General features: G+C 62.5%; 44 protein-coding genes, 1 tRNA gene and 1 pseudogene (2 of these 46 only partly in view). 24 read left to right on the forward strand and 22 right to left on the reverse strand.

Translation table 11 applies throughout. The features are described from left to right. On the forward strand, window positions 1-536 hold the 3' portion of the coding sequence (locus EOB80_RS07060; RefSeq protein ID WP_127271926.1) for a sugar transferase. The gene continues 7 nt to the left of window position 1, outside the view; the window shows 536 of its 543 coding nt (coding positions 8-543); its start codon lies off the left edge, out of view; the stop codon is at window positions 534-536. A gap of 52 nt (window positions 537-588) precedes the next feature. Here EOB80_RS07060 and EOB80_RS07065 read toward each other — a convergent pair whose 3' ends face one another. Next, complete coding sequence (locus EOB80_RS07065) at window positions 589-1,524, reverse strand: NAD-dependent epimerase/dehydratase family protein (RefSeq protein WP_127327150.1); 936 nt, start codon at window positions 1,522-1,524, stop codon at window positions 589-591. Continuing rightward, window positions 1,521-2,837, reverse strand: coding sequence for an O-antigen ligase (locus EOB80_RS07070; protein ID WP_127327258.1), 1,317 nt, complete (start codon window positions 2,835-2,837; stop codon window positions 1,521-1,523). The genes EOB80_RS07065 and EOB80_RS07070 overlap by 4 nt, the downstream gene beginning before the upstream one ends. A 489-nt stretch (window positions 2,838-3,326) precedes the next feature. On the opposite strand from EOB80_RS07070, the gene cysD reads away from it, so the two are divergent. From cysD to cysQ, 3 genes are read left to right on the forward strand one after another with little or no spacing between them, the layout of a single operon-like run. Continuing rightward, the gene (gene cysD / locus EOB80_RS07075; RefSeq protein ID WP_127327151.1) at window positions 3,327-4,232 is read left to right on the forward strand and encodes a sulfate adenylyltransferase subunit CysD; all 906 of its coding nucleotides are present in this window, start codon (window positions 3,327-3,329) and stop codon (window positions 4,230-4,232) included. A gap of 2 nt (window positions 4,233-4,234) precedes the next feature. Next, window positions 4,235-6,172 (forward strand): sulfate adenylyltransferase subunit CysN, encoded by a 1,938-nt coding sequence (gene cysN / locus EOB80_RS07080; RefSeq protein WP_164762546.1) that lies wholly within the window; start codon window positions 4,235-4,237, stop codon window positions 6,170-6,172. Window positions 6,173-6,182: 10 nt separating this feature from the next. Beyond that, on the forward strand, window positions 6,183-6,971 hold the full coding sequence (gene cysQ, locus EOB80_RS07085; protein WP_164762552.1) for a 3'(2'),5'-bisphosphate nucleotidase CysQ: 789 nt from the start codon (window positions 6,183-6,185) through the stop codon (window positions 6,969-6,971). Between the two features lie 15 nt (window positions 6,972-6,986). Here cysQ and EOB80_RS07090 read toward each other — a convergent pair whose 3' ends face one another. The 4 genes from EOB80_RS07090 to EOB80_RS07105 all read right to left on the reverse strand — a co-directional run bounded on the left by EOB80_RS07090 (window position 6,987) and on the right by EOB80_RS07105 (window position 10,970). Beyond that, a complete protein-coding gene (locus EOB80_RS07090; protein WP_127327154.1) occupies window positions 6,987-8,129 on the reverse strand; it encodes a DegT/DnrJ/EryC1/StrS aminotransferase family protein in 1,143 nt (380 codons plus the stop codon). Between the two features lie 248 nt (window positions 8,130-8,377). Then, window positions 8,378-9,301: a carbohydrate kinase gene (locus tag EOB80_RS07095; protein ID WP_127327155.1), complete on the reverse strand. Its 924-nt coding sequence runs from the start codon at window positions 9,299-9,301 to the stop codon at window positions 8,378-8,380. Further along, window positions 9,298-9,744 (reverse strand): RbsD/FucU domain-containing protein, encoded by a 447-nt coding sequence (locus tag EOB80_RS07100; protein ID WP_127327156.1) that lies wholly within the window; start codon window positions 9,742-9,744, stop codon window positions 9,298-9,300. Before EOB80_RS07100 ends, EOB80_RS07095 begins: the two co-directional genes overlap by 4 nt. Continuing rightward, the gene (locus tag EOB80_RS07105) at window positions 9,744-10,970 is read right to left on the reverse strand and encodes an ROK family transcriptional regulator (RefSeq protein WP_127327157.1); all 1,227 of its coding nucleotides are present in this window, start codon (window positions 10,968-10,970) and stop codon (window positions 9,744-9,746) included. Before EOB80_RS07105 ends, EOB80_RS07100 begins: the two co-directional genes overlap by 1 nt. 228 nt (window positions 10,971-11,198) lie before the next feature. Between EOB80_RS07105 and EOB80_RS07110 the strand changes: the two genes are divergently transcribed. The 10 genes and pseudogenes from EOB80_RS07110 to EOB80_RS07155 all read left to right on the forward strand — a co-directional run bounded on the left by EOB80_RS07110 (window position 11,199) and on the right by EOB80_RS07155 (window position 27,453). Next, complete coding sequence (locus EOB80_RS07110; RefSeq protein ID WP_164762553.1) at window positions 11,199-12,215, forward strand: sugar ABC transporter substrate-binding protein; 1,017 nt, start codon at window positions 11,199-11,201, stop codon at window positions 12,213-12,215. A gap of 159 nt (window positions 12,216-12,374) precedes the next feature. Continuing rightward, window positions 12,375-13,438 (forward strand): annotated as a pseudogene (locus EOB80_RS07115) (ABC transporter permease). A gap of 2 nt (window positions 13,439-13,440) precedes the next feature. Beyond that, entirely contained in the window at window positions 13,441-14,223 is a 783-nt protein-coding gene (locus EOB80_RS07120) for an ATP-binding cassette domain-containing protein (protein ID WP_164762554.1), read from the forward strand. Window positions 14,224-14,457: 234 nt separating this feature from the next. Continuing rightward, the gene (locus EOB80_RS07125) at window positions 14,458-16,926 is read left to right on the forward strand and encodes a glycogen/starch/alpha-glucan phosphorylase (protein ID WP_127327160.1); all 2,469 of its coding nucleotides are present in this window, start codon (window positions 14,458-14,460) and stop codon (window positions 16,924-16,926) included. A gap of 107 nt (window positions 16,927-17,033) precedes the next feature. After that, a complete protein-coding gene (glgB, locus tag EOB80_RS07130) occupies window positions 17,034-19,247 on the forward strand; it encodes a 1,4-alpha-glucan branching protein GlgB (protein ID WP_127327161.1) in 2,214 nt (737 codons plus the stop codon). Window positions 19,248-19,282: 35 nt separating this feature from the next. After that, window positions 19,283-20,548, forward strand: a complete 1,266-nt coding sequence (gene glgC / locus EOB80_RS07135; RefSeq protein WP_127273144.1) for a glucose-1-phosphate adenylyltransferase — start codon at window positions 19,283-19,285, stop codon at window positions 20,546-20,548. Window positions 20,549-20,551: 3 nt separating this feature from the next. Next, a complete protein-coding gene (gene glgA / locus EOB80_RS07140) occupies window positions 20,552-21,997 on the forward strand; it encodes a glycogen synthase GlgA (protein ID WP_127327162.1) in 1,446 nt (481 codons plus the stop codon). Window positions 21,998-22,000: 3 nt separating this feature from the next. Next, a complete protein-coding gene (locus EOB80_RS07145; RefSeq protein ID WP_127327163.1) occupies window positions 22,001-23,629 on the forward strand; it encodes an alpha-D-glucose phosphate-specific phosphoglucomutase in 1,629 nt (542 codons plus the stop codon). Window positions 23,630-23,837: 208 nt separating this feature from the next. Further along, window positions 23,838-25,844, forward strand: coding sequence for a glycogen debranching protein GlgX (gene glgX, locus EOB80_RS07150; protein ID WP_127327164.1), 2,007 nt, complete (start codon window positions 23,838-23,840; stop codon window positions 25,842-25,844). After that, on the forward strand, window positions 25,831-27,453 hold the full coding sequence (locus EOB80_RS07155; protein WP_127327165.1) for an alpha-glucosidase family protein: 1,623 nt from the start codon (window positions 25,831-25,833) through the stop codon (window positions 27,451-27,453). Before glgX ends, EOB80_RS07155 begins: the two co-directional genes overlap by 14 nt. 11 nt (window positions 27,454-27,464) lie before the next feature. Here EOB80_RS07155 and EOB80_RS07160 read toward each other — a convergent pair whose 3' ends face one another. Both EOB80_RS07160 and EOB80_RS07165 read right to left on the reverse strand, forming a co-directional pair. Then, the gene (locus EOB80_RS07160; RefSeq protein ID WP_127327166.1) at window positions 27,465-29,246 is read right to left on the reverse strand and encodes a TadG family pilus assembly protein; all 1,782 of its coding nucleotides are present in this window, start codon (window positions 29,244-29,246) and stop codon (window positions 27,465-27,467) included. Beyond that, a complete protein-coding gene (locus EOB80_RS07165; RefSeq protein WP_185928987.1) occupies window positions 29,247-29,660 on the reverse strand; it encodes a TadE/TadG family type IV pilus assembly protein in 414 nt (137 codons plus the stop codon). Between the two features lie 411 nt (window positions 29,661-30,071). On the opposite strand from EOB80_RS07165, the gene EOB80_RS07170 reads away from it, so the two are divergent. The 4 genes from EOB80_RS07170 to EOB80_RS07185 all read left to right on the forward strand — a co-directional run bounded on the left by EOB80_RS07170 (window position 30,072) and on the right by EOB80_RS07185 (window position 35,502). Continuing rightward, complete coding sequence (locus EOB80_RS07170; protein WP_127327167.1) at window positions 30,072-31,664, forward strand: peptide ABC transporter substrate-binding protein; 1,593 nt, start codon at window positions 30,072-30,074, stop codon at window positions 31,662-31,664. A gap of 164 nt (window positions 31,665-31,828) precedes the next feature. After that, window positions 31,829-32,752 carry an ABC transporter permease subunit gene (locus tag EOB80_RS07175; protein WP_127322904.1) on the forward strand — a complete coding sequence of 308 codons (924 nt, stop codon included), beginning with the start codon at window positions 31,829-31,831 and terminating at the stop codon, window positions 32,750-32,752. Beyond that, window positions 32,745-33,866 (forward strand): ABC transporter permease subunit, encoded by a 1,122-nt coding sequence (locus EOB80_RS07180; RefSeq protein WP_127267925.1) that lies wholly within the window; start codon window positions 32,745-32,747, stop codon window positions 33,864-33,866. Before EOB80_RS07175 ends, EOB80_RS07180 begins: the two co-directional genes overlap by 8 nt. 16 nt (window positions 33,867-33,882) lie before the next feature. Beyond that, complete coding sequence (locus EOB80_RS07185) at window positions 33,883-35,502, forward strand: ABC transporter ATP-binding protein (protein ID WP_127327168.1); 1,620 nt, start codon at window positions 33,883-33,885, stop codon at window positions 35,500-35,502. Between the two features lie 33 nt (window positions 35,503-35,535). On the opposite strand, the gene EOB80_RS07190 is transcribed toward EOB80_RS07185, so the two are convergent. The 4 genes from EOB80_RS07190 to EOB80_RS07210 all read right to left on the reverse strand — a co-directional run bounded on the left by EOB80_RS07190 (window position 35,536) and on the right by EOB80_RS07210 (window position 37,576). After that, the gene (locus tag EOB80_RS07190) at window positions 35,536-35,880 is read right to left on the reverse strand and encodes a hypothetical protein (protein WP_127327259.1); all 345 of its coding nucleotides are present in this window, start codon (window positions 35,878-35,880) and stop codon (window positions 35,536-35,538) included. Between the two features lie 178 nt (window positions 35,881-36,058). After that, window positions 36,059-36,502, reverse strand: coding sequence for a hypothetical protein (locus tag EOB80_RS35085; RefSeq protein WP_245466274.1), 444 nt, complete (start codon window positions 36,500-36,502; stop codon window positions 36,059-36,061). A 6-nt stretch (window positions 36,503-36,508) separates the two neighbouring features. Further along, window positions 36,509-36,679: a hypothetical protein gene (locus EOB80_RS07200; RefSeq protein ID WP_348629501.1), complete on the reverse strand. Its 171-nt coding sequence runs from the start codon at window positions 36,677-36,679 to the stop codon at window positions 36,509-36,511. Between the two features lie 820 nt (window positions 36,680-37,499). Further along, window positions 37,500-37,576 (reverse strand) — tRNA-Pro (locus tag EOB80_RS07210). Window positions 37,577-37,777: 201 nt separating this feature from the next. Here EOB80_RS07210 and EOB80_RS07215 point away from each other — a divergent pair. Together EOB80_RS07215 and EOB80_RS07220 are read left to right on the forward strand one after the other, a co-directional pair. Next, a complete protein-coding gene (locus EOB80_RS07215; protein WP_127327171.1) occupies window positions 37,778-39,298 on the forward strand; it encodes a phosphomannomutase/phosphoglucomutase in 1,521 nt (506 codons plus the stop codon). A gap of 11 nt (window positions 39,299-39,309) precedes the next feature. Beyond that, window positions 39,310-41,550 carry a mannose-1-phosphate guanylyltransferase/mannose-6-phosphate isomerase gene (locus EOB80_RS07220; RefSeq protein WP_127327172.1) on the forward strand — a complete coding sequence of 747 codons (2,241 nt, stop codon included), beginning with the start codon at window positions 39,310-39,312 and terminating at the stop codon, window positions 41,548-41,550. A 7-nt stretch (window positions 41,551-41,557) separates the two neighbouring features. Here EOB80_RS07220 and betB read toward each other — a convergent pair whose 3' ends face one another. From betB to betI, 5 genes are read right to left on the reverse strand one after another with little or no spacing between them, the layout of a single operon-like run. After that, window positions 41,558-43,021: a betaine-aldehyde dehydrogenase gene (betB, locus tag EOB80_RS07225; protein WP_127327173.1), complete on the reverse strand. Its 1,464-nt coding sequence runs from the start codon at window positions 43,019-43,021 to the stop codon at window positions 41,558-41,560. Window positions 43,022-43,077: 56 nt separating this feature from the next. Beyond that, a complete protein-coding gene (gene betA / locus EOB80_RS07230) occupies window positions 43,078-44,730 on the reverse strand; it encodes a choline dehydrogenase (protein ID WP_127327174.1) in 1,653 nt (550 codons plus the stop codon). Beyond that, entirely contained in the window at window positions 44,723-45,724 is a 1,002-nt protein-coding gene (locus tag EOB80_RS07235; protein ID WP_127327175.1) for a threonine/serine dehydratase, read from the reverse strand. The genes betA and EOB80_RS07235 overlap by 8 nt, the downstream gene beginning before the upstream one ends. Then, window positions 45,724-47,253: a choline-sulfatase gene (gene betC / locus EOB80_RS07240; RefSeq protein WP_127327176.1), complete on the reverse strand. Its 1,530-nt coding sequence runs from the start codon at window positions 47,251-47,253 to the stop codon at window positions 45,724-45,726. The genes EOB80_RS07235 and betC overlap by 1 nt, the downstream gene beginning before the upstream one ends. Further along, window positions 47,250-47,840 carry a transcriptional regulator BetI gene (gene betI / locus EOB80_RS07245; RefSeq protein ID WP_127322783.1) on the reverse strand — a complete coding sequence of 197 codons (591 nt, stop codon included), beginning with the start codon at window positions 47,838-47,840 and terminating at the stop codon, window positions 47,250-47,252. Before betI ends, betC begins: the two co-directional genes overlap by 4 nt. A 203-nt stretch (window positions 47,841-48,043) precedes the next feature. Between betI and EOB80_RS07250 the strand changes: the two genes are divergently transcribed. Both EOB80_RS07250 and EOB80_RS07255 read left to right on the forward strand, forming a co-directional pair. Then, window positions 48,044-49,210, forward strand: coding sequence for an acetyl-CoA acetyltransferase (locus EOB80_RS07250; RefSeq protein WP_127267966.1), 1,167 nt, complete (start codon window positions 48,044-48,046; stop codon window positions 49,208-49,210). Between the two features lie 25 nt (window positions 49,211-49,235). Next, entirely contained in the window at window positions 49,236-50,240 is a 1,005-nt protein-coding gene (locus EOB80_RS07255; protein WP_127327177.1) for an asparaginase, read from the forward strand. On the opposite strand, the gene EOB80_RS07260 is transcribed toward EOB80_RS07255, so the two are convergent. Then, window positions 50,233-51,609: a TIGR03808 family TAT-translocated repetitive protein gene (locus EOB80_RS07260; protein WP_127327178.1), complete on the reverse strand. Its 1,377-nt coding sequence runs from the start codon at window positions 51,607-51,609 to the stop codon at window positions 50,233-50,235. The two genes, EOB80_RS07255 and EOB80_RS07260, sit on opposite strands and share 8 nt — an antisense overlap. A 120-nt stretch (window positions 51,610-51,729) precedes the next feature. Between EOB80_RS07260 and greA the strand changes: the two genes are divergently transcribed. Further along, on the forward strand, window positions 51,730-52,203 hold the full coding sequence (greA, locus tag EOB80_RS07265; protein ID WP_127319077.1) for a transcription elongation factor GreA: 474 nt from the start codon (window positions 51,730-51,732) through the stop codon (window positions 52,201-52,203). Here the strand turns inward: greA and EOB80_RS07270 are convergent. From EOB80_RS07270 to EOB80_RS07285, 4 genes are all read right to left on the reverse strand, one after another. Beyond that, a complete protein-coding gene (locus EOB80_RS07270; protein ID WP_127269972.1) occupies window positions 52,200-52,589 on the reverse strand; it encodes a type II toxin-antitoxin system death-on-curing family toxin in 390 nt (129 codons plus the stop codon). The two genes, greA and EOB80_RS07270, sit on opposite strands and share 4 nt — an antisense overlap. Continuing rightward, the gene (locus EOB80_RS07275; protein WP_127269970.1) at window positions 52,586-52,807 is read right to left on the reverse strand and encodes an AbrB/MazE/SpoVT family DNA-binding domain-containing protein; all 222 of its coding nucleotides are present in this window, start codon (window positions 52,805-52,807) and stop codon (window positions 52,586-52,588) included. Before EOB80_RS07275 ends, EOB80_RS07270 begins: the two co-directional genes overlap by 4 nt. Window positions 52,808-52,877: 70 nt before the next feature. Further along, a complete protein-coding gene (scpA, locus tag EOB80_RS07280; RefSeq protein WP_127327179.1) occupies window positions 52,878-55,001 on the reverse strand; it encodes a methylmalonyl-CoA mutase in 2,124 nt (707 codons plus the stop codon). Continuing rightward, window positions 54,998-56,440, reverse strand: coding sequence for a methylmalonyl-CoA mutase subunit beta (locus EOB80_RS07285; protein WP_127327180.1), 1,443 nt, complete (start codon window positions 56,438-56,440; stop codon window positions 54,998-55,000). Before EOB80_RS07285 ends, scpA begins: the two co-directional genes overlap by 4 nt. A gap of 328 nt (window positions 56,441-56,768) precedes the next feature. On the opposite strand from EOB80_RS07285, the gene EOB80_RS07290 reads away from it, so the two are divergent. Further along, window positions 56,769-57,671, forward strand: the 5' portion of a protein-coding gene (locus EOB80_RS07290) for a helicase HerA-like C-terminal domain-containing protein (RefSeq protein ID WP_127327181.1). 645 nt of this gene lie beyond the right edge of the window; only the first 903 of its 1,548 coding nucleotides appear in the window; its start codon is at window positions 56,769-56,771; its stop codon lies beyond the right edge, outside the window.

Consider the following 57,671-nt stretch of genomic DNA (forward strand, 5'->3'; position numbering starts at 1 on the left):
CAGCCAAGCAAATCTTCGATATTGCCGGTGCGGCTCTGCTGCTGGTGGCGACATCTCCTGTCTTGGCGCTCACCGTCCTTGCCGTTCGGGCATCGTCGCCGGGCCCGGCTATTTTTTCGCAGGTGCGGGTCGGCCGTGACGGTCGGCTTTTCCGCTGCCACAAGTTGCGCACCATGTATGTCGGGACGCCGTCGCTACCCTCGCATGAGGCGCCGGCGGATTCCGTGACATCGGTCGGGAAGGTCTTACGGAAGTTCAAGCTCGACGAGCTGCCGCAATTCTGGAACGTCCTGAAGGGCGAAATGAGCCTGGTCGGGCCGCGCCCCTGCCTGCCGACCCAAACGGAGTTGATCGAGTGTCGCAGGCGGCTGGGGGTTTTGGCGGCGCTGCCGGGCATAACCGGCCTGGCCCAGATCAGGGGCATCGACATGTCGAACCCGGAGCTTTTGGCCGAAACGGATGCTGCCTACCTCCGCACTGCGTCGTTCTGGCTCGACCTTCGGATACTGTTTGGAACGCTCTACCGCAGACCATGATCCCAAAAAGTGGAAGCCGGTTTTTGGAAAAGATCATGGTCAAGCAAGAAAGTCAGGATCTACCGAGCCGCGCCAGCTCGGCCAGCCGCTCGACCGTGCGGGCTTCAGGCGTCCACCCCTGCGATACCAGCAGGGCGGGGTCGCATATCTGCGTCGCGGTCAGGCTGTCCCAGAACGCCCGCCTGCCGAGCGCGGCCACGACCGGCCGTATCAGACCGGCCGGCACAGCCATCAGGCGCACACGCCGCCCCAAACCTCTGCGAAAGGCGGCGATGATGGCCTCGACGGCGACCGGCGGCACATCTGCGCCGACATAGATCGGGCGAAGCGGTCCGGAATGGCTGAGCAGGTGCGACACTGCTCGCACCGCGGCCTCGGAAGACATCAGCGAGCGGATTCCGGTCAAGGCACCCGTCGGCAGCGGCAGCGGCGTATCGGCAAGGCGCATCAGCGTTGCCAGATTTCCCCTCATGCCGCTTCCATAAACCGGAGGCAGGCGCAACACGGCGGCGTCCGAGCGCCCGTGTAACGCGTAGGCGTCCAAAACCTTGATCTCGCCTTCGCGCTTCGAGCGTCCATAGGCGCATTGTGGGGCAGGAAGCGTGTCCTCGTCGATCGTTGCGCTGACATGCGCGCCGATCACCGCTCGGATCGAGGAGAGATGAATGAAACGTCCGCTTATCTGGGCGGCCGCTGCATGCGCCAGCCTTGCGCTCAGTTCCACATTGGCCGCCTGGTAATCGGCTTCGGTTGCATTTCCCTGATCATTGTTGAGGCCGGCGCAATGGACGACGTCAGTCATATGCCGGGTCAGTTCCAGGAAGGCGGCGGCCGGCGCATCGAAGCCGGGCATCGGCACAGTCTCGTTCTCCGAACCCAGCCTCTCGGGATGGCGGGAGGCGAGGCGAAGCTCGGCACCGGATTCGCGAAGGTGGCGCACGACAAGACGCCCGATGAAACCTGTCGCGCCCGTGACCAGAACCTTCATGGCCTTGCCCGAAACAGCTCTTTGCTGACTACTCGCGCTTCCATTACTGGCGCAGGTGCCTGCTCTTCCAACAAAGGAACATGGCGTCCGGAGGCGAGATATGTTCCGCTCACCATGAAGACCATCAGCACCGAGTCCAGAATGTCATGGCCGATCAGGATGCCTGTCATTCCGGCCGTCAGATAGGTGATCACCACGACGACAATCATGGTCGCGCCGAACCGCTCGCTCGGATCGTTGCTGTTTCGCAAGACCCGGGCGGCATTTCCAGCGGCAACGATAAAGATCGCCGCCAGCGTCACGGCACCCAGAATTCCCGCTTGCACCAAGGCGGTCAGGAAGCCGTTGTGAAAATGGTTGAAGCCTGTGTCCATCGCGAACTGCTCATGAAAGCCCTGCTTGATCAGATGCTGGGTTGCACCCACACCGTGCCCGAACAGTGGCATGTCATGGAATGCTTTGAGGCCGATATCCCAAAGCGCAACACGTATTCCCAACGAGGTGTCGTAATTGCCGCCAGCCCCAAGCGCACCCCAATCGGAGCGCAAAAAGTCGACCCGCCCGGATATCGCCTGGAAGCTGGAAGCGGCGATCACGACGCCGACCGCTGCCAGCAGCAGCAGCAGGCGAACGGCATTCCTGCCTCTGAGCCTGTGCCGGTTGATCAGCATGACGGCGATGCCGGCGATCAGCAGTGCCAGCCAGACGATACGCGAGCCGGAATAGATGACGGCGATCGTCCCTGCCAGTGCCGCGTAGAAGAGGGGTGTCCGGGCTTGCTCAACACCGGACAAGGCGCCAGCCACACACATCACCACGGCAAGGCACACCACGGTTGCGAAGACGATCGGATTTCCGGCTCCCCCCTCGGCCCTGACGCCAATCCAATATTGCTGGATGACGGCCATGAGCAGCGCGGCAAAACAGGCGGCCATGCTGGAAAGCACGATGATGCGGGTAAGCGTGGTTTTCTGCGTGATGCTCCAGGTCGAATAGGACACGGGAAAAAACAGGAAGGTGACGAGCGGGATAAGATGTGGCGCATCCCGGGCGAACGAATTGTTGACGATGGAAGCCAGAAGATTGGAGGCGCAGTAGGCATAGATCGCGACCGTCAACCAGATCATGGGCCGGTCGGCGTTGAAGCGCCTTTTCCGTAAAACAATCAGCAGGACTGACGAAAGGCCTCCGCCATTGAATACAAAGCTGACCACCGATCCCAGAACCGGTGGAAAAAAGAAGCAAAGGATGGAGAAGTAGTTGTTGATCCGCGAAGGCGTGAATTGCTGTCTCAGGGGTGAAAGCCGGGTCAATTTTCGGGCTCGCTGTCTTCGGCAAGTTTCATGCGGCGGATCTTGTTTAGCGAAGTTGAATACGCTCGCCTCGAAATTGCCCCATGCCTGATGATGCACTTGCCCGTTTCCCGAGGCTGGTATAGCGGCTGCCCCCCATTTTCGATAGTGTATAGGGCAGATTGCCACCGAAAATCGGCGGCAGGCGCGGGCCGACCAGAGGAAGTCCCTTGAAAGCCGCAGCTGATCCATTCAAGCAATATTTTCCCCGCGTTTTCTGGGCCGTTGAGCTTGCAGGCAGGAATTTCCGGATTTGCCGGCATCTGTGGAAAATTCATTCTCGAACCATGTGCGGCCGGGTCAGTCCAGCATTGTTCTTGACAATGGCGATCTGCTAGAACGCCGGCACGAGAAAGAACGTCCAGAAACAAGGCTCGAACCGGGCGCGAAGAGCTCGATGATTTGAGGCAAGGTCTTCTGTTGGAAGATACGAAAGAACGCCCACGGCCCATGACAACAGCGCTTACGCATCTTCAGCGGCTTGAAGCCGAGTCCATCCATATATTCCGCGAGGTTGCGGCCGCTTTTGCCAAGCCGGTCATGCTCTATTCGGTTGGCAAGGATTCATCCGTGTTGATGCATCTGGCGATGAAGGCGTTTTATCCCGCCAAGCCGCCGTTCCCCTTTCTTCACGTCGACACGACGTGGAAGTTCCGCGAGATGATCGCCTTTCGCGATCAGATGGCGAAGAAACTCGGCTTCGATCTCCTGGTTCATGTCAATGAAGACGGCGTGCGCGACAACATCAATCCGTTCGACCATGGTTCGAACACCCACACCCATGTCATGAAGACCGTGGCGCTGCGCCAGGCGCTCGACAAGTACGGTTTCGATGCGGCCTTTGGCGGCGCTCGTCGCGACGAGGAGAAATCGCGCGCCAAGGAGCGCATCTTTTCCTTCCGCAACGCCCAGCATGTGTGGGATCCGAAGAACCAGCGCCCCGAAATGTGGAAGATATTCAACACCCGCATCGCATCGGGTGAATCGATCCGCGTCTTTCCGCTGTCGAACTGGACCGAACTCGATATCTGGCAGTACATCCTGCAGGAAAGTATCCCGATCGTGCCGCTCTATTTCGCCAAGGAACGACCGGTGGTGGAACGCGACGGCATGCTGATCCTGCGGGACGACGAGCGCATGAAACTGCGCCCCGGCGAGACGGTGGAGAACAGGCTGGTGCGGTTCCGCACGCTTGGCTGCTATCCGCTGACCGGCGCCATCGAATCGGATGCCGACACGCTGGAAGCCATCGTCGGCGAAATGCTGACGGCACGCACGTCCGAACGGCAGGGTCGCCTGATCGACCGCGATGAAGCCGGCTCGATGGAAAAGAAGAAGCGCGAGGGGTACTTTTGACCATGCGCCACATCATGGCAAAGAGCCTCGCCCCCACCGACGGCGTTCGCGACTATCTGGCTGCGCAGGAGAAGAAGTCGCTGCTGCGCTTCCTGACCTGCGGCTCGGTCGATGACGGCAAGTCGACGCTGATCGGGCGCCTGCTGTCCGACACCAAGCAGATTTTCGAGGACCAGCTCGCCGCGCTCGAACGCGATTCGCGCAAGCATGGCACGACGGGCGACGACATCGATTTCGCGCTGCTGGTCGACGGTCTGGAGGCCGAGCGCGAGCAAGGCATCACCATCGACGTCGCCTACCGCTTCTTCGCCACGCCGAAACGCAAATTCATCGTTGCCGACACACCTGGCCACGAGCAATACACCCGCAACATGGCCACCGGCGCCTCGACCGCCGACCTGGCGATCGTGCTGATCGATGCCCGGCAGGGTGTGCTTCGCCAGACAAGGCGGCATTCGATCATCGCCTCGCTGCTCGGCATCCGCCACGTCGTGCTGGCCGTCAACAAGATCGATCTTGTCGATTTCGATCAGGCGGTTTTCGACCGGATCGTCGAAGACTACGGGCAATTCTCGCGCGATCTCGGCTACCAGACCATTGTGCCGATCCCGATGTCGGCCCGTTATGGCGACAATGTCAGCCGCCGGTCGGAAAGCATGGAATGGTATTCCGGTCCGACGCTGATCGAGCATCTCGAAACCGTGTCGGTCGACGAAGCGATGGTCGAACTGCCGTTTCGTTTCCCTGTCCAGTATGTCAACCGTCCCAATCTCGACTTTCGCGGCTTTGCCGGCACGGTCGCCTCCGGCTCGGTTGCGCCCGGCGACGAGGTCGTTGTCGCCAAGTCCGGCAAATCCTCGCGCGTCAAGCGGATCGTCTCGTATGGCGGCGATCTCGCCCAGGCGGCCGCCGGCCAGGCCGTCACGCTCGTCCTCGATGACGAAGTCGAAATCTCGCGCGGCAACATGCTGGTTTCGCCTGCCGCACGGCCGCAGGTCGCCGATCAGTTCGCCGCCAACATCGTCTGGTTCGACGAGCATGCGTTGCTGCCAGGCCGCTCTTACATCCTGCGCACCGAGACCGACCAGACCAGCGCCACCGTCACCGACCTGAAATATCGGATCAACGTCAACGACTTTGCCCATGAAGCGGCCAAGTCGCTCGAAATGAACGAAGTCGGCATCTGCAACATCTCGACGCGGACGCCGATCGCCTTCGATCCCTTCGCCGAAAACCGCACCACCGGCGCCTTCATCCTGATCGACCGCATCACCAACGCCACGGTCGGCGCCGGCATGATCCTGCACTCGTTGCGCCGCGCCGAAAACATCCATTGGCAGTCGCTCGATGTCGGCAAGCGCGTGCGCGCCGACATGAAGAACCAACGGCCCGCCGTGTTCTGGTTCACCGGGCTGTCGGGTTCCGGCAAGTCGACCATCGCCAACCTGTTCGAAAAGAAGCTGTTCGCCACCGGCCGCCACACTTATATCCTGGACGGCGACAACGTCCGTCACGGTCTCAACCGCGATCTTGGCTTCACCGACGCCGATCGCGTCGAGAACATCCGCCGCGTCGCCGAAGTGGCGCGTTTGATGGCCGATGCCGGGTTGATCGTCATTGTTTCGTTCATTTCGCCCTTCAGCGCCGAGCGGCGCATGGCACGTGAATTGATGGCCGACGGAGAATTCGTCGAGGTGTTCGTCGATACGCCTTTCGAGGAATGCGCCAGGCGTGATCCGAAGGGCCTCTATGCGCGCGCGCTGAATGGCGAGATCAAGAATTTCACCGGCGTCGATTCCCCTTATGAAGCGCCGGAAACCCCGGAGGTCCATCTGCGGACACTCGGCAAGTCGGCCGAAGAGATGGTCGACGCCCTGGAACACTGGCTGAACGAGCGCGACATTGCCGAAGACCAATACGATAGCGGCGGCGGCATCTGACGACAGGCTGATGCTTGAAATCTTCGAGCGCCTGGCCTTGTCGGCCGGGCGCGAGGTGATGCGCGTGTTCCACGCCGGCTGTGCGGTTGACCGTAAGTCCGACGCCTCGCCGGTGACCGAGGCGGACCGCGAGAGCGAAAAGATCATTCTCGCCGGACTGCGTGCCGCATTTCCCGATATCCCCTGCGTGGCCGAGGAAGAAGCTTCCGCCGGCATCGTGCCGCCCGACCTGGACGGGGCTTTTTTTCTGATCGATCCGCTCGATGGGACCAAGGAGTTCGTCAACCGCCGCACCGATTTCACCGTCAACATCGCGCTGGTTCGCGATGGCGTGCCGGAAGTCGGCGTCGTCTTTGCGCCCTGCACGGGCCGCTTCTTTTCCGGCCTGCCGGGCAGGGCGGAATCACTCGAAATCGATGGCGATTACCAGATCGTCGGCCGCCGGCCGATCGCGGCGAGAACGGCCGCGACGCCGCTGGCCGTCGTCGCCAGTCGGTCTCACAACACACCGGAAACCGAGTCCTATATTCGCGACCTCGGTGCCGCCGAAATCGTTTCGGTCGGTTCGTCCTTGAAGTTCTGCCTTCTCGCCAGTGCCGAGGCTGATGTCTATCCGCGCTTCGGCCGCACCATGGAATGGGACACAGCGGCGGGCGACGCCATCCTGCGCGCCGCCGGCGGCATGACGCGCACGCTGGACGGCCAACCTCTGGTCTATGGCAAGCGCAGGCAAAGCGACGACGAGGATTTTGCCAATCCGCATTTCATTGCCAGCGGCAGGGCGGCGGGCCCCGGCTGAGAAAGGCTCGGCAGCTTACTCTGCCGCGGCCTGCGCCGAATTCGAGCCGATATAGTTGCGGATCGTCTCGATGATGCGGTCCTGGTCGGCTTCGCTGAGATAAGGGTGCATGGGCAGGCACAGGATCCGCTTCGGCAGGTCTTCCGATACGGCAAGGCCGGTCGACGTGCGTGGGTAGTCGCGATAAGCGACCTGGGCATGCAGCGGCTTCACGTAGTAAATGACAGACGGAATACCCTTTTCGCCGAGATGCGCCCTCAGCCCGTCGCGCTTGGGCGTCTCGATCGCGTATTGCGCCCAGGCCGAACGGCTGCCGTCCAGATTGCGCGCCGCAGTGACGATATCGCCAAGCCCTTCGGCATAGCGCTTTGCCACCACCTGCCGGGCGACCATCTCGTCTTCCAGGATAGCCAGCTTCTCGATCAGGATCGCCGCCTGGATCGTGTCGAGTCGCGAATTGATGCCAACGCGGACATTGTCGTACTGCGTCTCGCCCTTGCCATGGAAGGCGAAGGAGCGAAGCTGCTCAGCCAGCGCATCGTCATTGGTGAACATCGCGCCGCCGTCGCCGTAGCAGCCAAGCGGCTTGGCCGGATAGAAGCTGGTCGATCCGACATGGCCGAAAGCACCGCACATCTTGCCGTCGAGCGAACCGCCCATCGACTGGGCGGCATCCTCGATCACCATCAGCCCTTCGCGGTTGGCGATTGCCATGATCGCCTCGTAATCGGCGGCTAGGCCAAACAGATCGACAGGAATGATAGCCTTCGGCTTCAGCCTTCCTTCCTTCTTGATCATGGCGATGGCCGCTTCGAGGCTGGCAATGTCGATGTTGTAGCTATGCGGGTCGACATCGACGAACACCGGCTCGGCCTTGGCCAGTGCCACCACTTCGGCGGTGGCGGCGAAAGTGAAGCTCGGCACGAACACCGCGTCACCCGGGCCGATGCCGGCCGCAAACAGTGGCAACAGCAGCGCGTCGGTGCCGTTGGCGCAGGCCACGACATGCTTGGTGCCGATATAGGCGGCAAGCTTATTCTCGAATTCGGTGACTTGCGGGCCAAGAATATAGCGGCCTTCGTCGACGACACGGTCGATCGCGGCCTTCAGCCGGTCGCGGATTCGTTCGCGCTGCGCGCCAAGATCGATGAACTGCATGTCGGCCTCAAAACGGGTTAGCCAGATAATCGGCCGCTGGTACCAGAGTTGCGCTTGCCGAGAAAGCCGGGCAGGCGGAGCCCCAAATTGCCCAAGTGTCGCAGTCCGTTACCAGTATTTCCCGGCGAATGTCAGTCAGATGCCGGAAATCCGGGCTTCGTCGGGCGCCATCCCGCCCTTATAGCCCCGTAAAGAGCCCCTCCGAAACATAAAGTGATCGATTGGGCTCAACTTATGTTGAGCGTTGCTCAGGCGATTTCATGTCGCCAGGGTGGATTGGCGCCGGCCCGCGACACGGTCACTGCCGCCGCCTTCGCGCCGAGCGCCAGCGCGTTGTGGATGGCGTCTTTCGACAAGCCGGAAATCGCCGCCTTGGTCAGCAGGCCCTGCTCATGCAAGGAGGCGAGGATGCCGGCGTTGAAGGTATCGCCGGCGCCGACCGTGTCGACCACCTCGACCTTTTCCGGCATGACGGTGACGGCATGTTCCCTGGTATAGCCGACGGCGCCTTCGCTGCCATGGGTGACGACGATCAGCTTCGGGCCTCGATCCAGCCAGTTGCGGATGACATCCTCGTGCGAGCCGGCTTCGCCGAACCAGTTCAGGTCTTCGTCCGACAATTTCACGATATCGGCCATCGCCATCATCGCGCGAATGCGCCTGAGGTGCTTGGCCTTGTCCGGTATGAAGTTCGGCCGGATGTTGGGATCGAGCATCATCACTCGACTTTCATGCTCGCGCCGCATGAACTCCTCATAGGCACTGCCGGCGGGCTCCGAAATCAGGCTGATGGCACCGAACAGCATGGCTTCGATCTCGCTGCCAAGCTGCGGCAGGTCGTCGACGGTCAGCATGCGGCCGGCGGTGTTCTCGTCATAGAAAGTGTAGGTCGCCTGGCCGTTGGTGAGCTTGACGAAGGCCAGCGTCGTTGGCCGTGGTGAGGTGTGCGCATAGGTGGAACTGACCTTGCTTGCCCCCAGCGCATCCCGGAACTGGCCGCCGAACAGATCCGACGACAGGCCGGAAAAGAAGCCGGCCGGTGCACCGAGCCGGCCAAGTGCGATCGCCGTGTTGAACACCGCGCCGCCGACATAAGGCGCAAAGGCTGGCTCGCCCGCTGCCGTCGTGCGCGGCAGCATGTCGATCAGGGCTTCGCCGCAGCAGAGGATCATGGCTTCCTGGTCTCCGGCGGATGGATCACACCCTTGCGGATGATGATGTTGGCGTAGAGCCGCGGCTCGCTTGTCGCGACGATGGCATGCGCCGATTTGACCCGTGCATAGAAGTCGGCGCCAGCCAGCGCAACCACCTTGCGGCCTGACGCCCGTTTGGCGCAGATCGCCTCGATCTCATGATGGACGGGATCGGCAAGCGAGGGATCGCCCTTGACCGAGGCGCGAAACAGCGCCTCCGGGACGGCGTCATCGACAGGCAGCACACTCAATATCGCGTCGAGTACGGGGATAAGAGGGTGACCATCGGCGCGCACCAGCCGGGTTGCCTGCTGTTCCGCCGGATAGTTTCCGTCGACAAGGGCGATTTCGTCGCCATGACCCATGCCGCGCAGGATCGCCAGAAGCTCCGGACCGAGCAGCGCCGGAATTCCGATCAGCATCAGGCGCTCCTGGAAATCGTCGTCGAGCCGATCAGGAAGCGTTCGGAAAGTGGCAGGCTGGCGCCGCCGAGCGCCCGGGCATGGATGCCGACGGTTCCCTCGCGAATGGCGGGCAGCTTCAAGCCTTCGCCATCGATCGTGGCGATTGCCGCGATGATGGCGTCGACCAGCCGGCGGCGCACCGCCTTCGGCATCCAGCCGTCGATCACCGCCGCTTCGAAATCGATGATCGAGGATGCGGCGACGATGGCGTAGGCGAGCGCCCTTGAGGCGCTGGCGATCCAGTCGTCAAGCTCGGGTCCGATCTCGCCCCAGTCTTCCGGCGAGGTCCACAGATGCGAGGCCTCGACGCCGCGCGCATTGAGCGCCTTTTCGAGCATGGCGATGGAAGCGACATCGATCAGTTGGGTCGGCTTGCCGTCCGGCCCGGGCACCGGCATCGAGCCCAGCGCTCCGGCATTGCCGGTCGGGCCGCCAAAAAGCCGGCCGTTCAGCACAATGCCGCCACCGGCAAAGGCGCCGATATAAAAATAGACGAAGTCGCGCGCAGCGCCCGCCTGGCCGAAGACGAGCTCGGCGCCGCAGGCCGACGTGGCATCGTTCTGCAAATAGACCGGAAAATCGCATTGCGCCTGGATGTCGGCCCGAATGTCGCGGTGACGCCATTCGTCCATCACGTCGCGGGGGGCGCCGGCGGTATCGGCCCAGTTCCACAATTCGAACGGCATGGCGATGCCGAGCCCGGCGATGCGCTTGTCTTGCGCGGGCGTCAGCGCGCCGCGCATCTGCCGCATGCCGTTGGTGACGAAGTCCACCGTCTCGCGCGGCGCCGGGTAGCGATAGGAATGCTGCAGCATCGAACGGACATGGCCAAGGAAATCTATCAACACCAGTTCGGCGCTGCGGCGGCCGATCTTCAGGCCAATGAAGAAAGCGCCTTCGGGATTGAGCGCCATCGGAATGGAAGGCTGGCCGATCTTGCCGCGCAACGGCGCCTGGCGCAGCAGGAGGCTTTCTTCCTCCAGCTCGCGCATGATGACCGAAACCGTCTGCGCCGAAAGGCCGGTCATGCGGGCGATGTCGGATTTTGCCAGGCTGCCGTGCTGGCGCACCAGCGACAGCACCAACCGCTCATTGTGGTCGCGCATGCCGCTTTGGTTGGTGCCGCGGTGAATGAGACTGTCATTCACCTCGGGCGAACCGTGCCTCGCAATGGCCGTTTCCACCCTGTTCCTCCCGTCGTTTTCCCCTCAATGCTTTTGGGCCAGAATGGGTGAACGAAGCAAGGCTGTCAATAATAAATAAGAGTGATTTAATTATTGACAGAGGCTTCGTGCTGGTGTCTGTTGAGGCAGCGTCCACGCTGGGAGAATTTCGTTGGACGCGCTGCAGGTGCCGGTTGGCCGGCATCCGGATGGTTCCACTGGGAGGAAATCGTGACCAATACAAAACTGTTGAAATCGACCGTGTTTGCCGCCGCGGCTCTGGGGCTGATGGCGTTTGCGTCGTCCGCATCCGCGGCTGGTGTCGGTGCCTGCCTGATCACCAAGACCGACACCAATCCCTTCTTCGTCAAGATGAAGGAGGGCGCCACCGCGAAGGCCAAGGAACTCGGCGTCGACCTCAAGACCTATGCCGGCAAGATCGACGGCGACAGCGAGAGCCAGGTCGCGGCGATCGAGAGCTGCATCGCCGACGGCGCCAAGGGTATCCTGATCACTGCATCCGACACCAAGGGCATCGTGCCGACCGTGAAGAAGGCGCGTGACGCCGGCCTGCTGGTGATCGCGCTCGACACGCCGCTCGATCCCATCGATGCGGCCGACGCAACCTTTGCGACGGACAATCTTGAAGCCGGCAAGCTGATCGGCGCCTGGGCAGCCGCCACGCTAGGCGACAAGGCCAAGGACGCCAAGATCGGCTTCCTCGACCTGACCCCGTCGCAGCCGACCGTCGACGTGCTGCGCGACCAGGGCTTCATGATGGGCTACGGCATCGATGTGAAGGATCCCAACAAGATCGGCGATGAGGACGATGCGCGCATCGTCGGCCATGACGTCACCAATGGCAACGAAGAGGGCGGCCGTAAGGCGATGGAGAACCTTCTGCAGAAGGACAACACCATCAACGTCATCCACACCATCAACGAGCCCGCAGCTGTCGGCGCCTACCAGGCGCTCAAGGCTGTTGGCCTCGAAAGCCAGGTGCTGATCGTTTCCGTCGACGGCGGCTGCCCCGGCGTGAAGTCGGTGGCCGAGGGTGTCATCGGCGCCACGTCGCAGCAATATCCGCTGCAGATGGCAGCACTCGGCATCGAGGCGATCGCTGCTTTCGCCAAGGACGGAACCAAGCCGAAGCCGACCGAAGGCAAGGACTTCTTCGATACCGGCGTCAACCTGGTGACCGACAAGCCGGCCACCGGCGTGAAGTCCATCGACACCAAGGAAGGCCTCGCCAAGTGCTGGGGCTGATGCCGGTCTGACAGGCATCTACGGAACCTGGGCGGTCGGGGCTTGATCCCCGGCCGCTTCGGGTGGACGATGGCTCGCGTGACCGCGAACAATCCCGGCGACAGACCGGAAAGGCGTGGACTGGCGTCGGCGTTTGGCTGAAGCCTACGGGGAGAAAACATGGCTCAAGCTCAGGAATTCGAGAAAGTTCTTTCGAGCAGCGACACAAGCGTTGCCGCTTTCGACGAGCACAAATCGGCCGTCAAGCGCATCCAGCATTTCCTGCATTCGACACCTGCCGCGGTGCCGCTGATCGTCCTGGTTCTGGCGATCATCGTTTTCGGCATCACCATCGGAGGGCGGTTCTTTTCGTCCTACACGCTGACGCTTATCCTGCAGCAGATCGCCATCATCGGCATTCTGGGTGCCGCACAGACGCTGGTCATCCTGACCGCCGGCATCGACCTGTCGATCGGCGTGATCATGGTAATTTCAGCGGTGATCATGGGCAATTGCGCTGTCAGCTACGGTATGCCGAGCGCGCTCGCAGTGGCGATCGGGCTTGCCGCCGGCGCGGCCTGCGGGCTGCTCAACGGGGTGCTTGTCGCCTACATGAAGCTGCCGCCCTTCATCGTGACGCTTGGCACCTGGAACATCGTCATGGCCACGAACTTCATCTATTCGGCCAACGAGACGATCCGCGACACCGATGTCGACACCCAAGCGCCGCTGCTGCATCTCTTTGCCATCAGCTTCAAGGTCGGCACGGCGGTGCTGACGCTCGGCGTCATTGCCACGGTCGTGCTCGTGATGATCCTCTGGTACGTGCTCAATCACACGGCATGGGGCCGCCATGTCTACGCCGTTGGCGATGATCAGGAGGCGGCGAAGCTGTCGGGCATCCAGACCAAGAAGGTGCTGATGACGGTCTACACCCTTGCCGGGCTGATCGCCGCTTTCGCTGCCTGGGTCTCCATCGGCCGCAACGGCTCTCGATCTCGCCGTCGGCTGCCGTAACCGACTACAATCTCCAGGCGATCACCGCGACGGTGATCGGCGGTATTTCCCTGTTCGGCGGGCGCGGCTCGATCCTGGGCACGCTGTTCGGCGCGATGATCGTCGGCGTCGTCTCCATGGGCCTCAACATGCTGGGCGCCGATCCGCAATGGAAGGTGCTGCTCACCGGTGTGCTGATCATCGGCGCCGTGGCGGTCGACCAATGGATCAGAAAGGTTTCGGCATGACCATGACCCAGGAACCCATTCTCACCGCGCGTGGCCTGGTCAAGCGCTACGGCCGCGTCACCGCCCTCGACAACGCCGACTTCGACCTCTACCCCGGCGAAATCCTTGCTGTCATCGGCGACAATGGCGCCGGCAAATCGTCGCTCATCAAGGCGATTTCCGGCGCTGCCGTGCCCGATGAAGGCGAGATCCGGCTTGAAGGAAAACCCGTCTCCTTCAAATCGCCGATGGAGGCCCGCGAAGCCGGCATCGAGACCGTCTACCAGAACCTGGCGCTGTCGCCGGCGCTGTCGATCGCCGACAACATGTTCCTTGGCCGCGAAATCCGTAAACCGGGTTTTCTGGGCGATTGGCTTCGCATGCTCGATCGCCCGGCGATGGAAAAGCGCGCCCGCGACAAGCTTACCGAACTTGGCCTGATGACCATCCAGAACATCAGCCAGGCTGTGGAGACGCTCTCGGGCGGCCAAAGGCAGGGCGTTGCCGTGGCGCGTGCGGCCGCCTTTGGCAGTCGTGTGGTGATCATGGACGAGCCGACGGCCGCCCTTGGCGTCAAGGAAAGCCGCCGCGTGCTCGAGTTGATCCTCGACGTCAAGAAGCGCGGCCTCCCGATCGTGCTGATCTCGCACAACATGCCGCATGTCTTCGAAGTGGCCGATCGCATTCACATCCATCGGCTGGGGCGTCGCCTCGCCGTCATCGACCCCAAGCAATATACGATGTCCGACGCCGTCGCCTTCATGACAGGAGCCAAGGCCCCGCCGGAGGCGGCGCTGGCGGCTTGATACATGTCGCCCAAGTGGCTGGCGCATGGCGACAACGGCAAGCACGGAACAGGGATTTGAAGCGCGGCGCGCGGGCCGTCTTGGCGCGTCACACTTCAGAATTGCCAAATTGCCGCAGGGGGCAAGCCGGATCGAATCTGTTTAAATCGATTGAATATATGGCGGTATCAGCTAGCATGGGCTGGGAGGAGCGATGAAAGCCGGTATGATCATGGCAACCGCACGAGAGGCATCATGACGAGCGCGATGACATCCGAACCCCTTCCGCCACTGCTCGAAAATCCTGACCCAAAGACACTCGCACGTGAAGTCTTGGTTGCCCTCAAATACAGGGTCGGCAAAGACACCACCGTTGCGACCCAGTACGACTGGCTGACCGCCTCGATCAAGGTCGTGCGCGACCGGATCGTCGATCACTGGATGCAGGCGACGAGAGAGGCTTACGACCAGAAGGAAAAGCGCGTCTATTATCTGTCGCTGGAATTCCTCATCGGCCGCCTGATGCGCGATGCTTTCTCCAATCTGGGCCTGATGGACAACATGCGCGAGGCGCTGTCGTCGTTGGGTGTCGACCTCGACTTGATTGCAGCACTCGAGCCGGATGCGGCGCTCGGCAATGGCGGCCTCGGCCGGCTCGCGGCCTGCTTCATGGAAAGCATGGCGACCGTCGACATTCCGGCGCATGGCTACGGCATCCGCTATGCCAATGGCATGTTCCGGCAGGAGATTCACGACGGCTGGCAGGTCGAACTGCCAGAGACCTGGCTTGATCACGGTAACCCGTGGGAATTCGAACGTCGCGAACGCTCCTTCGAGGTTGGTTTCGGCGGTTCGGTGGAATCGATCACCTCCAAGGACGGGCGCCTCGAACGCCATGTCTGGAAGCCGACCGAGCATGTGCTGGCCGTGGCCTATGACACGCCCGTCGTCGGCTGGCGGGCCAATCGCGTCAACACGCTGCGGCTCTGGTCGGGCATGCCGGTCGATCCGATCCTGCTCGACAAATTCAATGCCGGCGATCACATCGGCGCGCTCGCCGAAAGCAACAAGGCCGATGCCTTGTCGCGCGTGCTCTATCCCGCCGATTCCCACAAGGCCGGGCAGGAACTGCGGCTCCGGCAGGAGTATTTCTTCTCCACCGCCTCGCTGCAGGACATCGTGCAGCGCCATCTGAGCCAATATGGCGACCTGAAGTCGCTGCCCGACAAGGCTGCGATCCACCTGAACGACACCCATCCGGCCATCGCCGTGCCGGAGTTGATGCGCCTGTTGATGGACGTCCACGGCATGGACTTCGACCAGGCGTGGGATATCACCCAGCGCACCTTCGGCTACACCAACCACACACTGCTGCCCGAGGCGCTGGAAAGCTGGCCGGTGCCGCTGTTCGAGCGGCTTTTGCCGCGCCACATGCAGATCGTCTATGCCATCAACGCTGAAGTGCTTCTGGAGGCGCGTGCTTCCAACCAGTTCTCGGACGAGCAGATTGGCCGCATCTCGCTGATCCAGGAAAATGGCGACCGTCGGGTGCGCATGGGCAATCTGGCCTTTGTCGGCTCGCATTCCATCAACGGCGTTTCGGCTCTTCACACCGACCTGATGAAGGAGACGGTGTTCGCCGACCTGCACAAGCTCTATCCCGATCGTATCAACAACAAGACCAACGGCATCACGCCGCGGCGCTGGTTGATCCAATGCAATCCCGGACTGACGTCGCTCGCCCGTGAGGCGATCGGCGACCGTTTTCTCGATGACATCGACGCCATCAAGGATCTCGACGGTTTCGCCGGCGACGCTGCCTTTCGCGACAAGTTCGCCGCCGTCAAGCGCGCCAATAAGGCGCGATTGGCCAACCTCGTCGCCGACCGGCTCGGCATCAAGGTCGATCCTTCGGCGCTTTTCGACATCCAGATCAAACGCATCCACGAATACAAGCGCCAGCTTCTGAACATTCTCGAGGCGATCGCCCTCTATGACCAGATCCGCTCGCACCCCGAGCGCGACTGGATGCCGCGCGTGAAATTCTTCGGCGGCAAGGCGGCGCCCAGCTACCACAATGCCAAGCTGATCATCAAACTCGCCAACGATGTCGCAAAAGTCATCAACCGCGATCCGGCCGTGCGCGGTCTGCTGAAGGTGGTGTTCGTGCCGAACTACAATGTCAGTCTGGCCGAGATCATGATGCCGGCGGCCGACCTTTCCGAGCAGATCTCGACTGCCGGCATGGAAGCGTCGGGCACCGGCAACATGAAGTTCGCGCTCAACGGCGCGCTGACCATCGGCACGCTCGACGGTGCCAATGTCGAGATCAAGGAATGCGTCGGCGACGACAACATCTTCATTTTCGGCCTGACCACCGCCGAGGTCGCCGAGCGGCGCAACAACGGTTACGATCCGCGCGCCGTCATCGAAGGATCATCTGAGCTGGCGCAAGCGGTCGCTGCCGTCTCGTCGGGCGTCTTTTCGCCGGACGATCCGGAGCGTTACCGCGACCTCGTCAACGGCCTCTACAACAGCGACTGGTTCATGGTCGCCGCCGATTTCGATGCCTATGCCACCGCCCAGCGCGAGGTCGATGCGGTCTGGCGCAACAGTCCCGACTGGTACGCCAGGGCAATCCGCAATGTGGCGCGTGTCGGCTGGTTCTCCTCCGATCGCACGATCCGCCAATATGCGAAAGAAATCTGGAACGTGCCTGCCTGATGTGATTGCATGAGGCCGCAAACAATGTGGTCCCGGTGGTGTGAACTTGAAAGTCGGATCACACCACTAGAAACAAACACTCGGTGCCTGGGGAGGGACACTGCCTGATGAAGAAGCCGCGCGCGACCGCTGCGACAAGCGGGCCGGACGGACTGGCGGCAGCCAGCGATGTTGCGGCGATTGTTGCCGGCACGCATGGCGATCCGTTTGCCGTTCTCGGTGTTCAGGAGGCTGGGAAGGGTTTTGTGGCCCGCTGCTTTGTTCCGAATGCCGAATTCGTCACCGCTTATACGCTGACCGGCATCATCGCGGGTGAATTGTCCAGGCGCGACGATGGCGGCTTTTTCGAAGGCAAGCTCTCGATCAAGAAGCGGCAGCCGCTTCGCTATCACGCGCGCAATGCCGGCGGCGACTGGTGGCTGACCGATCCCTATTCGTTCGGTCCGGTGCTCGGGCCGATGGACGACTACTACATCGCCGAGGGATCGCATCTCAGGCTGTTCGACAAGCTCGGCGCCCATGTCATCGAGCACGAAGGCGCCACGGGCGTGCATTTCGCCGTCTGGGCTCCCAATGCGCGGCGTGTCTCTGTGGTCGGCGATTTCAACGAATGGGACGGCCGCCGGCACTCGATGCGGGATCGCCGCGACACCGGCATCTGGGAGGTGTTCATTCCCGATATCGGTGCCGGCCGGCCCTACAAATACGAGATCATCGGCCCCGACGGCGTCAGGCTGCCGCTGAAGGCCGATCCGTTCGCCTTCAAATCCGAACTGCGTCCGGCCACCGCTTCGGTCGTTGCCGTGCCGCCGGCGCATGAGTGGGGCGATGACGCGCACCGCAATTTCTGGCGCAATGCCGATCACCGGCGCGAAGCCATCTCGATCTACGAGGTCCATGCCGGCTCCTGGCAGCTTCGGGACGACGGTACGTTCCTGTCATGGGACGAACTGGCCGACCGGCTGATCCCCTATGTGGTCGAGACCGGCTTCACCCATATCGAATTCATGCCGATCTCCGAACACCCGTATGACCCGTCCTGGGGCTACCAGACGACCGGCCTCTACGCGCCATCGGCCCGCTTTGGCGATCCGGACGGCTTTGCCCGCTTCGTCGACGGCGCCCACCGTGCCGGCGTCGGCGTTATTCTCGACTGGGTGCCCGCGCATTTCCCGGTCGATGAGCACGGCCTGGCCAATTTCGATGGCACCGCGCTCTATGAACATGCCGATCCGCGCAAGGGGTTTCATCCCGACTGGAACACCGCGATCTACAATTTCGGCCGCCGCGAGGTGGTGTCGTTCCTGGTCAACAATGCGTTGTTCTGGGCCGAGAAATACCATGTCGACGGACTTCGCGTCGATGCGGTCGCCTCGATGCTGTACCTCGACTATTCACGCAAGGCCGGCGAATGGATCCCCAACGAGAAAGGCGGCCGCGAGAACCTTGAGGCGGTCAGCTTCCTGCAGAAGATGAACAAGGAGGTCTACGGCCACCATCCGGGCGTGATGACCATCGCCGAGGAATCGACCTCTTGGCCGAAGGTCTCGGCACCGGTGCATGAAGGCGGGCTGGGCTTCGGCTTCAAGTGGAATATGGGCTTCATGCACGACACGCTGGAGTATTTCTCCAAGGAACCGATCTTCCGCAAGCACCACCACAACGACCTCACCTTCGGCCTGACCTACGCCTTCTCGGAGAATTTCGTGCTGCCGCTCTCGCATGACGAGGTCGTGCACGGCAAAGGCACGCTGCTTGGCAAGATGGCCGGCGACGACTGGCAGAAGTTTGCGACGCTGCGCGCCTACTACGCTTTCATGTGGGGCTATCCCGGCAAGAAGCTGCTTTTCATGGGGCAGGAGTTCGCGCAGCGCCGCGAATGGAGCGAGGCGCGCGCGCTCGACTGGAACCTGCTTGAATTCCGGCCGCATCGCGGCGTCTGGCAGACGGTGCGCGATCTCAACTATCTCTACCGTTCGCGCCCGGCACTGCATGGCCGTGATTGTGAGCCGGAAGGGTTTTCCTGGCTGATCGTCGATGACAGCCAGAATTCGGTTTTTGCCTGGCTGCGCAGTGCACCGGGCGGCAGCTCGGTGGCCGTCATTTCCAATTTCACGCCGGTGCCGCGTGACAATTATCGCGTGCCGTTGCCGACATCAGGCAAATGGCGTGAGATCATCAACACCGACGCTTCGGAATATGGCGGTTCCGGCAAGGGCAATGGCGGCATGGTCGAGGCGCGGGCGGAGGGAGGAAACATCTCAGCGACGATGCTTTTGCCGCCGCTGTCGACGATCATGCTTGAACTCGTTGCCGACTGAGCCATGTCGATATCGAGTAACTTGGGAGGGTAGAAATGGCAGACCTGAAACGGACCCAGCCGCTGGCGCGCGATGCCATGGCCTATGTATTGGCCGGCGGCCGTGGGAGCCGCCTCAAGGAACTGACCGACCGGCGTGCCAAGCCGGCTGTCTATTTCGGCGGCAAGACGCGCATCATCGACTTCGCGCTTTCCAACGCGCTCAATTCCGGCATTCGCCGCCTCGGTGTCGCCACTCAGTACAAGGCGCATTCGCTGATCCGCCATCTGCAACGCGGCTGGAACTTCCTGCGCCCTGAACGAAACGAGAGTTTCGACATCCTGCCGGCCAGCCAGCGCGTCTCGGAAACGCAGTGGTATGAAGGCACCGCCGACGCCGTTTATCAGAACATCGACATCATCGAGGCCTACGGGCCCGAATACATGGTCATCCTGGCCGGCGATCACATCTACAAGATGGACTACGAGATGATGCTTCGCCAGCATGTCGACGCCAATGCCGATGTCACCGTCGGCTGCCTCGAAGTGCCGCGCATGGAAGCCACCGGCTTCGGCGTCATGCATGTCGACGCCAAGGACAACATCATCGCCTTCGTCGAAAAACCCGCCGATCCGCCCGGCATTCCCGATAAGCCGGAATTCGCGCTGGCTTCGATGGGCATCTACGTCTTCAAGACCAAATTCCTGATGGAGCAGTTGCGCCGCGATGCGGCCGAGGCGGGCTCAAGCCGCGACTTCGGCAAGGACATCATCCCCTATATCGTCCAGCACGGTAAGGCGATCGCGCATCGCTTCGCCAAATCCTGCGTCCGCTCGACCGCCGAGAACGAAGCCTACTGGCGCGACGTCGGAACGGTCGATGCCTATTGGGAAGCCAATATCGACCTGACCGATATCACGCCGGAGCTTGACCTCTACGACCGCGACTGGCCGATCTGGACCTATGCCGAATTGAAGCCGCCGGCAAAGTTCGTGCATGACGAGGATGGCCGCCGCGGTTCGGCTGTGTCTTCGCTTGTCTCGGGCGATTGCATCGTCTCGGGGGCTTCGCTGAAAAAAAGCCTGATCTTCACCGGCGCGCGCATCAATTCCTATTCGACGCTGGAAGAAGTCGTCATGCTGCCCGACGTTCATGTCGGCCGGAACGCAAAGTTGAAGCGCGTGGTCATCGACCATGGTGTTAGGATACCGGAAGGGCTGGTGGTCGGCGAAGATCCTATTCTCGACGCCAAGCGCTTCCGCGTTTCCGAAAAGGGCATCTGCCTGGTCACGCAGGACATGATCGACAAGTTAGGGCTCTAACGCATGCAGGTTCTGTCGGTCACGCCCGAGATCTTTCCGCTGATCAAGACCGGAGGGCTTGCCGACGTGACCGGCGCGCTGCCCATCGCCTTGGCGGCCAAGGGCGTGACCGTGCGCACGCTCATCCCGGGCTTTCCGACCGTCATGGCCGCCTTCAAGAAGAAGCGGGCGGTTCTGCAATATCCCTTGCTGCAGGGCGGCAAGGCCTCCGTCCATTCCGTCCAACTCGCTGGGCTCGAACTGTTCGTGCTCGATGCGCCGCATCTGTTTGACCGTCCCGGCGGTCCCTACGGCAATGCCACCGGCGTGGACTGGCCAGACAACTGGCGGCGTTTCGCGGCCTTGAGCCAAGTCGGCGGCGACATCGCCGGTGGCGCCATCTCTGGCTACCAACCCGACATCGTCCATGCCCATGACTGGCAGTCGGCGATGACCCTGGCCTACATGCGCTACGGCAAGGCAGTTGGCATTCCCTCGATGATGACCGTCCACAATCTCGCCTTCCAGGGCCAGTTCGGCGCCGGCATTTTCGGCGAGCTCGGCTTGCCGGCGGCGGCGATGGCGCTCGACGGCGTCGAATATTATGGTGGTGTCGGCTTCCTCAAGGCTGGCCTGCAGGCCGCCTGGGCGATCACCACGGTCAGCCCGACCTACGCGCAGGAGATCCGCTCGGCGGAATTCGGCATGGGTCTCGACGGCCTCATCAACATGCGCTCCAGCGATCTCTATGGCATCGTCAACGGCATCGACACCGGCATCTGGGATCCGGAAACCGACAAGCATCTGGTGTCCCCCTACACGGCGAGCACACTGAAGGCGCGCGCGCCCAACAGGACTGCCGTGGAGGACCGCTTCAGCCTTGAGCGTGACGACAGCCCGATCGTCTGCGTCGTCAGCCGGCTGACCTGGCAGAAGGGGATGGACATACTGGCGCTGGTGATCGACGGCATCGTTGCCACTGGCGCGCGGCTGGCCATCCTCGGATCGGGCGATGCCGGTCTCGAAGGCGCGCTGCTTGCCGCTGCCGCCCGGCATCGCGGCCGTATCGGTGTGGTCGTCGGCTACGATGAGGGGCTGTCGCACATCATGCAGGGCGGCTGCGACGCCATCGTCATCCCCTCGCGCTTCGAACCGTGCGGGCTGACGCAGCTTTACGGCCTGCGCTATGGCTGCGTGCCGGTGGTCGCGCGCACCGGGGGCCTCGCCGATACGGTCATCGACGCCAATGAGGCCGCCGTCTCTGCCGGCGTCGCCACCGGCTTCCAGTTCGCGCCCAACAATGGCGGTGCCTTGCTGCACGCCATTAGCCGCCTCGTCGACGCCCATGCCAGTCCGACGGTCTGGGAATCGCTGCAGCGCCAGGGCATGAAGGCCGATGTGTCGTGGGACAAGAGCGCCGAAAAATATGTCGAACTCTATCGCTCGCTGCTTTCGAAAAGGGTTGCCTGAAGTATGATACGGACCGTCCCCACCAAGCCTTATTCCGACCAGAAGCCCGGCACGTCGGGCCTGCGCAAGAAGGTGCCTGTCTTTCAGCAGGAGCACTATGCCGAGAATTTCATCCAGTCGATCTTCGACGCGCTCGACGGTTTCAAGGGCAAGACCCTGGTGATTGGCGGTGACGGCCGGTTCTACAATCGCGAGGTCATCCAGAAGGCCATCGCCATGGCCGCCGCCAACGGCTTCGGCAAGGTGATGGTCGGGCAGGGCGGTATCCTGTCGACGCCGGCCGCCTCGCATGTCATCCGCAAGTACAAGACCTTTGGCGGCATCATCCTGTCGGCCAGCCATAATCCCGGCGGCCCGCATGAGGATTTCGGCATCAAGTACAATGCCGGCAATGGCGGCCCGGCGCCGGAAAAGCTGACCGACGCGATGTTCGAGAAAACCAAGACGATCTCAAGCTTCAAGATCGCCGATATCGATCCGATCGACATCGACACAACAGGCACGGTCAAGGCCGCCGGCATGACGGTCGAGATCATCGACCCGGTCGTCGACTATGCCGAACTGATGGAAAGCCTGTTCGATTTCGATGCCCTGCGCAAACTGTTCAAATCCGGCTTCCGCATGCGCTTCGACGCCATGCACGCGGTGACCGGCCCCTACGCCAAGGAGATCCTGGAAAACCGGCTCGGCGCGCCAAACGGCACCTGCCGCAATTTCAAGCCGCTGCCGGATTTCGGCGGCCATCACCCGGATCCGAACCTCGTCCATGCCAAGCACCTCTATGACGAGATGATGGGACCGGACGCGCCGGATTTCGGCGCTGCCTCGGATGGCGACGGCGACCGCAATCTGATCATCGGCAAGGGCATTTTCGTCACCCCGTCGGATTCAGTTGCCATGCTCGCCGCCAATGCCCGCCTGGCGCCCGGCTACAAGGCCGGTTTGAAGGGCATCGCCCGCTCGATGCCGACCAGTGGCGCTGCCGACCGCGTCGCTGAAAAACTCGGCATCGCCCTCTATGAGACGCCGACCGGCTGGAAGTTCTTCGGCAATCTGCTGGATGCCGACATGGCGACGATCTGCGGCGAGGAGAGTGCGGGCACCGGCTCCAACCATGTCCGCGAAAAGGACGGCCTATGGGCGGTGCTTTTGTGGCTCAACATCCTTGCCGCGCGCGGCGAAAGCTGCAAGCAGATCGTCACTGAGCACTGGGCGACCTACGGTCGCAACTACTATTCGCGGCACGATTATGAAGAGGTTGAGAGCGACCGCGCCAACGCATTGGTCGACGAACTGCGCGCCAAGCTCGGCGCGCTGCCGGGTACCAGCGTGCGCGGCATGAAAATCGCCAGCGCCGACGATTTTGCCTATCGCGATCCGGTCGACGGTTCGATCAGCGAGCATCAGGGCATCAGGGTGCTGTTCGAAGGTGGTTCGCGGGTCGTCTTCCGCCTCTCCGGCACCGGCACGTCGGGCGCGACGCTGCGCGTCTACATCGAACGTTACGAGCCGGACAAGTCGAGGCACGACCTCGACACCCAGGCCGCCCTTGCCGATCTGATAGCCGCAGCCGATGATATTGCCGGGATTCACAGCCATACCGGCCGCCCCAAGCCAAGCGTGATTACTTGACGTTGGCGGTGCGCGTCTTTCCTTCTCCCCTTGTGGGGTTCGAAGGACGGGGAGAGACCCGTGGCTCGCCCCAGGGCGGTGGATCGGCGCGTAGGGCCGAGACGGTTGAGGGGTGCGCGAAGGATCCCTGTCCTTGCCAAGCTGGAACACCCCTCATCCGTCGCCTTCGGCGACACCTTCTCCCACAAGGGGCGAAGGGGGAGACTGCATGACCCAGCTCGGCGCCGCCGTCACCCGCGAAGGCATCCGCTTTGCCGCTTGGTCGCAGGCGGCCCGTCGGCTTTGGGTCTCGATCTTCGACGAGCAGGGCAACCGGGAAATCGAACGGCTCGAACTGCAGCCGGAAGGTGAGGGCGTCCATGCGCTGTTCGTTGCGGGCCTTGGCCAGGGCATCCGCTACGGCTTTCGCGCCGATGGCGACTACGCGCCGGAACGCGGACTGTGGTTCGATCCCGCCAAGCTCCTGACCGATCCTTATGCCGTCGAGATCGACAGGTCCTATGTCTATGACTGGCGGCTGGCCCGGCGCCGGGGCGAGGGCGCCGATACCGCACCGCTGATGCCGAAGGCGATTGCCGCTGCGCTGCCGAAGCCGGTGCAGGCTGGCCCCCCGCCGCTATTCCAGCCGGGCGGCCTTATTTACGAAGTGCCGGTGCGCGCCTTCACCATGCTGCATCCGGACATTCCCGAAAAATTGCGCGGAACAGTCGCCGCACTTGCTCACCCGGCGGTTATCGAGCATCTGAAAAAACTGGGGGTTGGCGCGGTCGAACTGATGCCGGTGACCGCGTCGATCGACGAGCGGCATTTGCCGCCGCTCGGGCTGCGCAACGCCTGGGGCTACAATCCCGTGACGTTCATGGCCCTCGATCCGCGCCTGGCGCCTGGCGGCGTCATGGAATTGCGAAACACGGTCGCCGTGCTGCGAGAGGCTGGCATCGGCGTCATCCTCGACCTCGTCTTCAACCACACCGGCGAGAGCGACAGGCTTGGTCCCACGCTGTCGCTGCGCGGCTTCGACAACCAGGCCTATTACCGGCACTCATCAGACGGCGGGCTGGCCAACGACACCGGCACCGGCAACACGGTCGCTTGCGACCATCCTGTGGTCCAGGAAATGGTCCTCGACACGCTTCGCCATTTCGTCAGGGATGCCGGTGTCGATGGCTTCCGCTTCGACCTGGCGCCCATTCTGGGGCGGGTCGAGGGCACATTCGATGCCGAGGCGCCGCTGCTGAGAGCGATGCGCGATGACGCACTGCTGGCCGATCGGGTGTTGATCGCCGAGCCGTGGGACATCGGTTCCGACGGCTATCAGCTCGGTAATTTCCCGCCGCCCTTCCTCGAATGGAACGACAAGTATCGCGATGACGTCAGGCGCTTCTGGCGCGGCGACGCCGGCATGGTCGGTGCGCTGGCGACCCGGCTTGCCGGTTCGTCCGATGTGTTCGCAACGAACAGGCAAAACGCCAGTCGGACCGTCAATTTCATCGCCGCCCATGACGGCATGACGCTCGCCGATATCGTGCGCTACGAGCGCAAGCACAACGAAGCCAATGGCGAGCAGAACCGCGACGGTCACAATGAAAACCTGTCCTGGAACAGCGGCGTCGAAGGGGATGCGGACGATCCGGCCGTATGGGAGGCTCGCCAGAACGATCAGCGCGCGCTGCTCGCCACGCTGTTTGCCTCACGCGGCACCATCATGCTGACCGCAGGCGACGAGTTCGGCCGGACCCAGCAAGGCAACAACAACGCCTATGCGCAGGACAACGAGATCACCTGGCTCGACTGGGCCGGCCGCGACCAGGCGCTGGAGCGCTACACGGCGGAACTCTCGAGGCTGCGCCGATCGATGCCGGCGCTCTCCGATACAAGCTTCCTCACTGGCCAGCCACCGGCAGGTTCAGAGATACCGGACGTCGCATGGCTGACCGAGACAGGCGCGCCGCTCAATGAACAGTGCTGGCAGGACCCGCAGCGGTACCGCCTCGTCATGATCCTGGGTGGCGTCAGCCGCCTGGCCGTCATCATCAACGGCGATCGCCGGGCCTGCATGTTCACCTTGCCTGAGCGAGACGGATTCTTCTGGGCTCCAGCCATCGAAGCGCCGGATGCGGCGGACAACTCGCGACCGATATCGGGACGGGCGGTGATCTTCATGATCGAACGAGCGCAAGCCGGTACAGGGGAGAAGCGCAATGGCGGCAGGTGACAGGACCGGATGGTGGCGCGGCTGCGTCATCTACCAGGTCTATCCGCGCTCCTTCCAGGACACGACCGGCAACGGCAGCGGCGATCTCGCCGGCATTACGTCGAGGCTCGCCCATGTCGCCTCGCTTGGTGTCGACGCAGTCTGGCTGTCGCCTTTCTTCAAGTCCCCGATGGCCGATATGGGGTACGACGTGTCGGATTACTGCGATGTCGATCCGATGTTCGGCACGCTCGAGGATTTCGATGCGTTGGTCGCCGAGGCGCATCGTCTCGGCCTGAAGATCGTCATCGACCAGGTGCTGTCGCATTCGTCCGACAAGCACAACTGGTTTGTCGAAAGCCGCGCCAGCCGCGATAACCCCAAGTCTGACTGGTACATTTGGGCCGATACCAAGCCCGATGGCAGCGCGCCCAACAACTGGCTCTCCGTCTTCGGTGGCCCGGCCTGGGAATGGGATTCGACCCGCCGGCAATACTACATGCACAATTTCCTTGCCTCGCAGCCCGACCTGAATTTCCACAACCCGGAGGTCCAGGACGCGCTTCTCGACACGGTGCGGTTCTGGCTGGAGCGCGGCGTCGACGGCTTCCGGCTCGATACGGTCAATTACTATGTCCATGACCGCTGGCTGCGCAGCAATCCGCCGCTGGCGTCGAGTGTCGCCGGCACCAACGGCGAGACCAACACCTACCTCTACCAGGAGCATCTGTTCGACAAGACGCAGCCGGAAAACCTAGCGTTCCTGCGCCGCTTCAGGGCGCTGCTCGATGAATATGACGACCGCGCCGCGGTTGGCGAAATCGGCGATGAAGGCCGCTCGCTGCAGACGCTCGCGGCTTACACCTCAGGCGGCGACAAGCTGCATATGTGTTACACCTTCGACCTGCTCGGTCCGCAGTTCTCGGCCGCGCATGTGCGTGGCTGCGTCGAAGCCTTCGAGGCGGCCGTCTCCGACGGCTGGGTCTGCTGGGCGTTCTCCAACCATGACGTGGTGCGCCATGTCAGCCGCTGGACAAGGCCGGGCAGCGATCCCGACGCCGTCGCAAGATTCTCGATCATGCTGTTGTCCTGCCTGCGCGGCTCGATCTGCCTCTATGAGGGCGAGGAGCTGGGCCTGGAGGAGGCGGAGCTGGCCTATGAGGATCTGCGCGATCCCGTCGGCATCCGCTTCTGGCCAGGCGTCAAGGGCAGGGATGGGTGTCGCACGCCAATGGTCTGGGAGGCCGGCGCCGACAATGCAGGCTTCTCCACGGCCAGGCCGTGGCTGCCGATACCGGCCAGCCATCGCGCCCGCGCGGTCGACGTCCAGAATGCCGACACGGCCTCGGTGCTGAAGTCCTATCGGACCACGCTGGCCTTGCGCGGGGAGCATGAGGCTCTGGTATCAGGCTCGATCCGCTTTCTCGACGCCGAGGGTGACGTGCTCGCTTTCATTCGCGAGGGCGGCGGTGAAAGACTGCTCTGTGTCTTCAATTTCGCTGGAGGACCGGCCAATTGGCCGTTGCGGGGGAATATCGGAGCGGTTGTTCAGCTGGATGGCAATGCCGCGATCGTCACGACCGAGCTTTTGCTGCCAGCGCTCGGAGTCTTTTTTGGCAGGCTCGTCTGATACCCGGACCGTTACTGCACCAGAACGGCACGTCCGCATGTCGCGCCGGTGACCCGGACATCGGCCTCGCCGAGATGCACGCCGAGCGTATCGAGCAGGTTGTAAAGCAATGTGTCGACTGGTGCCGTTACGGTTTTCAAAAGCGTCGTCACAGCTGGCTTCACGGTGCCGAGCAACGCCGTTATGTCAAGCCCGAGGATACCAAGCGCATTGACGGAAAGCGACAACTTGTCGACCAGTGACGTTGTCAGCGTCTGGGTAATGTCCCGTGTTGGCGTCGTCTTGATGGTTTTGGCGGCGATCTCGGTTTTGTTGAAGACCAGGTTGGTCGGGCTGACGTTGGTGATGTCGGCACCCGCCGAACCCTTCACCAGTATTAGCGGGATTTTTAACAGCAGCAGATTGAGGCTGACATCCGCGATGTTGGCGTCGGAGAACGACTGCGGGTTGCTGAAATCCGCGAAGGCGGTGGGGCTGTTATCGGCATCGCTGGCGGCAAGGTTCACCGCCGCGATGCCGGGCTTCGCGGCAATGGTAACCTTCAGGCTGTCGGGGCCGGTCGGGCAACTGATGTCGGTCAGCTTTGCTTCGGCGTAGGCCACTTCGACATTCAGCGGCAGCTTGACTGACAGCAGGCTGATACCGCCGCCCAGGTTTGGATTGCCGACGCCGACCGTGACCAGCAGCTTGATGCGCGTTTGCGCGGTGCGAACCACGGTGCCGGCTTCTCCAACCGCCAGCCACGGCGAGGATTGCGGCGGTTCGCCGATGGCGATGGCGAGCGTGGTCGACAGCACGCCCGGAATGGTGGCGCCTAGGGCGACGTCGACCTGTTTTGAACCGTTTGCCAGCCCGGCGGCGGCCGTCAGCATTCCCAAGGCGCTGGCGTCGACGCCGAGGCCGGCGGGCCTTTGCCCGAGGCCCAACTTGCCGACGGAGCCGAGATCGACCAGATGACTGAGCGGGATCTGGACCGTACCGGTCGACTTGGACGCGATCGTCTGCAGGGCGACCTTGGCCGTGTTGCCAAGCCCCGGCACATTGGCCATGGCCGTGGCGATTTGGCCGACGGTCGCCTTCGATGCCAGCACATCCGAATACGACACGCCGGTCAGGTTCAACTGTGTGGCAAGGCCGTCGACGAAGGAGAGCACGCTCACATCCGCGGAGAGCAGCGCGTTGTAGTCCATGACGCTGAGCGAGATGTTGCTGCCGAGAAGTCCGCCGAGAAGCGCGTTGAGGATACCGCCATCGAGGCTGGCGAGCCTCGATCCGACCGAGAACGTCGCCTGCGGCGTCATGCTGGCGATGGCTTGGGTGCCGATGACGGGAGTGGGGATCAGCGAACTCGCGAAATAGCGGGCCGGGATCTTCTTCAGGGTGACACGGACGGCATTGTAGGGTGTTACGCTGGCCTGGAAACGCTGGCCCACATTGGCGCCGGATGCCACATATCGCCCGGGCGTGACCGTCACGACGGTTTTGCCGGCCGCCGGCTCGATCGTCTGTCCTGAGCTTTGAACGACAACCCCTGGCATGCCGTTGTCGGTCAGTGTGGTGACAACCGCTGTGTTGACTTTGGTCATGTTCGAGGCGGCGGTGATCGCCGCCAGGTCCACCATTGCCTGGGCTTCGCGGCGCTCGGTGTAGATCGAGGCTTCGTCGATCGCCACCGCGGCCAGCGCCAGCGCCACCGGCGCGCTCAATGCCGCCATGACGGTGAAGTTCGCTTTCCTGTCACTCAGCATCAACCGGGCAAGCCGACCGATCCCATTGCACGCATGCAGCAGCATTCAAATGCCCCCGACCCTGATCGTTGACTGGCGCTTGATCGTGGTCCCGGGCATGGCTATGCCCGGGAAAAGGTTCCAGATCGGCAGGTTGCGGGCGTCGTACTGGATGGAAACCACGAACTGGCTTCCATCAGCCGTGCTGTCGTTGGCCTGGTAGGTCAACTTGCTGACATCCACGAAGGGATAACCGCCGGCATTGTTGGTGACGAAACTGGCTACGAGCGTCTGGCGTTCGGTCTGGTTCAACCCGGCAATTGCCGTGCGGGCGGCATCCGCTGCGATCTGTTGGATCGAGTTGGCGGCGCCGAAGTATATACCATATGCAACCATTCCGAGTAGAAGAAGAATGAAAATCGGTGAAAGCAAGGCAAATTCGACCGCAGAAGTGCCGTGTTCTTCTTGAAATTTCCGCATTAATTGACGGATTTTGGGCAATTTACTTGCTCTGTTGCTCATAGCCGCCACGCGTCTGAAGTTCGAACTATATAGAAGGTACTCATAATGTAACCCCAGGTTGCTTAAGAACGCATTAAGACATTCCGGCAAACTGGCATGGCTCCGATTCGCGGTGAAAAATGGCGTCGAGGTGAAGAAACCAAGTCAAGCTTCTGGTTTCGGCTGGTGTTTCAGTGGCCACGCCATAGCTTTCGTCCGCCTTACTTTGGGTGACCCAGAGAGTCTGTTGAAATAAAAATTCTCCGCGTTAGTGTCTGGGCACGAGCCGCAGGACGGGAACCAGCGGCGCGCTCAAAGGGGTCAGATATCGGCTCCAGGGCGTCAACACTTACTAGGCGCGCCAACGGCAGCGCCGACAGGGAGAACTTCATGCTGAAAAACATGCTGAAGGCGACGGTGCTCGCCACGACCATGGCGCTGGCCGCCGGCACGTTCTACACGCCGGCTTTCGCCGAGACCATCTATAACAGAGGTAGCGCCGCCGAAGCGGAGACGGTCGATCCGCACAAGACCTCGACAGTCTACGAAGCCGATATCATACGCGACCTGTTCCAGGGCCTGGTCATGCATGACCAGAAGACGAACCTCATTCCGGGCGCGGCCGAAAGCTGGACAGTGTCCGACGACGGCACTGTCTACACCTTCAAGCTGCGCAAGGATGGCCTCTGGTCGGATGGCAGCCCGGTGACGGCGGACGACTTCGTCTATTCGTTTCGTCGGCTGGAAGACCCGGCCACCGCTGCCGAATACGCCTCGATGCTGTACCCGGTGAAGGGTGCGGAGGACGTCAACACCAAGAAGGGCAAGCCGGAGGATATGGGTGTCAAAGCGATTGACGCAAATACCCTCGAAGTCACGCTGAAGGCGCCGACGCCTTACTTCCTGGAGATGCTGACCCACCAGGCCGCCTATCCGGTCAACAAGGCTTCGATCGACAAGCTCGGCGCCGACTGGATCAAGGCGGGTAATCTCGTTTCGAACGGCGCCTATACGCTGGCCGAGTGGATACCCAACGACCACATGAAGCTGGTCAAGAATCCGAAATTCTGGGACGCCGCGACCGTCAAGATGGACGTCGTCAACTATATCCCGACCGAAGACCGCTCATCGGCGATGAAGCGCTTCGAGGCCGGCGAACTCGACAGCTACGGCGACCTGCCGACCGAACAACTCGCTGACCTCAAGACCAAGTTCGGCGACCAGATCCGCGTCGGACCTTATCTCGGCACCTATTATTATGCGATCAAGACCGACAAGGCGCCGTGGGACAATGTCGAACTGCGCAACGCCATCTCGATGGCGATCGACCGCGACTTCCTCGCTGAGAAGGTCTGGCAGAACTCGATGCTGCCTGGCTATTCGATGGTGCCTCCGGGCATCGCGGGCTACACGCCGGCAATGGCCAAATACGCCGACATGTCGCAGATCGACCGCGAGGACGCTGCCAAGAAGACCCTCGAGAAACTCGGCTATACGCCCGAGCATCCATTGAAGATGGAGATCCGCTACAACACTTCGGAAAACCACAAGAACACGGCCGTCGCCATCCAGGAACAGTTGAAGCCGCTCGGCATCGACGTCTCGCTCGTCAACACCGACACCAAGACCCACTACTCCTTCCTCGAGCAGAAGGGCGACTACGACGTGGCGCGTGCCGCCTGGATCGCCGACTACAAGGATCCGGAGACCTTCCTCGGCATCACCCGCAAGGCCAGCGGCAACAATTATTCGAGCTATGTCAGCCCGGCATATGAAGCGGCCATGGACAAGGCTGCGGCTGCCGGCGGCAAACCGGAAGAGCGCATGAAGGACCTCACTGAGGCCGAGCGCATCCTTGTCGATGACGTCGGTAACATTCCGCTTCTCTACTACAGCTTCCACGACATCGTTTCCTCGAAGCTGCATGGCTTCGACGACAATGTGATGGACATCCATCCGTCCCGCTTCATCAGCAAGGACTGATCCTTAGCCGGGCCGCCGCGCAAAGAGATGCGCGGCGGTGCTGGTTTGCCATCGCATCGGCCCGAGAACCGGAATCGATTTTCGGCATGTCGGTGCGAAGATTTGAAGGCTAGAGCGCAACCGTCCAGCTGGACGCGCGTTGCTCTGGGTCAAGCGGGGCACCGATGCTGCGATACGTATTACGGCGGCTTCTGACCGCCATCCCGACGCTGTTCGTCATCGTGACCATGGCGTTTTTCCTGATGCGCGTCGCGCCGGGCGGCCCATTCAACCAGGAGCGGGGGCTGAGCCCCGAGATCAGGGCCAATCTCGAAGCCCAGTTCGGCCTCAACGATCCGCTCTGGCTGCAATTCGTCCATTATCTCGGCAATCTGCTGCGCGGCAATTTCGGCCCGAGCTACAACATGCCGGACTTCACCGTCACCGAACTCTTCGCCAAGGGCCTGCCTATATCGGTTCAGCTCGGTGCCTCGGCGCTCGTCCTGGCGCTGCTGCTCGGTTGTGTGCTCGGCACCATTGCGGCGCTTAACCAGAACAAGCTTGGCGACTATACGGTGATCGCGCTGGCGACGGCCGGCAGCACCATCCCAACCTTCGTCATCGCGCCGGTGATCCAACTCCTGTTCGGGCTGACTTGGAGGCTGCTGCCGATCGGTGGGTGGGGCGATGGCGCTTTCATCAACAAGGTCGGCCCGGTGCTGACGCTCGCTCTGCCGCAGATCGCTATCGTCGCCCGGCTGATGCGTGGCTCGATGATCGAATCCTTGCGGTCCCACCACATCCGCACGGCGCGCGCGCTCGGCCTGTCCGATTGGTCGGTGGTGGTCAAGCACGCGTTGCGCGGCGCCATCCTGCCGATCGTCTCCTTCACCGGTCCGGCGGCGGCGGCATTGCTGACCGGCTCGGTCATTGTCGAGACGATCTTCTCCATTCCAGGCGTCGGCCGCTATTTCGTCGATGCCGCGCTCAATCGTGACTACACGCTGGTGATGGGAACGGTGGTGGTGATCGCCATCTTTACCATTGTCTTCAACCTGATCGTCGACGTCATGTACGCGGTCGTCGATCCGAGGGTGCGCTATGACTGACATCGCAGCCACAGCCCCCACCGTCATCGGCCGTTCGCTCTGGGGGGACGCCTGGGCGCGGCTCAAGGCCAATCGCGCCGCCATGTTCAGCCTGTACTACCTTGCCCTGATCGGTGTCGTCAGCGTGTTCGGGCCGTGGTTCGTGCCCCATCAATACACCACCATCTATGCCGACTATGTGCGCATGCCGCCAAGCCTGTCAGCCTATCCGAAGGCCGACATGATCGAGACGGCGCTTACCGAAGCGATCAAGCGCATGCGGGTCGACATCAAGGAGTGGCGGCAGGAAGGCAACCAGGTCTTCGTCACCGTCAAGTCAACCAGGCCGATCGACGATCGCAACATCCGTTATCTCGACCGTTCAGATGCCTTTGACGGCACCAAGATCGAGAGCAAGTCGCCCGACGGTCTCGAAGTGACGATGAGCGCCTCGATCAAGCAGCAGTATTTCCTGTTCGGCACCGACAACACCGGCCGGGATCTGTTGTCGCGCACGCTGATGGCCGGGCGCATATCGCTGGCCATCGGCCTGCTCGCGGGTGTCGTGGCGGTGGTCATCGGCGTGGTCTACGGGGCCGCTGCCGGCTTTGCCGGCGGCAAGGTCGACGAGGTGATGATGCGCATCGTCGACGTGCTCTATTCCTTGCCCTTCATCTTCTTCGTCATCATGCTGGTAGTGTTTTTCGGCCGCAACTTCGTGCTGATGTTCCTGGCGGTCGGCGCCGTGCTGTGGCTCGACATGGCGCGCATCGTGCGCGGCCAGGCGCTGTCGATCCGCCGGCAGGAATATGTCCAGGCGGCGGAAGCCATGGGTGTCGGCCAGCGCGGTATCCTGCTGCGCCACGTCATCCCCAACCTGCTCGGCCCGGTGGTGATCTACATGACGCTGCTGGTGCCTCAAGTCATCATCCTGGAAAGCTTCCTGTCGTTTCTCGGCCTCGGCGTGCAGGAGCCGATGACAAGCTGGGGCGTGCTGATCTCGGTCGGCGCAAAGAACATCGGCACCGCCAACTGGCTGCTCCTGTTTCCCGCCTTCTTCCTCGTCTCGACGCTGTTCGCGCTGAACTTCGTCGGCGACGGCCTGCGCGACGCACTGGACCCGAGAGATCGATAAGATGGGGATCGCTAAGATGGCTGCTTCCGAAACGATCCTCAGCGTCAAGGATCTGCGTGTCCGCTTCCGCACGCTCGACGGCGCAGTCGAGGCGGTGAAGGGCATCAGCATCCACGTCAATGCGGGCGAGACCGTTGCCGTGGTTGGCGAATCCGGGTCCGGCAAAAGCCAGACGATGATGGCGGCGATGAGCCTGCTGGCATCGAATGGCGAAGCGACAGGCAGCGTCGATTATCGCGGCCGCAATCTTCTGACGCTCAGCAAATCCGAGCTCAACCAGGTTCGTGGCCGCAAGATCAGCATGATCTTTCAGGAGCCGATGACTTCGCTCGATCCGCTCTATTCGATCGGCAACCAGTTGATCGAGCCGATCCGCCGGCACCGGGGCCTGAATGCCGCCGAGGCGCGGGAAGAGGCGCTCAAGCTGCTGCGGCTGGTGCATATTCCCGATCCCGAGCGGCGGATGAAATCCTATCCGCATGAAATGTCCGGTGGCCAGCGCCAGCGTGTGATGATCGCGATGGCGCTCGCCAACGACCCTGACATATTGATCGCCGACGAGCCGACGACGGCGCTCGACGTGACCATCCAGGCGCAGATCCTGATGCTTCTGGCCGAATTGCAGCGCAAGCTCGGCATGGCGATCGTCTTCATCACCCACGATCTTGGCATCGTCCGCCGCTTTGCCGACCGGGTCTATGTCATGCGCCAGGGCGAGGTTGTCGAGGAGGGGGAGGCGGAGGCCATCTTCGTCAATCCCCAGCATGCCTACACGAAAATGCTACTGGCGGCCGAGCCGGCCGGCAGCAAGGCGCCGCCGCCCGCCAATGCTCCGGTGCTGCTCGAAGGTAGAAATGTCGAAGTGACGTTCAGGATTGGCGGCGGGTTTCTTGCTGGTGAACCGCTGATGCTGCGTGCCGTCGATCACATCTCGATCCGGCTGCAGCGAAACCAGACCATCGGCATCGTTGGTGAATCCGGCTCGGGCAAGTCGACGCTCGGCCGCGCCTTGCTGCGGCTGTTGCCGAGCGACGGGCTTATCCGTTTCGGCGATCGCGACATTTCCCAAGCCGACAGGCAGGCGATGCGGCCGCTGCGGCGCCAGATGCAGCTCGTCTTCCAGGACCCGTTCGGCTCGCTGTCGCCGCGTATGACCGTCGGCCAAGTCATCACCGAAGGACTTCTGGTGCATGAGCCTGATCTTTCGGGCAAGCAGCGTGATCAACGCGCGGTCGACGCCTTGCGCGAGGTCGGCCTCGACCCCAACGCACGCAATCGCTACCCGCACGAATTCTCCGGCGGCCAGCGGCAGCGCATCGCCATTGCTCGCGCCATGATCCTGAAGCCCAGGCTGGTGGTATTGGATGAGCCGACCTCGGCGCTCGATCGCTCTGTGCAGAAACAGATCGTCGAACTGCTGCGCAAGCTGCAGGCGGACCACGAATTGTCCTATCTCTTCATCAGCCACGATCTGTCGGTCGTGCGCGCCATGGCCGACTACATCATCGTCATGAAACAGGGCAAGATCGTCGAGGAAGGGCCGACCGAGGCGATCTTCAGCGATCCGCGGCACGCCTACACACAGACGCTGATGGCCGCGGCGATCGACGTGACGCGATTTCGCCTGAGCGCCTGAACCGGGCTCCGCACCGAGGCATTGGCTGTCCGCTCAATTCGCGGACCTGGGGCACTTGCGTGCTCGCACAGCGGCAATGGCATCCTGTTGCTGCTTAAGCCGGTCGATCCTGGCTGTTTCACGGTTGGCTACCGCCGTCTTCACGCGTGAGCCGCCGAGCAGCCAGCGTGGAACATTGGTGTTGGCCACCTTGCCGCGCGTGATTGCCGTTTGCGAGATGTCACGGGCGACGTCTCCCATCGCCCTGTTGAGGTCGGTGCACGTCATCGAATCGTATTTCGCTGCATCGACGGTTCTGCCGAGCGATGAACAGCCAGCGACGAGAACCAGCGTAATCACGAGAATCAAGGGCGGGGCTGTGGTTGAATTCAAATTCATGTCGCACTCGGCCCGCCGTTTCGCTGACTCCATCAGGTCCATCGACCCTAAAGCCGACGGACCTTTTCGTCAAAATATGCGGCCCGCGAAGAAACCTGCCACCGGCCCAGCCTTTCCGTCCGGCGCAATCGCTGGTGAACGCAGAGAGCCCGTCCCGGCGACGTCGGGCGGGCCTTTCCTACGCTGCTTCGGCCACGAACGTCGACGGGGGACGACCGCCGAGCACTGCCTGAGCGATGTCGGCGTCATTTTCATCGACATGCGCCGTCACCAGAACGACCCCCTCGGCAACGTCCTGACCATCCGCCTCTATGGCTGTCATGGCGAATGTTCCAAGCAGACCGCCGGCAACGCCGCCGCAGACCGCGCCAGCCACCGCTGTTGGCAATACGCTCGCAGCAACAGGATTGGTGCCATAGGCCGCAACGGCGCTCAGGCAGGCCAACACGCCGGCGGCAGCGCCAAGTAACGATCTCAAAGCGGAAACCCGAAGAGATCCCGCCTCGTCATTGTAAGGCCCGATGATCGCGATCTGTACGCGAGGAATTCCGGCCGCCACCAAGTCGCTGGCAACCCGCGCCGCATCGGCGGGGGAATCAAAAAGTCTGCTAATCGTCGGCATGGTCGCTTAACGCTTCTGGCTGTTCAGCTGCGTGTCGGTGAGGAATGGCGCGGCAATCAGGTCGTCAACTTCGATTCGGCCCTCGCGGCCCTCCATGATGGCCGCGACCTTCTGGAAGGTCTTCATCTCGTCTTCGGTAATCTGGGCTTCCTGCATCCTGGCTTTGATCTCTGTCATGCGCATGCTCAGGGCATGGGATCTTTTGGTCTCACGGTTCGACATGCTGCTGCTCTTAGTTTCATTGATCATTTTTGCCCGCCACCCGAATTTGGGGCAAGGGCAAGCGTTTCCAACCTGGACTTCGGTCGGGCAGGGGCCGGACCTAAGTCTGGTCGTGGGCACATGATCGGGACGCGTGCCAAGAGGCCTCTCGTGGCCCCATCCAAACTCGACTCCCATCAAGAATCGGGGCCGGATCCCTGCGTTAGTACCCGTCGCTCGATCACCGCGGGATGGTGCCGATGGGTTAGGACGGAGCCCGTCACGGCAGCGCTGTCGTGGTGATGATGCCGGCGCCCATGATCATAGAACGCCACGACGGAACATTAGGCGTGCCTGACGGTTTATTTCTCGCAGCCAGGATCACGATTTGGTGTCTGCTGCAGATCAGTCGGCAAAGGCTGATCGGCCCGCGTTCTCTACCAGAGGCGCGGGCTTCCCCAGGCAACAGGAGAGAGATCATGAACAACATCATTTGGCTCGTCGGAGCTGTGGTCATCGTGATAGCGATCTTGAGCTTTTTTGGCCTCCGCTGAGCGGGACGCGCGTACCAGTCGGGATGTTTTCCGGAATCTGCCCGCGAGCGCATGCATGAAGGCATCAGGCGGCCGGTTGAGACCGTCTGGTTACTGTCCAGTGCAACAGGCATCGCTGTCGGGCGGTCACAGAGGCACGGCGAATAGAAATTCGCCCATCCGACTGACGGGGGACGAGAGTAATCTCGCTGGAGGGACAGGTGGAGCGCCGAAGTCGGGATGCGCTAACTCTTTGTTTTTTCTGGTCGGAGTGGCAGGATTTGAACCTGCGACCCCCTCGTCCCGAACGAGGTGCGCTACCAGGCTGCGCTACACTCCGTGACCAGACCGCGGGCTTATAGCCGCCACACTTCGTTCCTGCAAGCGGCATGGCGGCACTTCTGTCGCATTTCGTAGGCTTTCGTCGAGCATAGCCCTAAAGGCTCGGATTCCCTCCTGGGATAAACGTGGCTTAAAGCCTTCTGTGCTAAGCCGCAGTCCTCGACAACTCGTAATTTCCGTCACTCGGAGTTTTCCAGTCTTGTCCTTCAGCATCGTTGGCGACGCCCGGCCCAACAGTTTCGAATTCGAAACCGAAGCGCTGATCAAGGCGTCCGGCTTTCGCGAATATGATGCGCGCTGGTGGTTCGGCCATCCCGGCTCCGCGCAACTGCCGGAGCTCAATCTGATCGGCGTCCAGGCGCTCGGCATGGGGCTTGGCACGCTGATCCGCCGTGTCGGTGCCGGTCCCGATATCGTCACCGGGCATGATTTCCGCTCCTATTCGCTGTCGATCAAACTGGCGCTGGTGTCCGGTTTGATGGCAGCAGGCGCACGGGTGAGGGACATCGGACTGGCGTTATCGCCGATGGCCTATTTCGCCCAGTTCGCACTGGACGTGCCTTCGGTCGCCATGGTCACCGCCTCGCATAACGAGAATGGCTGGACCGGCGTCAAGATGGGCGCGGCGCGGCCGCTGACTTTCGGACCGGAAGAGATGAGCGCGCTGAAGGCGATCGTGCTGGCTGGTGATTTCGATCTCGTCGGCGGCGGCTCCTACGATTTCGTCCGCGATTTTAGCGCCACTTATCTCGACGATTTGACCCGCGACAAGCGCATCACGCGAAAGCTGAAAGTGGTCGCCGCCTGCGGCAACGGCACCGCCGGCGCCTTCGCGCCGCAAGCGCTGCAGCGCATCGGCTGCGAGGTCATCCCGCTCGATGTCGAACTCGACCATACCTTTCCGCGCTACAACCCCAATCCCGAGGACATGCAGATGCTGCATGCCATCAGGGACAAGGTGCTGGAGACGGGAGCCGATGTCGGCCTTGGCTTCGATGGCGACGGTGACCGTTGTGGCGTCGTCGACAATGAGGGCAATGAGATTTTTGCCGACAAGGTCGGTGTGATGCTGGCGCGCGATATCTCCAGCCAGCATCCGGGCTCGACCTTCGTCGTCGACGTCAAGTCGACCGGCCTGTTCAACACCGACGCAGTGCTGCGCGCCAACGGCGCCGTCACCGATTACTGGAAGACCGGCCACTCCTACATCAAGCGCCGTGTCGCCGAGCTTGGCGCCGTCGCCGGTTTCGAAAAGTCGGGCCATTTCTTCTTCAACCCGCCGATCGGGCGGGGTTATGACGATGGGCTGGTCACCGCCATCGCCATCTGCCGGATGCTGGATCGCAGTCCCGGCAGTTCGATGGCCGATCTCTACCGCGCGCTGCCGCTGACCTTCGGCACGCCGACCATGTCGCCGCACTGCGCGGACGATGTGAAGTATGGCGTGGTCGAGCGGGTGGTTGCCGACTTTCAGGCCATGAAGCGGGACGGAATGGTTTTTGCTGGCCAGAAGATCGTAGACTTGGTCACCGTCAACGGCGTGCGTGTCGTCGCGGATGACGGCACCTGGGGGCTGGTGCGCGCCTCGTCGAACAAGCCGGAACTGGTCGTGGTCGTCGAAAGCCCGGTGTCGTCGCAGCGTCGGCGGGAGATGTTCGAGGCTGTCGACGCCGTGCTGCGCCGCAGCCCCGAGGTGGGCGCCTACAACCAGACCTTTTGAATGGTAGTTGAATGACCGAGCGTATTGTCAGTTTTGTCATGAGCGGCGGCGTCGGCTCGCGGTTGTGGCCGCTGTCACGCGAGGACAACCCCAAGCAGTTCCACGATCTGTCTGGCGACGGCTCGATGCTGGCCAAGACCTTGCGTCGGCTGACCGCCCGGCCGGAAGGCGAAACGCCGATCTTCCTGATCGCCGCGGAGCGCCATGCCGATCGTGTCCACGCCGATCTTGCCGGCCTCGACCTCGCCGGCGGCGGTCCGCTGTTCGAGCCGACCGGGCGCAACACAGCTGCTGCCGTCGCACTGGCGACACTGCGCACGCTGTCCGAATTCGGCGACAGCCTGGTGCTGGTGGTGCCGTCTGACCATGAGATATCAACCCCGCGCCAGTTCTGGCAGAGCGTCGAAGCCGGCACCGAGGCAGCGCGTAGTGGACGGCTGGTGGTGTTTGGCATCAAGCCGACACAGCCCGAGACCGGCTACGGCTATATCGAGGTCGCAGCCGAAAGCGGCGGCATCTTCGATGTATCGCGCTTCGTCGAAAAGCCGGATATTGCGACTGCGCAGAGCTATCTCAAGGCCGGAAATTTCTACTGGAACACCGGTATCTTCCTGTTTCGCGCCAGCACCATGCGTGAGGCCTTCATAGCGCTCCAGCCGGATATCTGGCAGGCCACCGAAGCAGCTTACAAGGCAGCGACATCGGATCTGTCCGGCCTTTACATGCCGCTAGAACTCTACGCCGCCATTCCGTCGAACTCGATCGACTACGCCATCATGGAGCGGGCAAAAGACATCGCCATGGTGCCGGCCGGCTTCCGCTGGAACGATCTCGGTTCGTGGCAGTCGCTGCTCGATGTCGGCCCCGCAGACGACCGGGGCAATGTCATCATCGGCGATGTCGTCGCCATCGATTGCGAGAATTCCTACATTCGCAGTGACGGCCGCCTGCTGTCGGCGATCGGCATGAAGGACATCGCCATCGTTTCGACATCGGATGCCACTTTCGTCGCCCCGGTCAGCCACAGCCAGCACGTCAAGAAGATCGTCGAGCAGCTCGAAAAATCGGGTCGCCTGGAAACCAGGTTCACGCCGGCGCATGACCGCGTCATCGAAAGCGGCGCCTGGCGGCGGCGCGTGCATCACTGGCTGTTTCAGGAGACCTTGCCGCTGTGGTCGACATCGGGCGTCGACGAACGCCATGGCGGCTTTCACGAAGCGCTTGGCCTGGACGCTTCGCCGTTGATGAAGCCCAAGCGCATGCGCACCATGGCAAGGCAGGTCTATGCTTTCGCCGTCGCCCGAGCGCGCGGCTGGGACGGTCCGGCCGACCGGCTGATCAGCCACGGCATCGCCTTCATGGCCGGCAAGGGCCGCACCGACAAGGGCGGCTGGGTTCGGACGCTGAATGTCGACGGTTCGGTCGCCGACGCCACCGAGGATGCCTACGATCATTCCTGCGTGCTCCTGGCGCTCGCGCATGCGCATATGTCTGGCAATCCAGACGCCTTGCGCCTCGGCGAGGAAACCTTCGCCTTTCTCGATGCGCATCTCGAAGACAGCCGCATGACCGGCTTCCTCGAGACATCGGACGGCAAAGGCGAGCGCCGCTCCAACCCGCATATGCATCTGCTCGAGGCCTTCCTCGCTTGGCATCAGGCGACTGGCGAGCGCGCCCATCTGCGCCGCGCAGCGCGCATCATCGACCTCTTCCGAAGTCATTTCTTCGATCCGGAAAGCTGGACGCTTGGCGAGTATTTCGATGCCGAATGGAAGCCATCCGCAGGAGAGAAAGGGTCATGGACCGAGCCTGGCCACCATTTCGAGTGGGCCTCGCTGCTGGTCGATTTCGCTGGACGCAGCGGCCAGGCCGAATTGAGCGGCTTTGCCCGGAAACTTTACGCGTCGGCCACTGCCAATGGCCTCAACCGCGCCACCGGCCTTGCCTATGGCGCCGTCTCGCGGCAGGGCCTGCCGCTCGACCTGATATCACGCAGCTGGCCGCAGGCCGAAGCGGTGAAGGCGGCTATCGCGCTGGATGGTTCGGGCGGGCCGGACCTGAAGCCCGAGATCGAAGCGCGCGTCGGCCGGCTGTTTCGCTGGCACATCGACCCGGCGCCGCTCGGCCTGTGGATCGACCGCATCGACGAGCGCGGCCGCTCGCTGGCATCGGACGTTCCTGCCAGCATCTTCTACCACCTGGTCTGTGCGCTGACCCAGTATCTGGATGGGACGGCCGATCCGAAGGCGTAGGACTTGATCAGTACGGGCTCGCCACATCCCCGGTCTCGACATAGATCGACTTCAGCTGCGAATAGAGTGCCAGCGCCGCCAATGAATTCTCACGTCCGATGCCCGACTGTTTGAAGCCGCCGAACGGGATTTCCACCGGCGTCAGATTGTAGGCGTTGATCCAGCAGGTGCCGGCCTGCAGCTCGGCAATGACGCGGTGGGCGCGCGGCAGATCACGCGTGAAGACGCCGGCGGCAAGGCCGAACTCGGTGTCGTTGGCGCGGTCGATCACCTCGTCCTCACCGTCGAATTTCAGCACGCTCATGACAGGCCCGAAAATCTCCTCGCGGGCGATGCGCATTGTGTCGGTGACGCCGGTGAACACCGTTGGCTCGACAAAGAATCCGCCCTGGAAACCCTGCAGCGAAGGCACGTTGCCGCCACAGGCAAGCGTTGCTCCGTCCTGCTTGCCGATCTCGATATAGCCCACTACCTTGTCGTGCTGCGCCTTGGAAACCAGCGGTCCCATCTGGGTTTCGGGGTCGAGCGGGTCGCCGATGCGGATTTTCTTGGTCCGCTCGATCAGACGCTCGACGAAGCGGTCGTGAATGCCGCTCTGCACGAAGACGCGCGTGCCGTTGGAACAGATCTGCCCGGTCGAATAGAAATTGCCGAGCATGGCGCCGCCAATGGCGTTCTCGATGTCGGCATCGTCGAACACGATCAGCGGCGACTTGCCGCCAAGCTCCATCGTCGCGTGCTTCATCTTCGAGCCGGCGAGCGACAGCACCTTGCGGCCGGTCGGCACCGAGCCGGTCACCGAGACCTTGGCGACGACATCGTGGCCGACGAGCCCGGCGCCGACATCGCCATAGCCTTGCACCACGTTGAACAGGCCGTCAGGCAGCCCGGCCTCGCTGTAGATCTCGGCCAATGCGAGTGCTGAAAGCGGCGTGTTTTCCGATGGCTTGAACACCATGGCGTTGCCCATGGCGAGCGCCGGTGCCGATTTCCAGCCGGCGATCTGGATCGGGTAGTTCCAGGCGCCGATGCCGACACAGACGCCGAGCGCTTCGCGCCTTGTGTAGGCGAAGGGTCCGCCGAGATCGACCGACTCGCCATTGTAGGCGGCAACCGCACCGCCGAAATATTCAAGGCAGTCCGCTGCCGATGGGGCGTCCGCCACCAGCGTTTCCTGGATCGCCTTGCCTGTATCCAGTGTCTCGATGCGGGCGAGGTCGGCGTTGCGGGCGCGCAATATGTCGGCGGCGCGGCGCAGGATGCGCCCGCGCTCGACCGGCTTCAGCCGCGCCCAGGCGGGCTGCGCCGCCCGCGCCGCCTCGACGGCGAGTTCCAGCACGTTCGGCGTCGCCGAACGCAGCATGGCGATGGTCTCACCGGTTGCCGGATAGATGACCGGCAGCGGCGCGCCGCCTTCGTCCTCGATGTAGCGTCCGTTGACATAGTGCGATGCCGTGGGCTGGGCGCGCATGGGAGGTCTCCAAATCGTCTTCGCGGCATGCATGATCGTGCAGTCACGATCATGCTCTATCTGTCCGACGCCTGCCAGCGCGGATTGATCCATGGTTCCTGGTTGGACGGCGCCAGCGGCGTCCGGCCAAGGATGTGATCGGAAGCCTTCTCCCCGGTCATGATCGATGGCGCATTGAGATTGCCGTTGGTGACGCGCGGGAAGATCGAGGAATCGGCGACTCGCAAGCCTTCGACGCCAATGACCCGGCATTCCGGATCGACGACGCTCATCATGTCGTCGGCGCGGCCCATCTTGCAAGTGCCGCAAGGATGGTAGGCGCTCTCGGCATGATCGCGGATGAAGATGTCGAGCTCGTCGTCCGACTGCATGTGGCTGCCCGGAGAGATTTCCTTGCCCCGATAGGGGTCGAACGCCGACTGCCCGAAGATCTCGCGCGTCAACCTGATGCAGTGGCGGAACTCCTCCCAATCGTCTGGATGCGACATGTAGTTGAAGCGGATCACCGGCTTGGATTTCGGGTCCGGCGAACGCAGCGTCACCGAACCGCGCGACTTCGAGCGCATCGGTCCGACATGCGCCTGGAAGCCGTGCGATTTCGCAGCCGCCTTGCCATCATAGCGGACTGCCGCCGGGATGAAATGGTACTGGATATCGGGGTAGTCGACGCCGGCGCGCGAGCGCACGAAGGCTGCCGCTTCGAAGTGGTTGGTGGCGCCAAGCCCGGTCTTGAGGAACAACCACTGCGCTCCGATGAGTGCTTTCGAGAACGGGTTCAGCACCGAATTGAGCGTGATCGGCAGCAATGATTCCTGCTGGATGTAGAGCTCCATATGATCCTGCAGATTGCGGCCGACACCGGGCCGGTCGGCCACCACCGGAATGCCGTTTTCGCGCAAATGCTCGGCCGGGCCGATGCCGGACAGCATCAGTATCTTGGGCGAATTGATCGACGATGCGGCGACGATCACCTCACGTCGCGCCTTAACGACCTGAATCTGTTTGTGAGCTTCGATCTCGACGCCGATGGCGCGTTGATTCTCGATAATCACGCGCCGCGCAAAGCCCTTGACCAGACTCACATTTTTGCGCTTCAGCGCCGGCTTCAGATAGGCCGATGCCGCCGACCAGCGGCGACCGCCACTGATGGTCTGCTCCATCGGCCCAAAACCTTCCTGCTTGGAACCATTGTAGTCTTCGGTCAGTTCGAACCCGGCCTGGCGACCAGCCTCGACAAAGGCGCCATAGAGCGGATTTTTACGCGAGCCGCGCTGCACATTCAGCGGCCCGCCATGGCCGCGCCAGCCATCCTCGCCGCCGTCCGAATTTTCCATACGCTTGAAATAGGGGAGCACGTCGGCGAAGCCCCAGCCGGCCGCACCCTCTTCGGCCCAATGGTCGAAATCGCGGGCGTGGCCGCGCACATAGACCATGCCGTTGATCGAGGACGAGCCACCGATAACCTTGCCGCGCGGTGTCGCCAGCACACGGCCGCCGAGATGCGGTTCCGGCTCGCTGGCAAAGCCCCAGTCATAGAGGCGCATGTTGAGCGGGATCGACAGCGCCGACGGCATCTGGATCAGCGGCCCGATATCGCTGCCGCCGAATTCGATGACGATGACCGAATGCTTGCCGTCTTCAGACAGGCGATAGGCCATGGCCGAGCCGGCCGAGCCGGAGCCGATGATGACGAAATCTGCTTCAAGCATGGTTCATATGCGCCATGAAATCGGCGAGCGAGACATTGCCGCCGGTAGCCACAACAAGGGCGGTCTTGCCCCTCACATCCACCTTGCCGCCGAGCAGTGCGGCGAGCGAGGCGGCCCCCGAGGGCTCGAGCACCAGCTTCATGCGCTCGAAGGCGATCCGCATGGCGCTGCGCACCGATTGGTCGTCGACGGTGATGCCGCGAACACCGGCGGTCTTGACTGCCGCGAAAGGCGCGTCGCCCGGCCGTCGCGACATCAGCCCGTCGCAGATCGACTTCGGCCCGATCGGCATCGTCTCGATGCTGCCATGTGCCAGCGACGAGCCCATGCCGTTGAAACCTTCAGGTTCGACGCCGATGATCTCAGTGGCGGGCGACAGATAGTGGAAGGCGAGCGAAACGCCGCCGATCAGCCCACCGCCACCGACCGAGCAGAACAAAAGATCGGCGCTGGCGCCTTTGGCTTCGAGTTGGTCCAACGCCTCGAGGCCGGCGCCCGCCTGGCCGGCAACGATCTCCGGATCGTCGAACGGATGCAACAGCGCCAGGCCTTCGGTCTCGGCGATCTCGCGTGCCTTGGCGGCGGCGACTTCTTCACGCGCGCGTTCGCCATGGTCGGTCAGCACGACGCGGGCGCCATAGCCGGCCGTAGCATCACGCTTGGCGGCCGGTGCGTCGATCGGCATGACGATGGTGACGGGAATGCCGAGCGCCTGGCCGGCAGCCGCCAGCCCTTGCGCGAAATTGCCGGAGGAGTAGGCGACGACGCCTTTCCTGGCCTCTTCAGTGGAAAGCTGCTTCAGGCGCCAATAGGCGCCGCGCACCTTGAACGATCCGGCCCATTGCAGCGATTCCGGCTTGATGAAGACGCGGGCCGCACCCGTCTCGCGGGCCAGTGCCGCCGATTCCAGCAGCGGTGTGATCTGCGTCGCCCTGGAGGTGACGGCATAGGCCTGCTTGAGGTGGTCGAGGGAGGGGACGAGAAGGTCTGACATCATTCGCCTCGCGGATACCTTTTGCTCTCTTCGAGATTGTCGAGGTTCATGTGATTGCGCATGTAGCGCTCGGACGCTTTTTGCAGCGGCTGGAAATCCCAGGGGTAATAGGCGCCGTTGCGCAGCGCCGGATAGACGACCCAGCGGCGCGCCTGGCTTTCGCGGACAGCGGCGTCGAAGCCGGCCATGTCCCAGCGCGACTGGACCTTGTCCATGAATGCCGCCACCAGGCCCGCATTGGCCGCGTCATCGACCAGATTGTCCCGTTCGAGCGGATCGGCTTCGAGATCGAACAGTTGCGGCGGATCGAGTTCACAATGGACGAATTTGTATCTGCCGTCGCGGATCGCAACCAAGGGCGCGTTGGACCCTTCGGCCGCATATTCCATCAGCACCGGCGCGGTGCGCTCAATACCCTTGGTGAGCGGCAGCAGCGACTGGCCGTCGGTCCACGGCGCGATTGCAGCGATGTCGATGCCGGCGAGGTCGCAAAGCGTCGGCGCCACGTCAAGATTGGAAACCGGCGTCTCGATCAGCCCGGCGTGAACGCCCTTGCCGGCAATCATCAGCGGCACGCGCGCCGAGCCCTCGAAGAAGCTCATCTTGAACCATAGGCCGCGCTCGCCGAGCATGTCGCCGTGGTCCGAGCAGAACAGGATGATTGTGTCGTCGGCCATGCGGGTGCGCTCGAGAACATCCAGGATCTCGCCCAGCTTGTCGTCGACATAGGAGATGTTGGCGAAATAGCCCTGCCGCGAACGACGCACCTGTTCCGGCGTGATCTCGAAGGAAGGATAATCGCTGGCGTGGTACAGCCGCCGGGAATGCGCATCCTGCTCGTCATGCGCGATGAACCCGGTTTCCGGATCCAGCGCCTGGCAATGCTCATAGAGATCCCAATACTGCTTGCGCGCGACATAGGGATCGTGCGGGTGCGACAGCGAGACGGTGAGGCACCATGGCCGATGGCTCGCATCGTCCTGTTCGCGCGAAAGCTGATAGAGCTTCTGTGTGGCTAGGAACACGACCTCGTCGTCATACTCCATCTGGTTGGTGATCTCGGCAACGCCGGCGCCGGTCACCGAGCCCAGATTGTGATACCACCAGTCGATACGCTCGCCGGGCTTGCGGTAGTCCGGCGTCCAGCCGAAATCGGCAGGGTAGATGTCGGTCGTCAGCCGTTCCTCGAAACCGTGCAGTTGGTCCGGCCCGACGAAATGCATCTTGCCCGACAGGCAGGTGTAGTAGCCGGCGGCGCGCAGATGATGGGCGAAGGTCGGGATCGATGAGGCGAATTCGGCGGCGTTGTCATAGACGCCGGTGCGCGACGGCAATTGCCCGCTCATGAACGAGGCACGGCCCGGTGCGCAGAGCGGCGACGCCGTATAGTTGTTGGCAAAGCGCGCCGAACGCGCAGCCAACGCTTTCAGATGCGGTGTGTGCAGAAAATCCGCCGGGCCGTCCGGAAACAAGGTTCCGTTGAGCTGGTCGACCATGACGATCAGAAAATTGGGTCGCTTCGTTGTCACTGTTTGCGCCGCTCGCCAAGTTTTGTTTCGAGATAGTCCTCGACCAGCGCGATTGCGGTCGCGGCATCAGGCACGCCGTCTTTCAGCGCCCGCCTGATGTAGAGCCCGTCGATCATCGCCGCGGTCGCTTCGGCGGCGCGGTCGGCCTCGGCCCTGGGCAGGATGCCGACAAGCCCGCTCATCAGGTTCGAGTGCAGCCGCCGCGCATAGACCCTGAGCAGCCGGCGCAAGGCCGATGATTTCTGCGCCTCGACATAGAAGGCGAGCCAGGCGGCGATGGTTTCCGGCTGGAACTGGATGTCGGAGAAGTTGACGGCGACCACCGCCGAAACGCGCTGGCGCGCGGTACCAGCCGATTGAAGGGCGCGTCGCATGTCGATGGTCAGTTCGGCCAGGATGTGCCGCATCGTCGCCAGCAACAACTCGTCCTTGGCGCCGAAATAGTGATGGGCAAGAGCCGACGAAACCCCGGCGCGTCCGGCGATCTCGGACATGGTGACGTCGAGCGAGCCGCGCTCGCCGATCGCCGAGATCGTCGCGTCGATCAGCGCCTTGCGGCGCAGCGGTTCCATTCCGACTTTCGGCATCTCGCGATGATCCTTTGAGAAAACAGGATTATTTTTTATTGACGCGTCAATCAACAAAAAAATCGACCGCGATCTTGGCTGTACCAAGCGATTGTCCGCCTCCCGCCCTTCACGAAGTGGGCAGGATTGTTTATATTTGAACAATAAAGGCGAAATGCGCCGTGAGCCCACATGTTAGGCTGGCGCCAAGGATGGAGACCGCCATGACCGCATGCATCGTTGGCTGGGCGCATTCGCGCTTCGGCAAGCTCGAGGGCGAAACGCTCGAAAATCTCATCGTCAAGGTGGCAACCGACGCGCTCGACCATGCCGGCATCGGTCCCGACGAGGTCGACGAGATCGTGCTCGGACATTTCAACGCCGGCTTTTCGGCGCAGGATTTTACCGCCAGCCTGGTGCTTCAGGCCGACGACCGGCTGCGCTTCAAGCCGGCGACGCGCGTCGAGAACGCTTGCGCCACCGGATCGGCCGCGGTCCGTCAGGGCATCCGCGCCATCGACGCCAATGCCGCCCGCATCGTGCTAGTGGTCGGCGCCGAGCAGATGACGACGACGCCGGGGCCGGAGATCGGCAAGAACCTGCTCAAGGCGTCCTATCTGCCCGAGGACGGCGAGACACCGGCGGGTTTCGCCGGCGTCTTCGGCAAGATCGCGCAGGCCTATTTTCAGCGCTACGGCGACCAGTCGGATGCGCTGGCCATGATTGCCGCCAAGAACCACAAGAACGGCGTCGACAACCCCTATGCACAGATGCGCAAGGATTTCGGCTACGAGTTCTGCCGCCAGGAGAGCGAGAAGAACCCGTTCGTTGCCGGCCCACTGAAGCGCACCGACTGCTCGCTGGTCTCCGACGGCGCCGCCGCCCTTATCCTTGCCGACACCGCCACGGCGCTGAAGATGCGCCGTGCCGTTGCCTTCCGCGCCAACGAGCATGTGCAGGATTTCCTGCCGATGTCGAAGCGCGACATCCTGACCTTCGAAGGGTGCGAACAGGCCTGGAACCGGGCGTTGAAATCAGCCGGCGTGACGCTCGACGATCTGTCCTTCGTCGAGACGCATGACTGCTTCACCATTGCCGAACTGATCGAATATGAGGCGATGGGTCTTGCCAAGCCGGGAGAGGGGGCCAAGCTGGCGCTGGACGGCACAACGGCCAGGGATGGCCGCCTGCCGGTCAATCCCTCCGGTGGGCTGAAGGCCAAGGGCCATCCGATCGGCGCCACGGGCGTGTCGATGCATGTCTTGACCGCCATGCAGCTTGTCGGCGAGGCCGGCGGCATCCAGGTGCCGGGCGCCAAGCTTGGCGGCATCTTCAATATGGGCGGTGCCGCGGTCGCCAACTACGTTTCCATTCTCGACCGGATCAGGTAAACCGCCCGCATTTACGGGAGGGTTCATGACAAATCCGGTTCTGATCGAAGTGTTGCGCGGCGCGATCGTCGAGAGCGCGCATCGCGGCTCAGTCGCGGTCTTCGATGGCGATGGCAAGCCCGTCTGGGAGATCGGCGACACAGCCAAGCCGGTGTTTCCGCGCTCGGCGGTCAAGGCGATCCAGGCACTGCCGCTGGTCGAAAGCGGTGCGGCCGATGCCTATGGCTTCGGCAACCGCGAACTGGCGCTAGCCTGTGCGTCCCACTCGGGCGAGCCGGCCCATGTCGAACTGGCGCGATCCATGCTGTCCAAGGCCGGGCTGGATGGGTCGGCGCTCGAATGCGGCACGCATTGGCCGTCCAATCATGACGCCGAGATTGCGCTCGCCCGCGCCGGCGGCTCGCCGAACGCATTGCACAACAATTGCTCCGGCAAGCATTCCGGCTTCCTCTGCACATGCGTCCACGCCGGCATTGCGCATCGCGGCTATGTCAAGCCGGGACATGGCCTGCAGGAGATGGTGCGCGACGCCATGCAGTCGGTGACGGGCGCTGTCCATGGCGCGGACCAGCGTGCCATTGATGGCTGTTCGATCCCAACCTATGCGGTGCCGCTCAGGAGCTTTGCGATCGGCTTTGCCCGCATGGCCACGACATCAGGTTTTGGCCCCGAGCGAGCCAAGGCCGCGAGGCGGCTACTTTCCGCCTGCATGGCCGAGCCCTTCTTCGTTGCCGGCAGCGGCCGCGAAGACGTCGGACTGATGGAGGCCGCACCAGGGCGGATTTTCACGAAGGGCGGCGCCGAGGGCGTCCATTGTGCGGCAATTCCGGAACTTGGTCTCGGCATCGCGCTCAAATGCGATGATGGCGCCGGCCGCGCCGGCGAAGCCATGATTGCCACCGTCCTCGCCAAACTGTTGCGCGCCGACGAGGCATTGGCGTTCAAGCTGAGCGAGTTGGCAAACACGCCCATCGAAAACCGCAACGGTGCCAAGGTCGGGGCGCTGAGGCCGACGGCAGCCCTCAACTGACGTGATTGCGCTCGACGGTCAGATGCGCATAGCCGGTATCGTTTGACGAGGCGAGGTCGCCCGTTGCGGGCTCGGCCCAGCGCTGGCCGACAACCGCACCGTTGAGCGCGCCGTCGATGATATTGTCTGAAATGACCGCCGTGCCGGCACCCTCGACCACGGACACGACGATACCGGTTCCGGCGTTGCGGATGATGTTGCCCGTAGCGGCGACATTGCGCAGGTAGGGACCCCAGCCGATCTGCATGCCGTAGAGCGGCGCGTTCTCGATGACGTTGTTGGAAACGGTAGTGTCGGCCTCAACGCCGATGCCGACGCCAAATCCCGGCGAGTCGGCGGGGTAGGGACCGCTGGTCGACAGATTGCGCACGATGTTTCCGGAGCAGACGCCCATGCGGCCGCCTTCGTTGAAATTGACGATCGAGATGCCGTTGGCGGCGCCGTCGACGATGTTGTTGCTGATGATGGCGCCTTCGAACGAGAACTCGGAATAGACCGCCGTTTCGCCCGAGCGCGAGCAGGTGTTACCCGATATCTGCAGGTTGCTGGCGCTGTTGGCGCGGATCGCCGAGAAGGCGCAGTCCGAGACGATGTTGCCCGAGATGACGACATTGCCGGCGCGAAAGGCATTGATGCCGTTGCCGTTCTGCCCGGTTCCGCCGCTGCGTGCCTGGATCCGTTGGACGCGGTTGCCGGTGACCATGGTGCCGTCTTCGGCCACCTGCCAGCGGTGCACGAGGATGCCGCCATTGGCGCAATCGGAGACGGTGTTGCCCGTAATGGACAGCCCGCCAGCCTCGACCGAGTAAATGCCGGCATCGGCGGCGCCCGATATCTCGCTGCGCTCGATCCGGCCGATCGCGTGTTCCAGCGCCAGTCCGTTCTTGCCGCTGCCGGTGATCTGACAATTGTCGATGGCGAGGTGCACGATACGGCGCAGATCGAGCAGCCCTTGCGTGTAATCGCCCATCGTGCGGTTCGAACCATCAAAGACCAGACCGCTGAGTTCGATATGGTCAGCCTGTTCGGCCATGAAAAGGTGGCCGTCACCGCCGTAAACGACGCGCGTCGCGCCCGGCACCCCGGAAAGCCGTACGCGGCCGGGCAGCGAGAGATTGGAGACGACATAAGTGCCGGGCGGCAGGAACACCGGCATGTCGCGGGCATTGGCGTCACGCAGCAGCTTGGCGAAGGCCTCGCTCTGATCGTCTGATGTGCCGGGCTGCACGCCGAGTTCTGTGGCATTGATCGAGCCGCGCATCGAGGCTTTCTCGATGCCGCTCAAGCTTGCGGCCACCGCCTTGCCGAGCGCAAGCCCCATGACGGCAAAGCCGGCGGTCCCGGTCAGCAGCGTTCGTCTGTTCAACATCGGCACAGAATCCCAGCGTTCGAGCCAGCTATCGCAGGAATCGTGCCAGCCGTTATGTCTCTCCCACCGAGACCGCTACGATGGCTTGTCGAGCAGCCTCTGCGCGCCTAAGTTCAGGAAATGAGCAGAGCTTTCACCCGCGAGGAAGACAGCGAAAACGCCATCGCCGGCGTCGGTGAACGGCCGGTCAGCCACCATCGCAATCTGGTGACGGAACGCGGCCTGGCGCAGATCGAGGACAATCTCGCCGATCTGCGCGACATCCTGGCGAAGGCCGAACGGAAAGCAGACCGCGAGCGCATCGCGGTGGTGTCGCGCGACCTGCGCTATTGGACCGCCCGGCGTGAAAGCGCCGAACTCTCCGTACCGGAGCCGGGCAGCGACGTGGTGCGCTTCGGCATGGGCGTCACGATCGAGGGCGACGACGGCAGGAAGGTCCACTGGAAAATTGTCGGCGAAGACGAGGCTGATCCCACCAAGGGTAGCATTTCGCATGTTTCGCCGATGGCGGTCGCCCTATTCGGCAAGAAGATCGGCGACTTGGCCAGCGTCAACGGCAAGGAATGGGAAATCGTCAAGCTTTCCGAGAGCTAATCCTCGATCTTGACGACATGGTCGCGGAAGAACGCCGCGGCTCCGGCTTCATCGATCTCGCCTGAAGCAACGGCCATGACGAATTCGTAGAGCGTGCCGTTGTCGGCTGTCAGGACATGGCCGTTCACGATCAAAAATGCACCGGCTGCAACTATGGCCGTGCGCTTGTTGCCGTCGACAAAGGCATGATTTCTTGCGATGCCGAAGACATAGGCGGCTGCTAGGTCTTCAACCGAAGGGTTTTCGTAGTTGGCCTTGTTCTCGGCACGCGCGAGCGCAGATTCGAGAGCATTTTCATCTCTCAAACCTTGAGCACCGCCATGCCTGCGCAACTGCTCGGCATGCATCGCTTCAACCGCACGCCGGGTAAGGAACTCCCAGCTCATTCAGCGAGCTTCTGAAGCGCGACCTTGTATTTGTCCATGACCTTGCGAGCAGCTTCCATCTGCCGCTCGAAACTGTCGTCCATCGGCTCAAGGGCAATGCCCTTGTCCGTTTCGACGATCTGGAGCTGATCACCTGTCTTCATGTTCAGACGATCGAGCAGATCCTTGGGCAGGATCACACCTTCCGAATTGCCGATCTTGCGAATGGTCGTGTTCATGACAGATATCCTGTTGCAACGCCGATTATAACTCGACCGGCGAGAAGTTGCAACAGATATTATAACAACCCTAGCGGACCGCCAGCAGCCGGTCCAGCAAACGATCCGCCGCCTCCGGAATGACCGTGCCCGGTGGGAAGATTTCCGCAGCGCCGGCTTGCCGCACCGCGTCATAGTCTTGCGGTGGGATGACGCCGCCGGCGACGATCAGCGTGTCGCCGCGGCCGAGCTTTTTCAGCGCGTCGCGCAGTTCGGGGATCAGCGTCAGATGTCCCGCCGCCAGCGACGAGGCGCCGACGATGTGGACGTCCTGTGCGACCGCCAGCCTGGCGATCTCCTCCGGTGTCTGGAACATCGCGCCGACGGTGACGTCGAAGCCGAGATCGGCGAAGGCCGTGGCGATGACCTTCTGGCCACGGTCGTGGCCGTCCTGACCCATCTTGGCGACCAGGATCCGCGGCTTGCCGCCGGTCTTCTTCTCGAAGGCGTCAAGCTTGTCCTGCAGACCGTCGACCACGGGATGATCGCCAAGCGCCTTGCGATAGACCCCGGAAATGGTCTGTACCGTGGCGACGTGGCGCCCAAACGCCCTTTCCAACGCGAATGAAATCTCGCCGACCGTGGCATTGGCGCGCGCGGCTCGGATGGCGAATTCCAGCAGGTTTTCATTGCCTTGCGCGGCACGGGTCAGCTCATCGAGCGCGCTTTCGACGGCGGCGACGTCGCGCGTGCCCTTCAGCCGTTGCAGCTTCGACAATTGCCGCGCCCTGACTTCGGCATTGTCGATCTTCAGCACGTCGACCTCGATGTCGGTCTCGGGCCGATGGGCGTTGACGCCGACCAGCATCTGCTCGCCGGAATCGATGCGCGCCTGCGTGCGTGCGGCGGCTTCCTCTATGCGCAGCTTGGGAATGCCCTGTTCGGTCGCCGCCGCCATGCCGCCGAGCGCCTCGACCTCCTCGATATGGGCAAGAGCGCGCGCCGCCAGATCATGCGTCAGCCGTTCGAGATAGGCCGAACCGCCCCACGGGTCGATGATGCGCGTGGTACCGGATTCCTTTTGGAGGATGAGCTGGGTGTTGCGGGCGATCCGCGCCGAGTGGTCGGTCGGCAGTGCCATCGCCTCGTCGAAGGAATTGGTGTGCAGCGACTGGGTGTGGCCCTGCGTTGCCGCCATCGCCTCGATCATGGTGCGGACAATGTTGTTGTAGGGATCCTGCGCTGTCAGCGACCAGCCAGAAGTCTGGCAATGGGTGCGCAGCGACAGCGAGCGCTCGTCCTTGGGCGAAAAATTCTTCTGCATCAGGGTCGCCCACAACAGGCGCGCGGCCCGCAGCTTGGCGACTTCCATGAAGAAATTCATGCCGATGGCCCAGAAGAAGGACAGGCGAGGCGCAAAGCGGTCGATGTCGAGGCCCGCCGCGACGCCGGCGCGGGCATATTCGATGCCATCGGCGATCGTGTAGGCGAGCTCAAGGTCGGCCGTCGCGCCGGCCTCCTGCATGTGATAGCCGGAGATCGATATCGAATTGAACTTCGGCATGTTCTTCGATGTGTATGAGAAGATGTCCGACACGATCCGCATCGAAGGTTTTGGCGGATAGATGTAGGTGTTGCGGACCATGAACTCCTTCAAAATGTCGTTCTGAATGGTCCCGGCGAGATCCTTCTGCGCAACGCCCTGTTCTTCCGCGGCGACGATGTAAAGCGCCATGATCGGCAGCACCGCGCCGTTCATCGTCATCGATACCGTCATCTCGTCGAGCGGAATGCCGTCGAAGAGCTGCCGCATGTCGAGGATGGAATCGATGGCGACGCCCGCCATGCCAACATCGCCGGCAACGCGCGGGTGGTCGCTGTCATAGCCGCGATGCGTGGCGAGATCGAAGGCGACCGACAGCCCCTTCTGGCCGGCGGCAAGGTTGCGCCGGTAAAAGGCGTTGGAATCTTCGGCCGTCGAGAAACCGGCATATTGCCGGATCGTCCAGGGCTGCTGGACATACATGGTCGGGTAGGGGCCGCGCACGAAGGGCGGCAGGCCGGGATAGGTGTCGAGATGCGGCAGCCCCTTGAGATCGCTTTGATTGTACAGATGCTTGGCAATGAGCCCTTCCGGCGTGGTCCGCTGGCCTTTGACCTCGACAGGCGTGCGGCGTGGCGGGACCCAGCCGATCTGGCCGAAGTCCGGGATCAAGAGCCGGCTCCGATCGATTGGTCGATGCGGACTGGAAACAGCGGCTCGCAGACGGCAACGCCTTCGGTGAAGGCCGGTCGCCGTTCCGCCGCCAGCGTCTCGACGGGGCGTTCGTTCTTCGATGGATAGAGCGTGGTGCCGATGATGGCCCGTTCACCTGTGCGGTAGGCTGCATTGCGCTGCTCCGCCGCTGCGTGGACGCGCTTCTGGATGTGTCCGTCCTGAAGGCTGGACAGGACACCGCCCTCGGCTTCGATCGTCTGCAACTCCGCCCAGGCCAGTTCGCACAATTCCGCAGTCAGCGCTTCCACAGCGCCGGAACCATAGGCGGGATCGGTGACATGATCGATATGGCTTTCATTGGCCATGATCAGCTGCGTGTTGCGGGCAACACGACGGGCAAAACCCGCCGGCAGACCGTGCGCGATCGTGTGCGGCAGGATGGAGATCGAATCGGCGCCGCCGCACGCCGCGGCAAAGCATGCAATGGTGGTGCGCAGGATGTTGGTCTCCGGGTCCATCGCCGTCATCATGCGAAACGACGTCTCGGCATGGATACTGGCCGTGGATGTCGGGATCGAACAAGCCTCCTGCACCCGCGCCCAGAGCCTGCGCAGCGCCCGCATCTTGGCTATCGACAGCAATTGGTCCTGGTCGACGCTGAGTGCAAAACCGATATGAGGTGCGGCATAGACAAGCGGCTGCCGCGCCGTCTCGAACATTCTGAGGTAGGAGACAGCCGAAGCCAGCATGATGCCAAGTTCCTGCGCTTCCGTGGCGCCGGCATTGTGGAACACGCGCCCGTCAGCTTCCAGCAGCACGCCCGGAACGCCCATCGCGAAGAAATGCGCCAGCGACTGCGGCATGGAGGCCCGCAGCGCCTCGATCGACATGCGCAGCCGACCCGTTCCCGCGAAGATCGCTGCTGGATCGATGCCGAAGGAGAGGTTGAGTTTTGCCGGGTCCGATCGCCGCTTGCTCAGGAAAGCGACCAGCCAGTCGGCCACGGCGCGGCTCCAGGGATGGGCGTCGATGCGAACCTGGATGCGGTTGAGCGGTATGCCGTCCAGCACCGCCTCCAACGCCTCCGCCGTTCTCGGCAAGCCGTATCCGAACGCGTTCGGCGCCCCCTCGAAGACTAGCGACAATCCCGTGGCACCCTGTGCCACATCTTCCAGCGCTTGGCTTCTGGCGCGGTTGGTGTCGGGATCGTCGACCCGCTGGCTGACGATCCATGACGATTTCGGGTTTGCGCGCACGATCGGTTCCGCCGCAGTGCTGCGGTCGTAGAGCGGTTCGATACGGATGTTGTCGTCGCTGTGCGAGACCAGCCTTTCCTCGAAGGAAGCGCCTGCCAAAGCCTTTTCCGCCAAGGCGAGCCATCGCTGGCGCTCGATGTTTTCGGGTTCCACGTCCTGGATCAAGGCTCCGGCGCCCATCCGTCCTCCTCGTTTCATACGGCCGCACCAGCCGGGAGCGGTCCAGTCTACGGTCCCCGGTCCGATATCGCAATGCAATGCGCTTTCAGAGACCGGATTCGATCCATCAGATATAGGTCAGTCCGCATGGACGACGATTGCCAAACAGCGGCAAAATCCGCAAGCTCCAAAAACCCGATTTGAACAAATGGGGCGATTTGGGCGAATGGCCCCGATTTGGACGAATGGCCCCGATTTGGACGAATGGCATTGTCGCTGTGCAATGGCCTCACTATACCTGCGGCAAGGCCACTGGCTTTAGACACATCAGTTTGCGGAGACCGGACATATGGCTGACGACACCAGTATTTTCATCGGCGCCAGCCGCAAGCCCGACGACAGCTATCAGCGTGCCGAGCAACTGTTGCTACGATATGGGAATCGTCACGGCCTGGTGACCGGCGCCACCGGTACCGGCAAAACCGTCACCTTGCAGATCCTGGCCGAAGGATTTTCCAACGCCGGCGTGCCTGTGTTCTGCGCCGACATCAAGGGGGATCTGTCGGGCATCGCGATGATGGGCACGGCACAGGATTTCCTCGTCAAGCGGGCCGAACAGGTCAAGCTCGACCCTTATAACTTCCAGGAATTCCCCGTCATCTTCTGGGACTTGTTCGGCGAACAGGGTCATCCGATCCGCGCCACGGTCTCGGAAATGGGGCCGTTGTTGCTGTCGCGCCTGATGAACCTGACCGAGGCGCAGGAAGGCATCATGAACATCGCCTTCCGCCTGGCTGACGAGGAAGGTCTGCTGCTGCTCGACATGAAGGACCTGCAGGCGCTCTTGGCCAACATCGCCGAGCGTGCCGACGAGATCGGCTCGCGCTACGGCAACGTGACGAAGCCATCGGTCGGGGCGATCCAGCGCACGCTGCTGGTCCTGGAGCAACAGGGAGCCGCAAATTTCTTCGGCGAACCGGCACTGCGTATCGCCGATATCATGCGCACCACCCGCGACGGACGCGGCGCCATCAGCGTGCTTGCCGCCGACAAGCTGATGATGAATCCGCGGCTCTACGCGACCTTCCTGCTATGGCTGATGTCGGAACTGTTCGAGGTGCTGCCGGAAGTCGGCGACCCCGACAAGCCGAAGCTGGTGTTCTTTTTCGACGAGGCGCATCTTCTGTTCGACGAAGCACCCAAGGTGCTGATCGATCGCGTCGAACAAGTGGTCCGACTGATCCGCTCGAAG

Origin of the sequence: Mesorhizobium sp. M7A.F.Ca.MR.245.00.0.0 (assembly GCF_003997415.1) — a bacterium.
In the GTDB taxonomy this organism is placed as follows: Bacteria; Pseudomonadota; Alphaproteobacteria; order Rhizobiales; family Rhizobiaceae; genus Mesorhizobium.

What these genes read in the sequence shown, in the direction of transcription:
- EOB80_RS07065 (WP_127327150.1), bottom strand. Translation starts at nt 1,524, where the DNA reads ATGAAGGTTCTGGTCACGGGCGCGACAGGTTTCATCGGGCGTCTTGTC.
- cysD (WP_127327151.1), top strand. Translation starts at nt 3,327, where the DNA reads ATGACAACAGCGCTTACGCATCTTCAGCGGCTTGAAGCCGAGTCCATC.
- cysN (WP_164762546.1), top strand. Translation starts at nt 4,235, where the DNA reads ATGCGCCACATCATGGCAAAGAGCCTCGCCCCCACCGACGGCGTTCGC.
- cysQ (WP_164762552.1), top strand. Translation starts at nt 6,183, where the DNA reads ATGCTTGAAATCTTCGAGCGCCTGGCCTTGTCGGCCGGGCGCGAGGTG.
- EOB80_RS07090 (WP_127327154.1), bottom strand. Translation starts at nt 8,129, where the DNA reads ATGCAGTTCATCGATCTTGGCGCGCAGCGCGAACGAATCCGCGACCGG.
- EOB80_RS07095 (WP_127327155.1), bottom strand. Translation starts at nt 9,301, where the DNA reads ATGATCCTCTGCTGCGGCGAAGCCCTGATCGACATGCTGCCGCGCACG.
- EOB80_RS07100 (WP_127327156.1), bottom strand. Translation starts at nt 9,744, where the DNA reads ATGCTGATCGGAATTCCGGCGCTGCTCGGTCCGGAGCTTCTGGCGATC.
- EOB80_RS07120 (WP_164762554.1), top strand. Translation starts at nt 13,441, where the DNA reads ATGACCCAGGAACCCATTCTCACCGCGCGTGGCCTGGTCAAGCGCTAC.
- EOB80_RS07125 (WP_127327160.1), top strand. Translation starts at nt 14,458, where the DNA reads ATGACGAGCGCGATGACATCCGAACCCCTTCCGCCACTGCTCGAAAAT.
- glgB (WP_127327161.1), top strand. Translation starts at nt 17,034, where the DNA reads ATGAAGAAGCCGCGCGCGACCGCTGCGACAAGCGGGCCGGACGGACTG.
- glgC (WP_127273144.1), top strand. Translation starts at nt 19,283, where the DNA reads ATGGCAGACCTGAAACGGACCCAGCCGCTGGCGCGCGATGCCATGGCC.
- glgA (WP_127327162.1), top strand. Translation starts at nt 20,552, where the DNA reads ATGCAGGTTCTGTCGGTCACGCCCGAGATCTTTCCGCTGATCAAGACC.
- EOB80_RS07145 (WP_127327163.1), top strand. Translation starts at nt 22,001, where the DNA reads ATGATACGGACCGTCCCCACCAAGCCTTATTCCGACCAGAAGCCCGGC.
- glgX (WP_127327164.1), top strand. Translation starts at nt 23,838, where the DNA reads ATGACCCAGCTCGGCGCCGCCGTCACCCGCGAAGGCATCCGCTTTGCC.
- EOB80_RS07155 (WP_127327165.1), top strand. Translation starts at nt 25,831, where the DNA reads ATGGCGGCAGGTGACAGGACCGGATGGTGGCGCGGCTGCGTCATCTAC.
- EOB80_RS07160 (WP_127327166.1), bottom strand. Translation starts at nt 29,246, where the DNA reads ATGCTGCTGCATGCGTGCAATGGGATCGGTCGGCTTGCCCGGTTGATG.
- EOB80_RS07165 (WP_185928987.1), bottom strand. Translation starts at nt 29,660, where the DNA reads ATGCGGAAATTTCAAGAAGAACACGGCACTTCTGCGGTCGAATTTGCC.
- EOB80_RS07170 (WP_127327167.1), top strand. Translation starts at nt 30,072, where the DNA reads ATGCTGAAAAACATGCTGAAGGCGACGGTGCTCGCCACGACCATGGCG.
- EOB80_RS07175 (WP_127322904.1), top strand. Translation starts at nt 31,829, where the DNA reads ATGCTGCGATACGTATTACGGCGGCTTCTGACCGCCATCCCGACGCTG.
- EOB80_RS07180 (WP_127267925.1), top strand. Translation starts at nt 32,745, where the DNA reads ATGACTGACATCGCAGCCACAGCCCCCACCGTCATCGGCCGTTCGCTC.
- EOB80_RS07185 (WP_127327168.1), top strand. Translation starts at nt 33,883, where the DNA reads ATGGCTGCTTCCGAAACGATCCTCAGCGTCAAGGATCTGCGTGTCCGC.
- EOB80_RS07190 (WP_127327259.1), bottom strand. Translation starts at nt 35,880, where the DNA reads ATGAATTTGAATTCAACCACAGCCCCGCCCTTGATTCTCGTGATTACG.
- EOB80_RS35085 (WP_245466274.1), bottom strand. Translation starts at nt 36,502, where the DNA reads ATGCCGACGATTAGCAGACTTTTTGATTCCCCCGCCGATGCGGCGCGG.
- EOB80_RS07200 (WP_348629501.1), bottom strand. Translation starts at nt 36,679, where the DNA reads ATGACAGAGATCAAAGCCAGGATGCAGGAAGCCCAGATTACCGAAGAC.
- EOB80_RS07220 (WP_127327172.1), top strand. Translation starts at nt 39,310, where the DNA reads ATGACCGAGCGTATTGTCAGTTTTGTCATGAGCGGCGGCGTCGGCTCG.
- betB (WP_127327173.1), bottom strand. Translation starts at nt 43,021, where the DNA reads ATGCGCGCCCAGCCCACGGCATCGCACTATGTCAACGGACGCTACATC.
- betA (WP_127327174.1), bottom strand. Translation starts at nt 44,730, where the DNA reads ATGCTTGAAGCAGATTTCGTCATCATCGGCTCCGGCTCGGCCGGCTCG.
- EOB80_RS07235 (WP_127327175.1), bottom strand. Translation starts at nt 45,724, where the DNA reads ATGTCAGACCTTCTCGTCCCCTCCCTCGACCACCTCAAGCAGGCCTAT.
- betI (WP_127322783.1), bottom strand. Translation starts at nt 47,840, where the DNA reads ATGCCGAAAGTCGGAATGGAACCGCTGCGCCGCAAGGCGCTGATCGAC.
- EOB80_RS07250 (WP_127267966.1), top strand. Translation starts at nt 48,044, where the DNA reads ATGACCGCATGCATCGTTGGCTGGGCGCATTCGCGCTTCGGCAAGCTC.
- EOB80_RS07255 (WP_127327177.1), top strand. Translation starts at nt 49,236, where the DNA reads ATGACAAATCCGGTTCTGATCGAAGTGTTGCGCGGCGCGATCGTCGAG.
- EOB80_RS07260 (WP_127327178.1), bottom strand. Translation starts at nt 51,609, where the DNA reads ATGTTGAACAGACGAACGCTGCTGACCGGGACCGCCGGCTTTGCCGTC.
- greA (WP_127319077.1), top strand. Translation starts at nt 51,730, where the DNA reads ATGAGCAGAGCTTTCACCCGCGAGGAAGACAGCGAAAACGCCATCGCC.
- EOB80_RS07270 (WP_127269972.1), bottom strand. Translation starts at nt 52,589, where the DNA reads ATGAGCTGGGAGTTCCTTACCCGGCGTGCGGTTGAAGCGATGCATGCC.
- EOB80_RS07275 (WP_127269970.1), bottom strand. Translation starts at nt 52,807, where the DNA reads ATGAACACGACCATTCGCAAGATCGGCAATTCGGAAGGTGTGATCCTG.
- EOB80_RS07285 (WP_127327180.1), bottom strand. Translation starts at nt 56,440, where the DNA reads ATGGGCGCCGGAGCCTTGATCCAGGACGTGGAACCCGAAAACATCGAG.